The sequence below is a fragment of the Stenotrophomonas sp. S41 genome, assembly GCF_016624625.1.
Taxonomy (GTDB): Bacteria; Pseudomonadota; Gammaproteobacteria; order Xanthomonadales; family Xanthomonadaceae; genus Stenotrophomonas.
The window spans coordinates 1-57,671 of sequence record NZ_JACVTV010000017.1 but is presented as its reverse complement, the minus strand read 5'-3'; the positions used below and the strand labels follow the sequence as shown (position 1 = coordinate 57,671).

Here is a 57,671-nt window from a genome sequence, read left to right as displayed (position 1 = left end):
CTTCAAGCAGTCGCGTGCCGAGTTCGCCGATCTGTTTGCCGCCACCAGCTACGGCCTGTCCAACAACCAGACCGGCTCCGGCGCGCGGGTCACCAACGTGGCCCAGCAGTTCATCCAGGGCAACAACGACCAGACGGGCCGCAGCCTGGATATGGCCATTTCCGGTGAGGGCTTCTTCACCATGAACATGAACGGCGCACGCGTCTATTCGCGCGCCGGCAACTTCCAGACCGACTCCGCCGGCTACGTGGTCAACCCGCAGGGTGCACGCCTGCAGGTGTTCGCGCCCAACGCCGATGGCACCAGCTTCGACGCAGGCCGCCTGGTCGACCTGCAGCTGCTGACCACCGACAGCCCGCCGAAGCAGACCAGCGAAGTAAAGGTGGGCTTCACCCTGCCCGCCAACGCCAAGGAGCCGACGGTCGCCGATTTCGACCCGACCGATTCCAACAGCTACAACCAGTCCAGCGGCGGCATCACCGTCTATGACTCGCTGGGCGTCAGCCACATCCAGGTGTCGTACTTCGTCAAGGAAGCCGCGACCAACGCCTGGACCGTGCACAACTACGTCGATGGCGAGCCGGCCGGCACGCCGACCGCGATCACGTTCGACAACAGCGGCAAGCTCACCAACCCGACCAATGGCAAGGTCAGCCTTGGAACGTTCACGCCGACCACGGGCGCGGGCGAACTGAACATGACCCTGGACATCAGCGGTTCGACCCAGTACGGCGAGAAGTTCGCCCTGCGCAACACGCAGCAGGACGGCTATGCGGCCGGCAAGCTCAACGAGATCACCGTCTCCGACAGCGGCGTGGTGTATGCACGCTATTCCAACGGTGATGACAAGCCGCTGGGCCAGGTCGCCCTGACCAGCTTCAACAACACCCAGGGCCTGGCACAGAAGGGCAACAACCTGTGGGTGGAGACCTTCGAATCGGGCACCCCGCGCACCGCGGCGCCGGACAGCTCCAACCTCGGCAAGATCCAGGCTGGCGCGCTGGAAGCATCGACCGTGGACCTGACCGAGCAGCTGGTGAACATGATCACCGCGCAGCGCAACTTCCAGGCCAACGCGCAGATGATCACCACGCAGGACCAGATCACCCAGACCGTCATCAACATCCGTTGATGACCTGCTGACCCTGTCACGGAACGCCCCCCCATGGATAAAGCCCTTTACGTTGCGATGACCGGCGCCCGCGCTTCCCTGCAGGGGCAGGGAACGCTGAGCCACAACCTCGCCAACTCGGACACCCCCGGCTTCAAGGAAGCGCTGGCCAACACCGAAGCCTTCCCGATCCGTGGCCAGGGCTTTGCCTCGCGGGTGGATGCGCTGCACGTCGACGCTGGCTTCAACCGCACCGCCGGCGCGCAGCACATCACCGGCAAGCCGCTGGACCTGTCGCTGCAGACCGGTACCTGGCTGGCCGTGCAGGCTACCGACGGCAGCGAGGCGTACACCCGTGGCGCCGCGCTGTCGGTCACGCCGAACGGCCAGCTGGTGACCTCCAGCGGCCGTCCGGTGCTGGACGACAACAACAACCCGATCGCCATCCCGCCGTACCAGGCAATGGAAGTGGGCAACGACGGCACGATCTCGATCATCCCGCAGGGCGAAGGCCCACAGACGATGGCGATGATCGGCCGCATCAAGATCGTGCAGGCCGCCGACGATCGCCTTGAGCGTCGTCTCGATGGCCTGTTCGCCAACACCGATCCGCAGCAGCCGTTCGCCCAGGCACAGGGCCCGACGGTGCACAGCGGCCAGCTGGAAGGCAGCAACGTCGATGCCGCCGGTGCGCTGGTGCAGATGATCCAGCTGCAGCGCCAGTACGAAATGCAGGTGCAGGTGATCAAGCACGGCGACGAGAACGCGCGCAGCGCCAACAGTCTGCTGCGACTGGGCGGCTGACGGAATTCCGGCACCGGCACGCGCCATTGCTGGCACACCGCTTGCACTGCTTTACACAAGGGCCGCACCGCGCGGCCGGCTTCACCCAGACAGGACTTCGAAGATGAACCAGGCACTGTGGATCGCGAAAACCGGACTGGATGCGCAGCAGATGCGCATGTCGGTGGTTTCCAACAACCTCGCCAACACCAACACCACCGGCTTCAAGCAGGACCGCGCCAGTTTCGAGGACCTGTTGTACCAGCAGGTGCGCCAGCCCGGCGGTTCGTCCTCGGCGCAGACCCAGCTGCCGACCGGCCTGCAGATCGGTACCGGCGTGCGCGTGGTGGCCACCGCCAAGAACTTCGAACAGGGCAGCCAGCAGCAGACCGGCCGCGCACTGGACGTGATGGTCAACGGCCGCGGCTTCTTCGAAGTGCAGATGGCCGATGGCAGCTCCGCCTACACCCGTGACGGCTCGTTCAAGATCAACCAGGACGGCGAGCTGGTCACCAACAGCGGCTACCCGGTGCAGCCGGGCATCCAGATTCCGGAAGGCGCGCAGTCGCTGACCATCGGCAGCGACGGCACCATCAGCGTGAAGATGGCTGACAACGCTGCCTCTGTCGAAGTCGGTGCGTTGACGCTGACCGACTTCGTCAACCCGGCGGGCCTGCAGGCACGCGGCGAAAACCTGTTCCTCGAAACCACCGCATCGGGCCCGGCCCAGAACGGCAACCCCGGCCTGAACGGTCTGGGCTCGGTGGTCCAGGGTGCGCTGGAAGGCAGCAACGTCAACGTGGTGGAAGAGCTGGTCTCGATGATCGAAACCCAGCGCGCCTACGAAATGAACGCCAAGGCCATTTCGACGACCGACGCAATGCTCGGTTACCTGAACCAGAACGTCTGACCGTCGCCAACGGATGATCGCCATGTCGCCCCTTTCCAAACTTGCCCGCATCGCCCTGCCCTGCGCCGTGGCCGCCCTGCTTGGCGGCTGCGTGATCGCCGGCGACGTGCGCCCGTATCCGGCGATGGCGCCGATCCAGCCGATCATGCCGCCGCAGGCCGCACCGACTGCTGGTGCGATCTACGCCGCCGGCCCGACGCTGCAGCTGTACTCGGACCGTCGCGCCCGCGATGTCGGCGACCTGCTGACCATCACCCTGCTGGAAAACACCACCGCCACGACCAGCGCGAACACCGCCACCGCCAAGGAATCGGACCTGAGCATCGGCACGCCGTCGATCTTCGGCGCACCGGTCACCCTGGGCGGCAAGGACATCCTCAGCGCGACCGCCAATGGCAAGCGTGACTTCACCGGCAAGGGCAACAGCGCGCAGAGCAACCGCCTGCAGGGCAGCGTGACGGTGACCGTGGTGCAGCGCCTGCCCAACGGCAACCTGGTGGTGCAGGGGCAGAAGAACCTGCGTCTGAACCAGGGCGATGAGCTGGTGCAGGTGCAGGGCATCGTGCGCCCGGCCGACATCGCGCAGGACAACAGCATTCCCTCCAGCCGCGTGGCCGAAGCCCGCATCGTCTACGGCGGCCGCGGCCCGGTCGCGCAGTCCAACGCGATGGGCTGGCTGAGCCGCTTCTTCAACTCCGCGCTGGCGCCGTTCTGAGCATGGCCATGAACTCTCTCTTCTCTTCCGCCTGGCAGCGTCGCATCGCCGCATGCGTCGGCGTGCTTGTTCTGGCAGTGGCCGTGGCGGCCCCGGCCAGCGCCGAGCGCATCAAGGATCTGGCCCAGGTCGGCGGCGTGCGTGGCAATGCCCTGGTGGGCTACGGCCTGGTGGTCGGCCTGGATGGCAGCGGTGACCGCACCAGCCAGGCGCCCTTCACCGTGCAGAGCCTGAAGAACCTGCTGGGCGAGCTGGGCGTGAACGTGCCGGCCAACGTCAATCCGCAGCTGAAGAACGTGGCCGCCGTGGCGATCCACGCCGAGCTGCCGGCGTTCGCCAAGCCGGGCCAGCCGATCGACATCACCGTGTCCTCCATCGGCAATGCGGTGTCGCTGCGCGGCGGCTCGCTGCTGATGGCCCCGCTGCGCGGCGCCGACGGGCAGATCTACGCGATCGCCCAGGGCAACCTGATCGTCGGTGGCTTCGGCGCACAGGGCAAGGATGGTTCGCGCGTCTCGGTGAACGTGCCCAGCGTCGGCCGCATTCCCAACGGCGCGACCGTTGAACGTGCCCTGCCCGATCCGCTGGCCAACGGCGGCGACATTACCCTGAATCTGCACAACGGCGACTTCACCACCGTCTCGCGCATGGTGGCCGCACTCAACAATGCGTTCGGCGAAGGCGCTGCACGTGCCGTCGATGGCGTGACCGTGGCCGTGGCCGCACCGACCGATCCAGGCGCGCGCATCGGCCTGCTGGCCCGCATCGAGAACCTGGAACTGACCCCCGGCAGCGCACCGGCCAAGGTGGTGGTGAACTCGCGTACCGGCACCGTGGTCATCGGCCAGCAGGTGCGTGTCGGCCCGGCCGCCATCTCGCACGGCTCGCTGACGGTCACCATCCAGGAGAACGCCAACGTCAGCCAGCCCAACGCCTTCGGCGGCGGGCAGACCGTGGTCACCCCGCAGTCGACCGTCACCGCCACCAACGATGGCAGCCGCATGTTCAAGTTCAACGGCGGCACCACGCTGGATGAAATCGTGCATGCCGTGAACGCCGTGGGCGCTGCCCCGGGCGACCTGATCGCGATCCTGGAAGCACTGAAGCAGGCCGGCGCCCTGAGTGCCGAGCTCGAGGTGATCTGACATGCGCATCAATCCCGCCTTTGACCTCAATCCTGTACAGCAGAACGACCCGGCCAAGATCGACAAGGTCGCTCGCCAGCTGGAAGGCCAGTTCGCACAGATGCTGGTCAAGAGCATGCGTGATGCCAGCTTTGGTGATTCGCTGTTCCCCGGTGAAAACAAGATGTTCCGGGAGATGTACGACCAGAAGATCGCCGAGGCAATGACCCGCGGCAAGGGCCTGGGCCTGTCGTCGATGATCAGCCGCCAGCTGTCCGGCCAGCAGGCCGATGGCCCGGCGCTGGACACCCGCGTGGACCCGGCCAAGGCCAGCCGCGCGTACCAGTTGAATGCACCGGCCACGACAGCCCCGTCGATGTCGCTGGACGATGCCAGCCAGGCCGTGCGCATGCTGCAGCAGATGGCCGCCGGCACCCAGGACGGCGCACAGGCTGCGGTCAACCCGGCACTGGCCCCGATGGAACAGGCGCTGGACCTGATCGCCGGCCGCGACAGCAGCAGCATGCACCGTTCGCTGGGAACCCACGACCCGTACGCCAGCAGCATCGACGGCGACGACTGGGCCGCCAGCAACGACCAGTGGGCGGCCACCGCCAGCAACCGCGGCAGCGTCGGCACCCAGGCCGATGCGCTGGCAACGCGCACCGCCGTGGCCCAGCTGGGCGCGAACACCCCCGAGGGCTTCGTGGCCAGTATCTGGGAACACGCGCAGAGCGCGGCCAAGGAACTGGGCGTGGACGCCCGCGCCCTGGTCGCCCAGGCCGCGCTGGAAACCGGCTGGGGCAAGCGGCAGATCAAGCACGCCGACGGCAGCACCTCGCACAACCTGTTCGGCATCAAGGCCACCGGCTGGAAGGGCCAGAGCGCCGTTGCCGGTACCCACGAGTATGTCGATGGCGTGCGCCGTAACGAAACCGCCAGCTTCCGCGCCTACAGCACCCCGGCCGAGAGCTTTGCCGACTACGTGCGCCTGCTGAAGAGCAGCCCGCGCTACCAGCAGGCCCTGCAGGCGGGCACCGACGTGCAGGGCTTCGCCCGCGGCCTGCAGCGCGCCGGCTACGCCACCGATCCGCGCTACGCGGCCAAGATCGCCGCGATCGCCGGCGGCCCGACCATCGAGCGCGCCGTAGCCGCCGTGGCAGACGCCGGCACGCGCCTTGGCCAGACCTTCGCCAGCACCGCGACAGCGGCGCTGGGTATCACCCGTCGTTGAGGAACCCCATGTCCAGCGTCCTTTCCACCGGTACCAGTGCCCTGCTCGCCTTCCAGCGTGCGTTGGCGACCACCAGCCATAACGTCGCCAACATCAACACGCCCGGCTACAGCCGGCAGAAGGTCGACTTCGCCACCGCCGATCCGCAGAACTACGGGTTTGGCGAGGTGGGCAGCGGCACCCGGATCACCGACATCCGCCGCGCCGCAGACCAGCTGGCGATCTCGCGGCTGCTCGACAGCAGCGGCGAACTGGCGCGCCTGAAGCAGCTGTCGACCATGGCCGACCGGGTCAACGCCCTGTTCTCCGATTCGGCCACGAACGTCGCCGGCTCCTGGTCCAACTTCTTCGATGCCGTCAGCGGCCTGTCGTCCAATGCCGCAGGCACGGCCGACCGGCAGAGCCTGCTCGATGGCGGCAAGGCCCTGGCCAGCCGCTTCGGCCAGCTCAACACGCAGATGAACAACCTCAGCAGCGAGGTCAACAACGGGCTCATCGCCGGTGCCACCGAGATCAACCGGCTGGCCCAGGAAATCGCCCAGATCAACGGTGCCATCGGCAGCAACGTGACCGACGCCGCGCCTGACCTGCTGGACCGCCGCGACCAGCTGATTTCGCAGCTGGTCGGCTACACCGGCGGCACCGCGGTCGTGCAGGATGGCGGCGTGATGAACGTCTATACCGCCGGCGGCAATGCGCTGGTGGTGGGCACGACGGCCTCCAAGGTCACCACGGTGACCGACCCCTACCAGCCCGAGCGCCTGCAGCTCGCCCTGCAGACCCAGGGCGGCACGATCACCCTGGACCCGAAGGCTGTGGGCGGGAAGATCGGCGGCATGCTCGAGTTCCGCGACACCGTGCTGACCCCGGCCCAGGCCGAACTGGGCAAGCTCGCGGTCGGCCTGGCCGAGAGCTTCAACCAGGCCCACCGCCAGGGCGTGGACCTGTACGGCCAGATGGGCGGTGACTTCTTCAACATCGGCAACCCGCGCGTCACCCCCAATACCAGCAATGCCGGCACCGGCAGCATCACGGCGACCTATGGCGACCTGTCCAAGCTGGATGCACAGAACATCGTGCTCAAGTTCGACGGCACGCAGTGGCAGGCCAGCCGCGCCGACACCGGCGCAAGCGTTGCGCTGACCGGCACCGGCAGCGCCACCGATCCGCTGGTGATCAACGGCGTCGAGCTGGTGGTGAGCGGCACGCCGGCCACCAACGACCGGTTCCTGCTGCAGCCGACCGCCGGCGTGGCCGGCAGCCTGGAAACGGCCATCACCGATCCCTCGCGCATCGCGGCCGCCGCCGCCGTGAAGGGCACGGCAGCACTGGCCAACACCGGTACCGGCAAGCTGACCGGCGTTGCGGTGACCGACGTCGGCAACGCCAACCTGCGCGACCCCGCCGCGATCGTGTTCACCTCGGCCACGACCTACACCATCAACGGCGGGGCGCCGCAGACCTATACCGCCGGCCAGACCATCAGCGCCAACGGCTGGAGCTTCGTGCTGGATGGCGCGCCCAAGACCGGCGACACCTTCAACATCACCCCCACCCCGGCAGGGTCGTCCGACAACAGCAACGCCGCGCTGCTGGCCAAGGTCGAGGATGCCAAGGCATTCAACGCCGGCACGGTCACCCTCAACGGCGCGCTTGGTGGCCTGACCACCCAGGTCGGCGCCGCCGCACGCTCGGCTGAGTACTCGCTCGATGCGCAGCAGGTCATCTCGGACAAGGCGCAGTCCGCCCGCGACGAGATTTCCGGCGTGAACCTGGACGAAGAAGCCGCCGACATGCTTCGGCTGCAACAGGCCTACCAGGCCGCCTCGCAGCTCATCTCCACCGCCGACAACATGTTCCAGACCATCCTGGGAGCAATCCGCCGATGAGCAGCCGCATTTCCACCGGGATGATGTTCAACCAGTCGGTATCGCTGATGCTGGCCAAGCAGTCCAAGATCAGCCATCTGGAGCAGCAGATCGCCACGGGCAGCAAGATCAGCTCGGCCAAGGACGATCCGGTCGGTGCCGGCACCGCCGTCGGACTGGACCGCGTTGTGGCCGGTCTCGAACAGCTGGGCAAGAACGCCAACAGCGTGCAGAACCGTCTTGGCCTGCAGGAAAACGCGCTGGCCCAGGTCAATGAGCTGATGTCGCGCGCCGTTGAACTGAGCATCCAGGCCAACAGCCCGGTGCCCAAGTCCAGTGACCTCAAGGCCATCGTCAGCGAACTGAAGACCATCCAGGACAGCCTGCTTTCGCTGGCCAATTCCCGCGATGGCAGCGGCCGGTACCTGTTTGGTGGCAGCAACGACGCCGATGCGCCGTTCAAGCTGTCCGGCGGCACGGTCACCTACAACGGCGACCAGAACCAGCGCCAGGTCGAGGTTGCCCCCGGCCAGCTGGTGTCCGACGCCCTGCCCGGCAGCGAGATCTTCATGCGCATCCCCACCGGTGATGGCCGCGTGGATGCCAGTGCCGCCGCCGGCAACAGTGGCAGCGGCCTGCTTACCTCCATCAGCCGCGATGGCAGCGGTAGCTGGGCCGGCGGAACGCTCAACGTGCGCTTCACCGGCACTGCCGAGGGCGCCTACGAGGTCGTGGACGGCAGCGGTGCGATCGTCGGCAGCGGCACGCACAAGCCCGGCGAAGACATCGTCGTGGCCGGCGTCAGCATGCGCATCGAGGGTGCGCCGGCGGCCGGGGACGAATTCAACATCAGCGACGCGGGTACCCGCGACATCTTCTCCACCCTGGACAGCCTGGTCGCGGCATTGGAAACCGACCCGTCCACAGAAAGCCAGCGCACGGCACTGCAGAACACCCTGCAGTCGAGCATCCGCGACCTCAACCGGGCCTCGGAAACGATGATCGACGCCCGTGCCAAGGGCGGTGCGCAGCTGGCCGCCATCGATACCGCGGCCAGCGCCCGCGAAGCCACTGCCGTCACCGTCAAGAGCACGCTCTCGACGATGCGCGATCTCGACTACGCCGATGCGATCGGCCAATACAAGCTGGAGAACGCTGCCCTTCAAGCCGCCCAGACCATCTTCAGCCAGATGCAGGCGATGTCCCTGTTCAACAGGATCGGCTGACCCCTTCCCGTTCCACCTGACTTCCAGCACGGCGCGTCCCGCGCCCTTCCTCACCGAAACGAACCGAGCAACCACGGAGAAGCACCATGGCACAGATCATCAACACCAACACCATGTCGCTGAACGCTCAGCGCAACCTGACCACCAGCAGCAGCTCGCTGGCCACCTCGATCCAGCGCCTGTCCTCGGGCCTGCGCATCAACAGCGCCAAGGACGACGCCGCCGGCCTGGCCATTTCCGAGCGTTTCACCACGCAGATCCGTGGCATCAACCAGGCCGCGCGCAACGCCAACGACGGCATCTCGCTGGCCCAGACCGCCGAAGGCGCACTGGGTGAAGTGGGCAACAATCTGCAGCGCATCCGCGAACTGGCCGTGCAGGCCCGCAGCGCCACCAACTCCGCGTCCGACCGCCAGGCGCTGAACGCCGAAGTGCAGCTGCTGAAGCAGGAAATCCAGCGCGTCGCCGAACAGACCAACTTCAACGGCACCAGCCTGCTGGATGGCAGCTTCACCAACCAGGCCTTCCAGATCGGCGCCGACCAGGGCCAGACCATCAACATTTCGCAGATCGCCAATGCGAATGTGCACAAGCTGGGCAGCTGGACGAGTGCTTCGACGAACGCAACGGCACTGGGTGTGACGCCAGATGGTGGTGCCGTCAAGGGCCAGCCCTCCACTTCCGCAATTTCTGGCACGTTCCAGCCGGTTGCTGCTGGTGGCGGCACTGCATACAACCTCACCGTTGGTACAGTTGAGATTCTCGATCGTGCCGCAGGCGTCGCCGTGAGCGCTGCGGAGATGCAGACAGCAATCGATGGCAAGACGGCAGAGCTGAAGGCCGCTGGTATCACCGTCACCGGTACCGTCGCAGACAGCAACATCCAGTTCACCCGTGCGGACGGCAGCAACTTCACCATCACCCAGACGGGCGGCGGCTTTGACAACGGCACGTTTGCAGCCGCCGTCACCAATGGTATCGAATCCGAGCCGGCAGTCTTCGGCAAGACCAGCTTCACCATCACCGGTACCGTGGACGGCGCCCCGGGCCAGGCAGTGACGATTGATGTGGACAGCGCCAAGAGCGCTGCCGAACGAGCCACCCAGATGGTCAACGCCATCAATTCCAAGACCCACGAAACCGGCGTCACCGCGTCGCTGGTGGATGGAGCACTGCAGCTGACGTCGAAGGATGCGAACTTCACCGTCGGCGCGATCGGCACTGACCAGACCGCTGCTGAGGCTGCACTGGCACAGCAGACCGGCCTGACCGCCGGCGCCACCACCAACTACGCCGCCGGCGTCGCTCAGACCGGCTTCGCCGAGCTGGACATCTCCAACCAGGCCAACGCGGACAACGCCATCCTGGCCATGGATGCCGCGCTGCAGTCGATCAACTCGGCACGTGCCGACCTGGGTGCGATCCAGAACCGCTTCACCTCGACCATCGCCAACCTGAACACCAACTCGGAAAACCTGTCCGCCGCCCGCAGCCGCATCCGCGACGTGGATTACGCACAGGAAACCGCCGAGCTGACCCGTGGCCAGATCCTGCAGCAGGCCGGCACGGCCATGCTGGCCCAGGCCAACCAAGTGCCGCAGAACGTGCTGCGCCTGCTGCAGTCGTAACAGCCGCCGCAACCTGAGCTTCAGGAGGGCCCCGCCATGCAGATGGCGGGGCCTTTTCATTTGCCCCGGGAAAAAAGCACCGAAACTTTCCTAAAGGCCGGAGGGGTAGTGCCGTTATTGATTTCAGCAGCGGTAGCACACCCCTTGGGGGGAAGCCAGCCACTGCCCCCCGAAACCGGTCAGGCTGCTCTGCCGGACACACTGCCAACAAGGAAACCGCACCATGGCACAAGTCATCAACACCAACACCATGTCGCTGAACGCCCAGCGCAACCTGAGCACCAGCGGCACCAACCTGGCCACCACCATTCAGCGCCTGTCCTCGGGCCTGCGCATCAACAGCGCCAAGGACGATGCCGCCGGCCTGGCCATCTCCGAGCGTTTCAGCACCCAGATCCGCGGCGCCAACCAGGCTGCCCGCAACGCCAACGACGGTATCTCGCTGGCCCAGACCGCTGAAGGCGCCCTGGGTGAAATCGGCAACAACCTGCAGCGCGTCCGTGAACTGGCCGTGCAGTCGCGCAGCGCCACCAACTCGGATTCGGACCGCCAGGCACTGAACGCCGAAGTCCAGCTGCTGAAGCAGGAAATCCAGCGCGTCGCCGAGCAGACCAACTTCAACGGCACCAGCCTGCTGAACGGCAAGTTCACCAACCAGGCCTTCCAGATCGGCGCCAACCAGGGCGAAACGATCAACATCTCGCAGATTGCGAACGCCAACATCAGCAAGCTGGGCAGCTGGACCAGTGCAACGACGTCGGCGTCGTCTGCCGGTGCACTGCCTGATGGCGGCGCAAAGGCTGCTGATCCGAACGTTTCGGCTGAAAGTGGTGTCTTCACCAGCGCAGTGTCCAACGCAGCTGGCCAGAGCTTCAGCCTCTCGGTCGGCTCGGTCGAGATCCTCTCGCGCACGCAGGTCGGCACCACGGCGGAGACCGTCAACGCCGCAGCGATCGATGCGGCGCTGACGGCTGACAAGGTTGCCGAGCTGAAGGCGGCTGGCATCACCGTCAGTGGCAAGGCCGCAGACGATGACCTGACGTTCACCAAGGCTGATGGCACCGCTTTCGAAATCAAGCTGACCAGCGACTTCAATACCGCCGGTTCATTTGCTGGAACTGGATTTGTGGGTGAACAGGACAACGGCGCTGCAGCTGTCGCTGCTACCTACAGCAAGACCAGCTTCACCATTACGGGCACGGTTGACGGCAAGGTGGGCTCGGCTGTGACCATCGACCTGGACAGCGCGAAGACTGCTGGTGACCGCGCAACTCAGCTGGTCAACGCTGTCAATGCAAAGACCCATGAGACGGGTGTCACCGCCGCACTGGTCGAAGGCAAGGTCCAGCTGACCGGCAAGGAGGGCAACTTCACCGTCGCCTCCAGCACGAACGATGCTGCTGGCAACACCGCTCTGCTGCAGCAGACTGGCCTCGCCACTGGCGAGACCAACAACTACTCCGCAGGCGGCGCGAAGGATGGCTTCGCCGATCTGGACATCTCCTCGGTCGGCGGTGCAGACAACGCCATCCTGGCGATGGACGCAGCCCTGAACTCGATCAACTCGGCCCGTGCCGACCTGGGCGCCATCCAGAACCGCTTCACCTCGGTGGTTGCCAACCTGAACACCTCGTCGGAGAACATGTCCGCAGCCCGCAGCCGCATCCGCGACGTGGACTACGCTTCGGAAACCGCCGAGCTGACCCGCAACCAGATCCTGCAGCAGGCCGGTACCGCCATGCTGGCCCAGGCCAACCAGTCCAGCCAGAACGTGCTGAGCCTGCTGCGCTGATCCAGCGGTAGTACCTTGCAGTAACAGGAAGGGGGCGAAAGCCCCCTTCTTCGTGCCCGGCGGCCGGTTGGCACGCGGCTTGCACCGGGTGGGGAAGCGTTTCAACGCTCAAGCTCGCCCATCCCCGGCCGATAGCAGGTGCAGGACACCTGAACGGCCCGTCCAAGAACAAGGATTCCCCGCATGGCCATCGGCACGATTGGTACAGGTCTCGACATTCCCTCGCTGGTTGCCCAGCTGACCGCCAAGGAACGCGAGCCCCGCGAAAACCAGATCAACACGGCCGGTGTTGCGGCCAGCGCCAAACTGTCGGCGCTGGGCACCATCAAGAGCGGCATGACCACCCTGCAGACGGCGCTGAAGACGCTGGTGACAGGCATGGCCAAGCCCGGTGTGAAGCTGACCACGCCCACCGAGTCGAACTTCACCGCCGCGCTGGATACCAGCAGCACGGCCGGCAAGGCGGCGGCGGGTACCCACCAGGTGGAAGTCAAATCGCTGGCGCAGAACCAGAAGCTGAGCTCGCAGGCCTACACCAAGGATGCCGTCGTGGGCGACGGTACGTTGTCGATCGCTTACGGCGACAAGACCATCAACGTGGAGATCGAGGCCGGCGCGACGCTGGAGAAGATCGCCGCGGAAATCAACTCGGCCGCGCAGAGCAAGGGCGTCACTGCTGCCGTGGTCACCGCCGACGATGGCATGCACCTGGTGCTCACCGCCGTCGATTCCGGCACCAAGGGCGCGCTGAAGGTCAGTGCCAGCGGCGGCAATGGCGGGCTGTCCAGCCTGGTCTACGACGGCACCGATGCCTCGAAGATGAGCGAGATGGTGCCCGCCAAGGATGCCGTGGTCGTGGTCGATGGCTTCACCCGTACCAGCAGCTCCAACACCATCACCGACCTGGTGCCCGGTGTCAGCCTGACCTTGACCAAGGCCAAGGAAGGCGAGCCGCAGACGCTGACCATCGCCCCCGACAACAGCACGCTGAAGACCAACCTCAACGCGTTCATCACCGCCTACAACTCGATCCAGTCAACGCTGAAGAGTTCCAGCGCCTACAACGCTGAAACCAACACCGCCTCGACGATGACCGGCGATGCCATGGTGCGCGGCCTGCAGCAGCAGCTGCGCACTCAGCTGAGCAGCAACGTCAACGATCTGAAGGACCTGGGCCTGACCATCGCCGCCGATGGCACCCTGAGCCTGGATGCAGCCAAGCTGGACACCGCGCTGTCGAAGAACCCGGAAGCCGCCAACAAGCTGTTTGGTGCCGAAGGCTCGCTGGCCAAGCCGATGACCGAACTGATGAAGAGCAGCCTGGATACCACCAGCGGCACCATCACCCAGCGCCAGGCGACCTTGAACAAGCAGATCAAGGCGCTGGAAAAGCAGCTGGACGACCTCGACAAGAGCATGGAAAAGGTGTCCGACCGCTACACCAAGCAGTTCACCGCGATGGAAAAGATGGTCTCGCAGATGCAGTCCGCCAGCGGCTCGCTGATCGACCAGCTCGGCTGATCCACGCACTTTTCCGGTGCAGGTGGCACTCAAGTAGCACGCCACCTGCGCCGATAACACGTTAGACCCCGTGCCGAACCCATGCCCCTACCCGCGCGGATGGGCAGGCATTCCAGGAGATTCCATATATGTACGGTTCCAATCGGCAGTTCGCCGAGCAGTACCGCAAGGTCGGTGTGACCACCTCGGTCGTGGACGCAGATCCGCACAAGCTGGTGGCCCTGCTGCTGGCCGGTGCATGCGAGCGCATCCGCACCGCTGAAGCCTCGCTGCAGCAGAATGACCAGGCGCGCAAGGGCAAGGCCATCGGCGAAGCCTGTGCGATCGTTGGCCACCTGCATGGCTCGCTTGACCATGAAGCCGGCGGCGAGATCGCCGGCAACCTGTCGGCACTGTATGACTTCGTCATCATGCGCCTGACCGAAGGCAACCTGCACAACGATTCCACCGCGCTGCAGGAAGCGCTCGGCCTGATGGTGGAAATCGATTCGGCCTGGAACGCCATTCCGGGCGACCAGCGCCACATCAAGGCGGTGGCACCGTGAACCTGCAGTCGCTGCACGATTCGCTGGACACGCTCGACGCCAGCCTGCCGAACGACGACTACGACACCAGCGAACGTCTGATGGCCGAGCACCTGCAGGCCGTGGCTGCGCTGTCGATGGTTGTCGAGCGCCCCAGCAACGAGGCGATCCTTGCCCTGCGCGACCACCAGCAGCGCGTGCTGGCCCGCATGATCGGCCTGCGCGACGAAGCCGCCGCACACCTCAAGCACACGGGCCGGTCCCTTCGCGCCGCCCATGCGTACCTGAAGGCAGAATCGCTGGCATGACCCTGCTGCCGACCACGTCGCTGCACCACCCTGCCGAGAGCGAGCTGTTCGATGAAACGCTCAGCTGCGAGCTGGCCCTGCCGGCCGAGTTCCAGGCGGGCAGCGCGGCCGGCCGCACCAGCAGTGCTGAAGGCCTGCTGCGCAGCCTGGCGCTGGTCGAAGACAGCCGCGTGGACGAGCACGACGAACGCAGCGAAACCAGCCTGCAGATCCAGCGCCTGGAAGCCAAGCTGGACCTGACCATGGTGCTGCTGGGCCGCCTGGTGCGCCAGCAGGGCCAGGACCTGCCGCTGCGCCCGGTGCGTTGGTCGCGCCGCGGCATCCGCCTGCAGCTGGGTCCGCGCAGTGGCGCCCTGCCCGGCCAGTCCGGCGTGGTACGCCTGCAGCCCAGCGACTGGCTGCCCGACAACATCGACCTGCCGGTCGACGTCATCGCCGAAGCGGCCGATGGCAGCGGCGGCCACTTCCTGTGGCTGCGCTTCAATCGCCTCGGCGATGGCCTGGAGATGGCCATGGAACGGCACTTGTTCCGTTTGCATCGGCGTCAGGTTGCCGAAGCGCGGCGAGCGCGCTGAAACCTGCCACCCGGAAGCGGGACGGAGTGCTCTTGGCGCGCCCGTTCAGCTAAGTTAAGGTGGTCTCCCCTCACGGACCTGCAACGTGCCTGTGCGAGTTCTCATCGTCGACGATCACACCCTGGTTCGCGCCGGCCTGGCGCGACTGCTGCAGGGGTTTGCCGACGTGCAACTGGTCGCCGAGGCGAGCAACGCCGAGCAGGCGCTGCAGATGGCGCTGCTGCATGCCCCCGACGTGGTCCTGATGGACCTGTCCCTGCCCGGCCGGACCGGCCTGGAAGCCCTCAGCGACATCCGCCTGCGCTCGCCGGGCACCCGCATCGTGATGATGACCATGCACGACGACGCCGCCCATGTGCGTGATGCACTGGACCGTGGCGCCGTGGGTTTCGTGGTGAAGGATGCCGCCCCGCAGGAGCTGGAACTGGCACTGCGCGCCGCGCACGCCGGCCAGGTGTTCCTCAGCCCGCAGATCTCGGCCAAGATGCTGGCGCCGATGCTGGGCCGCGAGAAGCCCACCGGCATCGCGGCCCTGTCGCCGCGCCAGCGCGAGATCCTGCGGCGCATCGGCAAGGGCGAGAGCAACAAGGAAATCGCCGCCGATCTCGGCATCAGCGTGAAGACGGTGGAGACCCACCGCGCCCGCATGATGGAATCGCTGGGCTGCCGCCGCGCCAATGATCTGCTGCTGCTGGCGGCCCGCCACCAGCACGAGCTGGAATAGCGTCGACCGTTGGTCGACTGCTGTTGCGTTGCATCGGCGCGCTTCGCGCCGGTAGCGTCGACCGTTGGTCGACTGCTGTTGCGTTGGATCCCGCGCTTCGCGCGATAGTCGACTGACAGTCGACTCTACCCCCCCCGCCACAGGCGACGGAATGCCGTCACCCTGACACGAACTGTCGGGTTTCCGTACACCAGCACCCCGAACGACTGCCCGGCGCCCACGGAAAATCAACAACTTGCCACGGGGCATCGTCAACTTCCCGCGCCGCTGTAGGGAATACCCCTACATCCTGTCGGGAACATCACCAGTGCATTCAGGAACCCCCCGATTCCGCCTGCCCGGGATCAAAAGCAAGATGTGTTCCACAAGGCGTCGGGGAGCGGCGCCGGGGAACTGAAATGAAGGCTGCACTTTCGACCCAGCTGGGCCAGACGCTTCACCTCACGCCGCAGTTGCTGCAGTCCATCCGACTGCTGCAGCTGGATGGGCTGCACCTGGAACAGGAAATCCAGCGCCTGCTGGACTCCAACCCGCTGCTGGAAATCGAGGACGCCGAAGCACCGGCGGCCGACGCCACCGACGCCAGCGCCACCACCCTGGAAACGGCCGCCTTCGATGAGCTGCCCGAGTCCTCGATGTGGGACGTGGCCGGCAGCAGCTGGCAGGACGGCGACGACGACCGCATGGCATGCATCGCCGCCGGCGAATCCACCGACCCGCAGCTGCGCGTGCTGCAGCGCCTGGCGCTGGATCTGGACGAGCGCGAGCTGGCCGTGGCCGCCTTCTGGCTGGAACACTGCGACGAAGCCGGCTACCTGCAGGCCCCGCTGGACCAGCTGCAGCTGCTGGCCAGCGCCCAGTTCGACATCGACGGCGCCGGCGTGGAAGCCATCCGCCAGCAGCTGCTGCACGGTGAACCGGCCGGCATGGCCGCACAGGACCTGCGCGAAGGCCTGCTGGCCCAGCTCTACAGCCTGCACGGCGTGGTGCCGGCCCGGCACCTGGCCGCGCGCATCCTGGAAGGCGCGCTGGACGCCCTGGCCGCACATGACTACCCCGCGCTGGCCCGCCAGCACGATGCCGAAGTGGATGACGTGCGCGAGGCCGTGCGCCTGATCCTGTCGCTGCAGCCGCGCCCGGGCGACAGCCTGCTGCCCGAGCGCAATGCCGTCGTGGTGCCGGACGTGGTCGCCTGGCACGCCGACGAGCAGTGGAAGGTGGCGCTGAATCCGGCCACCAGCCGCCGCGTCTCGATCAACAGCCAGTACGAGCAGGCCCTGGCCGAAACCAGCGACGCCGCCCCGGCACTGCGCGAGATGCTGCAGGAAGCGCGCTGGTTCAGCCGCGGCCTGTCCATGCGCTACGACACCCTGCTGCGCACCGCGCGGGTGATCGTCGAGCGCCAGGCCGCGTTCCTGGTGCGTGGCGAGGAAGCCATGGCGCCGCTGACCCTGAAGGAAGTGGCCGAAGAGATCGGCATGCACGAATCCACGGTGTCGCGCATCACCACCGGCAAGTTCCTGCAGACCCCGCGCGGCACCTTCGAACTGAAGCATTTCTTCGCGGTGCGCCTGGAAGGTGCCAGCGTGTCCGGCCAGGCCGTGAAGGCCATGGTCCGCCGCCTGATCGACGCCGAACCGGCCGGTCGCCCGCTGGCCGACGAGGCCATTGCGGGACTTCTGTCACGCCAGGGGGTGAACATTGCCCGCCGAACCGTCGCAAAATACCGCGAACAACTGGATATCGCCCCGGCCCGTGAACGGCGCCGGCTCAGCGCCAGGCAACCACAGCTGGCCCGAGTGGGCTGAAAAGGATGTTGCACATGAACAAGCTCACAGTGCTGCTGGTCGACGACCATGAGGGTTTCATCAACGCAGCGATGCGCCACTTCCGCAAGATCGACTGGCTGCAGATCGTCGGCAGCGCCGGCAACGGCCTGGAAGCCATCGAGCGCTCCGAGTCGCTGCGCCCGCAGGTGGTGCTGATGGACCTGGCCATGCCGGAAATGGGCGGCCTGCAGGCCACCCGCCTGATCAAGTCGCAGGATGATGCCCCGTACATCGTGATCGCCAGCCACTTCGACGACGTCGAGCACCGCGAGCATGCGCTGCGCGCCGGCGCCGACAATTTCGTCAGCAAGTTGTCGTACATCCAGGAAGTCATGCCGATCCTGGAAGGCCTCAGGGAGGATCGATCGTGAGTGAATCGCGCATCCTTGTACTGGACAACGACGCCGTGCGTGCCGAGCGCACCGTTGCCCTGCTGGAATTCATGGACTTCAACCCGCGCTGGGTGTCCGACGCGGCCGATTTCGACCTGGGCCGCCAGCGCCAGAACGACTGGATGGCCGTGATCGTCGGCAGCCTGGACGACAGCGCCGCCAGCACCGCGCTGTACGCCTGGCTGGGCGGCAGCAGCCTGCCGCCGCCGGTGCTGCTGGCCGACGGTGAAGCTGCAGCGTTTGCCCAGCAGCACGGCCTGCACGAGGCCAACATCTGGCCGCTGGAAGCCCCGCTGCGCCACACCCAGATGGAAGCGCTGCTGCGCCGCGCCAGCCTCAAGCGCCTGGACGCCGAGCACCAGGCCGGCGCCGCACAGGACCACGGCCCGACCGGCAACGGCCCGGCGGTGACCGGGCTGCGCACGATGATCGAGCAGGTGGCGGCCTTCGACACCACCGTGCTGGTGCTGGGCGAATCGGGCACCGGCAAGGAAGTGGTCTCGCGTTCGATCCACCAGCGCTCGCCGCGCCGTGATGGCCCGTTCGTTGCGATCAACTGCGGCGCCATCCCCGCCGACCTGCTGGAAAGCGAGCTGTTCGGGCACGAAAAGGGCGCCTTCACCGGTGCATTGACCGCGCGCAAGGGCCGTTTCGAAATGGCCGAGGGCGGCACCCTGCTGCTGGACGAAATCGGCGACATGAGCCTGCCGATGCAGGTGAAGCTGCTGCGCGTGCTGCAGGAGCGCAGCTTCGAACGCGTCGGTGGCAACCAGACCATCCGCTGCAACGTGCGCGTGGTCGCAGCGACCCACCGCGATCTGGAAACCCGCATCGCCGAAGGCAAGTTCCGCGAGGATCTGTTCTACCGCCTCAACGTCTTCCCGATCGAAGTGCCGGCCCTGCGCGAACGTCGCGAAGACCTGCCCGCCCTGGTCGAAACCATCGCCATGCAGCTCGGCCGCACCGGCCGTGGCGAAGTGCGCTTCACCCCGGAAGCCCTGCAGGCCCTGGCCAGCTACGAGTGGCCCGGCAACGTGCGCGAGCTGACCAACCTGGTCGAGCGCCTGGCCGTGCTGCACCCGGGTGGTTCGGTGCGCGTGCAGGACCTGCCGGCCCGCTATCGTGGCGACGCCGCGCTGGCCGTGGTGGCAGCGCCCGCCCCGGCGCCGGTGGCCGCCAGCGAGGAACGCCTGGACCTGCGCAGCTTTTCCTTCCACACCCCGGGCAGCGGCGGCCAGGCCGCACCGGAGAACGGTGCCACCCAGGCGGCCCTGCCCAATGACGGCCTGGACCTGCGCAACCACATGGCCACGATCGAACTGGGCCTGATCAACGAAGCACTGGAACGCACCCAGGGCGTCGTCGCCCATGCCGCCCAGCTGCTCGGCCTGCGCCGCACCACCCTGGTGGAAAAGCTGCGCAAGTACGGCATCGAGCGCGAGCAGGCCGAACTGGCCAGCTGAGCCGATGACGCCGGGGTCAGATCCCTCCCGCAGGGAGGGCTCTGACCCCACGCGATCCCAAAGGGGTCGGAGCCCTTTCCGCTGGAAAGGGATCCGACCCCTTTGCATTTGCACGTAGCTGCTGACCTGTCTCAGCGACCACCAGGGCCGCTTCATCTACACACAGCACGATGGCCCACTGCTGCCGCGCCAGCGCCAGAATTCCGGCCGCTGGACCCTGCAGCCATTGGCCGGAAAACCGACGCCGGTTAAATGACGCCTTCACTGGGGTCAGAGCCAGTGCCGACCAACGGTCGGCACCCACCATCAGCAGCAGCACCATCAGCAGCAGCAGCAGCAGCAGCAGCAGCAGCTTCCAACAGGTCGCGGCCAACTGTCGAAGGCGGGGTGGGTCCGGTTGAGGGGGCGTGAGCCGCATGGATGCGGCGACCGAGCTTACAGGGACGTACTTGCAGCGTCCCCCTCAACCGGACCCACCCCGCCATCCCACGGAATGCAGGCTTTTGCTTTTGCCGTTGCCGTTGACTTTGCCTCGGCAGGTGCAGGGCGCAGCCCTGCCAGCACCCCCACAATCCTCACGACACTGAATCGAAAACCGGTTTCGGCACGCCACTTGCACCTGTTCCCGCGAACACCCCCATCCCTGTTTCTGGAACCGTTGCAGATGTCCCACTCCGTCACTTCGATCCTTTCCCAGATCCGCTCCTATCAGACCCAGATGGGACAGCCGGCGACGCTCAACCCGCTGGCCGAAGCGCCGCGCAGCAATGCCCTGCCCGGCGCGGTCCTGGATGCATCGCAGGTCCAGCCCGCCAGCTTCACCGAGACCCTGCGCGGCGCCATCGCCGGCGTCAACGACGCCCAGCAGAAGTCCGGCGCCCTGGCTAAGGCCTTTGAACTGGGCGAACCCGGCGCCGACCTGGCCAAGGTGATGGTCGCCTCGCAGCAGTCCCAGATCGCCTTCCGCGCCACCGTGGAAGTCCGCAACCGTCTCGTCCAGGCTTACCAGGACGTGATGAACATGCCGCTGTAAGGAACATTGACGCATGGCACTGACGCTCTCCAAGGAAACCCTGAACGCCGAAAAGGCCGGGCAGTGGTTCGACCGCCTGCAGAGTCTGCAGATCACCCGCCGCCTCGGCCTGATGGCGATGATCTCGGTGGCGGTGGCGGCAGGCCTGTTCGTGTTCTTCTGGTCGCAGAAGCCCGGCATGGTCCCGCTGTACACCGGCCTGGACCAGAAGGCGACCGCCGAAGCCACCGACCTGCTGCGCGCGGCACAGATTCCGTTCGAGCTGGACCCGGCCACCGGTGGCATCACCGTGCCGGAAAAGAACCTGCACGATGCCCGCCTGAAGCTGGCCGGCTCCGGCCTGACCGACAGCGGCAAGCTCGGCTTCGAGCTGATGGAACGTGACCCCGGCTTCGGCGTCAGCCAGTTCGTCGAAAGCGCGCGCTACCAGCACGCGCTGGAAACCGAACTGTCGCGCACCATCAACACCCTGCGCCCGGTGCGCGATTCGCGCGTGCACCTGGCCATTCCCAAGCCCAGCGCCTTCACCCGCCAGCGTGACGTGGCCAGCGCCTCGGTCACCCTGGAACTGCGTGGCGGCCAGCAGCTGGAACGCAGCCAGGTCGATGCCATCGTGCACATGGTGGCCGCCGCCATTCCTGATCTTGCGCCGGAACGGGTGACCATCGTCGACCAGAGCGGCCGCATGCTCAGCGTCAGCGACCCGAACAGCGAGGCCGCGGTCAACGCCGCCCAGTTCGAGCAGGTGCGCCGCCAGGAAACCTCGTTCAACCAGCGCATCCGCGAGCTGCTGGAACCGATGACCGGCCCCGGCCGCGTCAACCCGGAAGTGAGCGTGGACATGGACTTCTCGGTGACCGAGGAAGCCCGCGAACTCTACAACGGTGAACCGCAGAAGCTGCGCAGCGAGCAGATGAGCGAGAACACCAGCAGCACCCCGGGCCCGCAGGGCGTGCCGGGCGCGACCAGCAACAGCCCGCCGGGCCAGCAGGCCGCACCGCCGACCGCGCAGACCCCGACCGAAAGCAGCAAGAACGCGACCCGCAACTACGAGCTGGACCGCACCCTGCAGCACACCCGCCAGCCGGCTGGCCGCATCAAGCGCGTCTCGGTGGCGGTGCTGGTGGACAACGTGCCGCGCGCCGGCGCCAACGGCAAGGTCACCCCGCAGCCGCTGGCGGCCGCTGAACTGACCCGCGTCGAGGCGCTGGTGAAGCAGGCGGTGGGCTTCAATGCCGAGCGTGGCGACACCGTATCGGTGATGAACGCGCCGTTCGTGCGCGACACGACCCCGGTGGAAGGCCCGGCCTGGTGGGAGCTGCCGTGGGTGTTCGACGCCGGCCGCATGGTGCTGGGCGCGGTGGTGGTGCTGGCGCTGCTGTTCGGCGTGCTGCGCCCTGCCCTGCGCGGCATCACCGGGCAGAACAGGAAGGACGAGAACACCGAGCTGGAACCGCACACCGCGGACGTACAGCTGGTGGATGACGATGGCACGCCGCTGCCGGCGCTGGGCGCTGACCGCGTCAGCCTGGCCGGCGCGGACCCTCTGGCCCTGCCGGTGGATTCTTATGAGGAACGACTGCGGATGGCCCGTGAAGCCGTGAAGACCGATTCCAAGCGCGTGGCCCAGGTGGTCAAGGGCTGGGTGGCCAATGACTGACGTGCAACTGACCGGCGTGCAGCGCGCCGCCGTGCTGCTGCTGTCGCTGGGTGAACTGGACGCGGCCGAAGTGCTGCGCCACATGGAACCCAAGGAAGTGCAGAAGATCGGCATCGCCATGGCGACCATGACCGACATCACCCGCGAGCAGGTGGGCCGGGTCATGGACCAGTTCAACCAGGAACTGGGTTCGAAGACCTCGCTGGGCGTGGGCTCGGACGACTACATCCGCAACATGCTGATCCAGGCGCTGGGCACCGAGAAGGCCAGCGGCCTGATCGACCGCATCCTGCTGGGCCGCAACACCACCGGCCTGGACGCGCTGAAGTGGATGGACCCGCGCGCGGTGGCCGACCTGGTGCGCAACGAGCACCCGCAGATCATCGCCATCGTGATGGCCCACCTGGAAACCGACCAGGCCGCCGACGCGCTGAAGCTGCTGCCCGACCGCACCCGCGTCGACGTGCTGCTGCGCATCGCCACCCTGGACGGCATTCCGCCGAACGCGCTGAATGAACTGAACGAGATCATGGAGCGCCAGTTCGCCGGCAACCAGAACCTGAAGTCGTCCAACATCGGCGGCGTGCAGTGCGCGGCCAACATCCTCAACTTCATGGAAAGTGGCCAGGACCAGGCGATCCTGGGCGAGATCGCGCGCATCGACGCGCCGCTCAGCGGCCGCATCCAGGACCTGATGTTCGTGTTCGACGACCTGGTGGACCTGGACGACCGCGAGATGCAGCTGGTGCTGCGCGAAGTCAGCGGCGAACGCCTGGGCCTGGCCCTGCGCGGCGCCGACATCAAGGTGCGCGACAAGATCACCCGCAACATGTCGCAGCGTGCGGCCGAGATCCTGCTGGAAGACATGGAAGCCCGTGGCCCGGTGCGCCTGTCCGATGTGGAAGGCGCGCAGCGCGAGATCCTGGCCATCGTCAAGCGCATGGCCGATGAGGGCACCGTCACCATCGGTGGCAGCGCGGAGGCCATGCTGTGAGCAACGTCGTGCGCTGGCTTGCCCCCGACCTGCTGGCCCAGCCGCAAGCGCAGCTGGAGCAGGAGGATATCTTCGAACTCACCGAGCCGGACCCCGAGCACGAGCCGGAACCGGTGCTGCAGCTGCCGACCCTGGAGGAAATCCAGGCGATCCAGGACAGCGCCGAGAAGGAAGGCTTCCAGCACGGCCACGCCGATGGCTACGGCCAGGGCCAGGCCGAGGTACGCCGCCTGGTCGCGCAGATGGAAGGCATCCTCGACAACTTCAGCCGGCCGCTGGCACGGCTGGAGAACGAAGTGGTCGGCGCGCTGGGCGAACTGGCGGTGCGCATCGCTGGCGCACTGGTCGGCCGCGCCTACGAGGCCGACCCGGCCCTGCTGGCGCAGCTGGTGGGCGAAGCGGTGGATGCGGTCGGCGGCAGCACGCGTGAAGTGGAAGTGCGCCTGCACCCGGACGACATCGCCGCGCTCGCGCCGTTGATGACCCTCACCCCGACCCAGCGCTTGGTGCCCGATACCAGCCTGAGCCGCGGCGACCTGCGCGTGCACGCCGAAGCGGTGCGCATCGACGGCACCCTGGAAGCGCGCCTGCGTGGCGCACTCGATGCGGTGATCCGCCAGACCGGAGCCACGCCATGACCCCCGAACCGAACCTGCCCCCGCCGTCGACCGACTGGGCCGTGGCCCGCAATCTGCGCCTGGCCCGCCGCCTGGATGGCCTGCGCGTGGATACCGCGCACGGCCGCGGGCTGATCCGTGAGGGCGTGCTGCGCCGCGCGGTCGGCCTGACCCTGGAAGCGGTGGGCTGCGAGGCGCCGCTGGGTGCCAGCTGCAAGGTCGAAGTGGTCGATGGCGGCTGGGTCGACGCCGAAGTGGTCGGCTTCGCCGGCGAGCGCACCTACCTGATGCCCAGCGCCGAACTGCATGGCCTGCTGCCCAACGCACGCGTGGTGCCGTCTGCGCGCCGTGGCGGCGTGGAAGTGGGCGAAGGCCTGCTCGGCCGCGTGATCGACAGCGATGGCGTGCCGCTGGATGGCAAGGGCCCGATCCGTGCGGAAGGCCACGTCGGCATGGCTGGCGTTTCGATCAATCCACTCGCGCGCGAGCCGATCACCCAGCCCCTGGACGTGGGCGTGCGCGCCATCAACGCCCTGCTGCCGATCGGCCGAGGGCAGCGCGTGGGCCTGTTCGCAGGTTCCGGTGTCGGTAAATCGACGCTGCTGGGCATGATGACCCGCTACACCGCCGCCGACGTCATCGTGGTCGGCCTGATCGGTGAGCGCGGCCGCGAAGTCCGCGATTTCGTCGAAACCACGCTGGGCGAGGAAGGCCTGCGCCGCGCGGTGGTGGTGGCCAGCCCGGCCGACCGCCCGCCGCTGGCACGCCTGCACGGTGCCTACCGCGCCACCGCCATTGCCGAGTGGTTCCGCGACCAGGGCCTGAACGTGCTGTTGCTGATGGATTCGCTGACCCGCTTCGCCCAGGCGCAGCGCGAGATCGGCCTGTCGGTGGGTGAACCGCCGACCACCCGCGGCTACCCGCCGTCGGTCTTCGCCAAGCTGCCGGCGCTGGTCGAACGCGCCGGCAACGGCGCCAAGGGCCGGGGCTCGATCACCGCCTTCTACACCGTGCTGACCGAGGGCGATGACCCGCAGGATCCGATCGCCGACGCGGCGCGCGCCATCCTCGACGGCCACATCCTGCTCTCGCGCCGGGTGGCCGACAGTGGCCTGTACCCGGCCATCGACGTTGAATCGTCGGTCAGCCGCGTGGTCACGGAAATCGCCGACGAGCCGTGGCGCCTGCGCATCCGCAAGCTCAAGCGCCTGGTCTCGGCCTATTCCTCCAACCGCGACCTCATCGCGATCGGTGCGTACCAGCGCGGCAACGATGCCGCCACCGACGAAGCCCTGGAACGCTGGCCGGAAATCATGGAGTTTCTCGGCCAGGACGTGGCCAAGGCCGCTGATCTTCCGCACAGCCAGGCGGCGCTGCAGCGCCTTGTGGATTAAGAGAGCCTAACCATGACACAGTCCAAGCGCATCGATCCCCTGCTGAAGCGCGCCCAGGAGCACGAAGACGCCGTAGCCCGCGACCTGGCCGAGCGCCAGCGCGTGCTCGACACCCACCTGTCACGCCTGGATGAGCTCCGCCGTTACGCCGAGGAATATGCGAACGCGCAGATGGCCGCCACCAGCCCGGCACAGCTGCTGAACCGCCGCGCCTTCCTCGACCGCCTCGACAGCGCGGTGGAACAGCAGCAGGCCACGGTGAACGGCAACCGCGAGAAGGTGGAAGCCGAACGCGCGCGCCTGATCCTGGCCAGCCGTGACAAGGCCGTGCTGGAACAGCTGGCCGCCAGCTACCGCGCCCAGGAAAAGGTGGTGACCGACCGCCGCGACCAGCGCGAGATGGATGACATCGGCGCCCGCCGTGCACGCCTGGCGCAGACGGCGGAGCCGGACGGCGGCGAGCAGGGAGGCCGCACGTGATGCCCTCCGCACTGTCCAGCAGCATCGGCACCGGCGGCACCGCCAGCAGCACTTCCAGCAGCACCGCCAGCCCGACGCGCAGCACCGGCAGTGGCAAGGATTTCGGGCAGATGCTGCAGGGCTCGCCCGCGGCCGAAGCGAAGCCCACGCCTGCCAGCAAGGCACCGCCGTCCAACAGCGCACTGGCCAACCCGGACGGCGGCGCGGATGCACCGGCCAGCAGCGCCGTAGACAGCGACGGCGCGACGACCGAAACGACGACTGCCACCCCGCCGCCTACCCAGGCCACGACGGACGACAAGGACAGCAGCGCCGACGGCGACGATGCGCCGTGGCCGCCGCTCGGTCTGGCCGGGCTGGTACTGGCCACGCCCGTGCCGGCCGAAGCCGCCGCCACCGCGCCGGTGGTGAACACCGATGGCGCCGATGCGGCACTGCCGGCCGCTGCTCCGGCGCTGGCCGCCGGCGCAGCCGTGACCACCGCAGCGACTGCCGCTGCGACCGACAGCGACGGCGACATTGCCACCCAGCCCCTGCCGGACATGGTCCTCGGCCAGCAGGCGCTGGAGGGCGCCGACGACAGCGACGGCCTGCTGATCGGCGATCGCACGCCGCCGGCCACGTTGCAGGGTGCATTCCCCGCCGCGCTGCAGGACCTGAAGGCCGCACTGGCCAGCACGCCGGTCTTCGACGGCGAACCGACGCCCACCCCGATCCTGGGTGACGACGGCTTCGACCAGGCGGTCGGCGCACGCCTCGGCTGGCTGGCCGACCAGAAGATCGGCCACGCCCACATCCGCCTGAACCCGGAAGACCTCGGCCCGGTGGACGTGCGCCTGCAGATGAATGGCGACAAGGTCCACGCCAGCTTCAGCAGCCCGCACGTGGACGTGCGCCATGCGCTGGAAAGCAGCCTGCCGCGCCTGCGTGAACTGCTGGGCGAACAGGGCTTCCAGCTGGCCCATGCCGATGTCGGCCACCAGAACGGCGGCGACGGCAGTCCGTCGGCGCAGGCCGGCGGCACGGGCGACCTGGCCGGCGGCGACAGAGAACCGTCGCGGGGCGACACCACGGTGTCGGCCGCACAGCTGATGCGCCAGCGCGGGCTGTTGGACGCCTACGCGTAAGCGGTAGCGCCGGGCCGTGCCCGGCGGTTTTCCGCACCGACGGAATTCTGTCGCACCCCTCTCCTCGCGCTGCGGCACGCCCCTTGCATATCCCGGTGAAGCAACCCTCAGGAGCTTCACCTCGTGGCCGCAGCCGCTGACAAAACCAAGAAGACCGCCGACAAGGACAAGGCCGCCAAGCCGCGCAGTCCGCTGTTGATCACCGCCCTGGTGGCCGTGCTGGCCGCAGGTGCCGCCGGTGGCGGCGTCTGGTTCTTCAACCAGTCCAAGCACGAAGACAAGACCGCCGAGGCCCCGAAGAAGGGTGCCGTGCCGGCCCCGGCACAGTACTTCGCGCTGGACCCGGCCTTCGTGGTCAACCTCAACGGTTCGCTGGACGGCCCGCGCTACCTGCAGGTGGAAGTACAGCTGATGACCCGCGATCCGGCCGCGCTGGAAGCGATCAAGACCCACGCCCCGGCCATCCGCGCACGCCTGCTGATGCTGTTCTCGCAGGTCACCTCCGACCAGATCGCCGACATCGCCGGCAAGCAGAAGCTGCAGGCCAATTCGCTGGCCGAAGTGCAGAAGGTGCTCAAGGCCGAGACCGGCAGCAACGGTGCCGACGATCTGCTGTTCACCAGCTTCGTGACCCAGTAAGGGCTGCCCCCGATGAATGACCTGCTGTCCCAGGATGAGATCGATGCCCTGCTCCATGGCGTGGACAGTGGCGCGGTCGAAACCGAACCGGAGGCGCCCAGTGGCGAGGCCCGTTCGTACGATTTCGCCAGCCAGGACCGGATCATCCGCGGTCGCATGCCGACCCTGGAAATGGTCCACGAGCGTTTCGCGCGCCTGTGGCGGATCGGCCTGTTCAACCTGATCCGCCGCTCGGCCGAGCTCTCGGTGCGCGGCATCGAGCTGATCAAGTTCAACGATTACATGCACTCGCTGTATGTGCCGACCAACCTGAACCTGATCCGCTTCAAGCCGCTGCGAGGCACCGGCCTGATCGTGTTCGAGCCGACCCTGGTGTTTGCCATCGTCGACAACTTCTTCGGCGGTGACGGGCGCTACCCGACCCGCATCGAAGGCCGCGAGTTCACTGCCACCGAAATGCGGGTGATCCAGCTGCTGCTGAAGCAGACCTTCGCCGACCTGCGCGAAGCCTGGGCACCGGTGATGGAAGTGGATTTCGAATACATCAATTCGGAAATCAACCCGCACTTCGCCAACATCGTGACGCCGCGCGAGTACGTGGTGGTGTGCCGCCTGCATGTCGAACTCGACGGCGGTGGCGGCGACATCCACGTCACCCTGCCTTACTCGATGCTCGAGCCGATCCGCGAGCTGCTCGACGCCGGCATCCAGAGCGACCGCAACGACCGCGATGCCAGCTGGGGCGTGATGCTGCGCGAGCAGCTCAACATCGCCGAAGTGACCCTGTCCAGCGTGCTGGCCAGCAAGCGCATGACCCTGCGTGACCTGACCCGGCTGAAGGTTGGCGACATCCTGCCGATCGAGCTGAACCCGCAGGTGCCGCTGTGCGTGGAGAACATCCCGGTGTTCACCGGCGAGTTCGGCGTCGCCAACGGCATGAACGCCGTGAAGATCACCGCTACCCATCCGCCGGGCACCCGCCCGCGCGTACCCGTCATCCAGGAAGACCCGCAATGAACGATATCGACGCCCTCGAACCGACCCCGGCCCAGTTCGGCAACCTGGAGGCCGATGAGTCGATCGGCCCGGACCTGAACCTGGACGTGATCCTCGACGTGCCGGTGACCCTGTCGCTGGAAGTCGGCCGCGCCCGCCTGCCGATCCGCAACCTGCTGCAGCTCAACCAGGGCTCGGTGGTGGAGCTGGAACGCGGCGCCGGCGAATCGCTGGATGTGTTCGTCAACGGCACCCTGATCGCCCATGGCGAAGTGGTGGTCATCAACGATCGCTTCGGCGTGCGCCTGACCGACGTGGTCAGCCCGAGCGAGCGGATCCGGAGACTGCGTTGAGCCTGCTGCTCGCCACCGCCCAGGCGGCTGCGAAGACCGCCCCGCAGATCGGCCAGCATGCGGCCAGTGCACCGAGCCTGTTCGGCGCGGTGCTGGCGCTGCTGGCAGTGCTGGCGCTGGTGGTCGGCCTCGGCTGGCTGCTCAAGCGCATGCCGGGCAGCGGCTTCCGCCCGCCGGAGGGCATGAAGCTGGTGGCCAGCCTGAATGTTGGCGCCAAGGAGCGCGTGGTGGTGGTCGAGGTCAATGGCCAGCAGCTGCTGCTGGGCGTGACCGCCGGCAGCATCAACACGCTGCACACCCTTTCCGAACCGCTGCCGCCGCCCGCGCCGGCGCGCGTGCCGGACTTCAAGAACCTGCCGAATTTCGCCCAGCTGCTGCAACAGCGGCTGCGCAAGGACCCCTGACATGCGTGTCGCCCGTACCCGCCCCGCCACCGTTCTGTCGTGGCTGCTGTTGATCGCCCTGTGCCTGCTGCCCGTGCTGGCGTTTGCCACGCCCGGTGCGCCGGCCGCGCTGCCGGACGTCAACGTCGGCAAGATCGGCGGCCAGCCGGTCAGCCTGCCGTTGCAGACCCTGCTGCTGATGACGGCGATCACCCTGATCCCGTCGATGCTGCTGGTGCTGACCTCGTTCACCCGCATCATCATCGTGCTGGGCCTGCTGCGGCAGGCGCTGGGCACCGGGCAGACGCCGTCCAACCAGGTGCTGCTGGGCCTGGCCCTGTTCCTGACCGCGATGATCATGATGCCGACCTGGGACAAGGCGTGGAGCACGGGCATGGCGCCCTACCTCAACGGCGACATCGACTTCCAGACCGCGTGGACCCTGACCACGCAGCCGCTCCGCGGTTTCATGCTGGCGCAGATCCGCGAGACCGACCTGATGACCTTCGCCGGCATCGCCGGGCACGGCACCTACGCCAGCCCCGACGCGATCCCGTTCCCGGTGCTGGTGGCCTCGTTCGTCACCAGTGAACTGAAGACCGCCTTCGAGATCGGCTTCCTGATCTTCATCCCGTTCGTGATCATCGATCTGGTCGTGGCCAGCGTGCTGATGTCGATGGGCATGATGATGCTGTCGCCGATGCTGGTGTCGGCCCCGTTCAAGATTCTGCTGTTCGTGCTGGTCGATGGCTGGGTGCTGACGGTGGGTACGCTGGCGGCGAGCTTCAATCCGGCGTGAATCAATCCGGCGTGAATGAAACACGCCCCGCCGGGCATGGCCCGGCGCTACCGATGGAACAACGATGTCTCCCGAACTTGCCTTGACCGAACTGCGTGGCGGCCTGATCACCGTGTTGTGGGTGGCCGGCCCGCTGCTGCTCACCGTGCTGGTGGTGGGCGTGGTGGTGGGCGTGGTGCAGGCCGCGACCCAGCTCAACGAGCCGACCATCGCCTTCGTCGCCAAAGCCGCTGCGTTGACGGCGGTGCTGTTTGCCCTGGGCAGCCTGCTGATCGGCCACCTGGTCGAATTCACCACGCTGCTGTTCCAGCGCATTCCACACCTGATCGGCTAGGAAACACGCGCTGATGGATGCCGCCACCCAGATGGCTGCCGACGGCCTGCAGGCCTTCAGCATGATCGCCACGGTGCTGTGGACGATGCTGCGCATCGGCGCGGTGGCGATGGCCATGCCCATGATCGGCACCCGCGCGGTGCCGCAGCGGATCCGTGTGATCCTGGCCGGCACCCTGTCCATCGCCCTCGCCCCGCTGCTGCCGCCGGTACCGGAATGGACCGGCTTCGACGCCGCCACCGTGCTGACCATCGCCCGTGAACTTGCCATCGGCGTGTCCATCGGCTTCATGCTGCGGTTGATCTTCGAGGCCGGCGCCATGGCCGGCGAACTGGTCGCGCAGGGCACCGGCCTGGCCTTCGCGCAGATGAGCGATCCGCTGCGCGGCGGCACCTCCGGCGTCATCGGCCAGTGGTTCTACCTGCTGTTCGGCCTGCTGTTCTTCACCGCCAACGGCCACCTGGCGTTGATCTCGCTGGTGGTGGACAGCTACCGCGCGCTGCCGATCGGTGCGCCCCTGCCCGACCCGAACGCCTTCTTCAGCATCGCCCCGACCCTGCTGCTGACCGCCCTGCGCGGCGCCCTCACCCTGGCCATCCCGCTGACGGTGGCGATGCTGGCGGTGAACCTCGCCTTCGGCGTGCTGGCACGTGCCGCGCCGGCACTGAACCCGATCCAGCTGGGCCTGCCGGTCTCGCTGCTGCTGGGCCTGTTCCTGCTGGCCCTGCTGGTGGGTGAGATGGGTCCGCCGGTGCAGCGCCTGTTCGACGCGGCCTTCGAAGCGGCGGGTGCGGTCACGCGGTGACGCGCATCTACCCCTCCGCCCCTGGTTCGCGCTAGAGTGAATGGGCGGTGCCCAGGGGGACGCCGCACCTGGCAGCCGCCGTGCGGGCTGCCTGCCTCATCCATGCCCCAACGTAGTTTTTCCGTCGACAGGATGGTCCGGGAGAAAGACGAATGCTGGTAGGCACGTACAACCCGTGGCTGGTAGCCGTTTCGCTGCTGGTCGCGGTGATGGCGTCGTACACCGCGCTGGCCATGGCCGGCCGCACGGTCACCGCGCCCGGCAAAGGCGCCACCTGGTGGTGGCGGCTCGGCGGCGGTTTTGCCATGGGCCTGGGCATCTGGTCCATGCACTTCATCGGCATGCTCGCCTTCGACCTGCCCATCCCGCTGGGCTACGACCTGCCGATTACCTTACTGTCGCTGGGCATGGCCATCGCCGCCTCGGTGTTCGCACTGTGGCTGGTTTCGCTGCGCACCCTGCCACACCCGCGCCTGGCCGGTGGCGCGGTGCTGATGGGCACGGGCATCGCCGGCATGCACTACGTCGGCATGGCTGCGATGCGCATGAACCCGGACATCGACTACGACCCGGTCTGGCTGGCGCTGTCGCTGCTGGTCGCAGTGGCCGCCTCATGGGTCGCCCTATACGTCGCCTTCCGGCTGCGCGCGCAGCACACCCGCAGCGTTGATCGACTGGCGGCCGCTGGCCTGCTCGGCCTGGCCATCGTCGGCATGCACTACACCGGCATGGCCGCCGCCCGCTTTCCGGAAGGCAGCGTCTGCGGTGCGGCCGTGGGCGATGGCCTGCAGAGCACCTGGCTGGCGATGCTGGTGGTGGTGCTTACCGTGGCGATCCTGGCGGTGGTGCTGGTGGTGTCCTGGATGGACCAGCGGGTAGAGGCGCAGCTGCTGCGCCTGCGCAACTCGATGCTGAGCACCTCGCTGACCGATGCCCAGCAGGAACTCACCCAGGCAGCGCTGCACGATCCGCTCACCCGCCTGCCGAACCGGCTGCTGCTGCAGCGGGGCATCGTGCAGGCGCTGGCCGAGGCCGAACAGGGCGGCAGCCGCTTCGCGGTGATGTTCATGGACCTGGATGGCTTCAAGCAGGTCAATGATGCCTATGGCCACCAGGCCGGTGATGCGCTGCTGGTGGCGGTGGCCGAACGCACGCGCCAGCTGCTGCGGCCCGACGACCTGCTGGCCCGTCTGGGCGGCGATGAGTTCGTGCTGGTGGTGCGTATCGAACACGACGAGGATCTGCCAACCCTGGCCCGGCGCATCCTGCAGGCGGTGGGCAGCGCGCCGCTGCTGCCCGACAGCGAACTGCAGGTGACCGCCAGCATCGGTGTGGCGATCTGCCCCGACCACGCCGCCAGCGAACGGCAGCTGATGGCCTTCGCAGATGCAGCGATGTACCAGGCCAAGGAATCAGGCCGCAACGCCTTCGTGATGTTCGCCGACTGGATGAACGACAGCGCCGAGCAGCAGTTCCGCCTGCTGGCCGACCTGCGCAAAGCGATCAGCAGCGACCAGCTGTTCCTGCATTTCCAGCCGAAGATCCAGGTGGCCACGCAGAAGGTGGCCGGTGCCGAGGCGCTGATCCGCTGGCGCCATCCCGAGCACGGGTTGATCCCGCCGGACCGCTTCATCCGCCTGGCCGAGCGCAGTGGCGCCATCAACGAAATCGGCCGCTGGGCGCTGGACCAGGCCTGCGCGCAGCTGCGCCGCTGGCACGACGCCGGCCATGAGGGCTGGTCGATGTCGGTCAACCTGTCGCCGGTGCAGTTCGGCTCGCCGCACCTGCTGCAGGACGTGACCGAGGTGCTCGAGCGGCACCGCATCACCCCGCGCCAGCTGGTGCTGGAAATCACCGAAAGCACGGTGATGCGCGATACCGACACCAGCCTGCGCCTGCTGCAGGCGCTGTCGGCGCTGGGCGTGGGCATTTCCATCGATGATTTCGGCACCGGCTATTCCAGCCTGCTGTACCTGAAGCGTCTGCCGGCCACCGAGATCAAGATCGACCACGCCTTCGTCCGCGACCTGGAACACAGCGCCGAGGACGTGGTGATCGTCTCGGCCATCGTGGCCCTGGGCCACGCGCTGGACATGGACATCGTGGCCGAGGGCGTGGAGACCGCTGCCCAGCGGGCCTACCTGGAACGGCTGGGCTGCGATTACCTGCAGGGCTTCCTGCTCGGCCGGCCGGTGGATGCCGCCCGCTTCATGCAGCTGCACGACCTGCCGCGACCACGGGTGGAACTGGCGCAGAGCCCGCCGCCCAACGGCGACGCTCCCTTGTAGCGCCGAACCTGCGCTCGGCTGGGTCTGCCACGTGCGTGAAGGGCAGCCGAGCATGGGCTCGGCTCTACAAGAGCCCGCTGCACCTCCGGTAGCGCCGTCACGGAACGGATCTTGCACGCACCCCGGCAACCCCAGCCGCAGTGCCCGTGATGTCCGAGAACGAAGACGCAGGCGAAAAAACCGAACAACCAACAGAAAAACGCCTGCGTGAAGCCCGTGAACAGGGCAACATCCCGCGTTCGAAGGAACTGGCGACCGTGGCCGTGTTCGGCGCCGGCATCATCGCCATCATGGCCAGCGCCGCCTCGCTGGGGGCCGGCGGCCGGGCCTGGATGCGCGCCGCGCTCAGCCCCGAGCCGGCCCTGTGGCAGAACCCGCAGCTGCTGTTCGGGCACTTCGGCATGCTGTTCCTGCGCCTGATGATGGCCTGCTGGCCGTTGTTGCTGGTCTGCATCCTGGCCAGCTTCCTGGCGCCCGTGGTGATGGGCGGCCTGCGCTGGTCGAACAAGTCGCTGATGCCCGACCCCAGTCGCCTCAGTCCGCTGTCCGGACTGAAGCGCATGTGGGGCGCCGAAGCCGTCGCCGAGCTCATCAAATCACTGCTGCGCATGGGGTTTGTCGGGGCCTCGGCCACGCTGGTGTTCGCCGCCAGCTTCGACAGCCTGCGCGGCCTGCTGAACCAGCCACTGGAATCGGCCGTCGCCCATGGCCTGGGCTTCACCCTGAAGCTGCTGCTGGCCGCCGCCGGGGCGATGCTGGTGCTGGCCGCCATCGATGCCCCGTACCAGCGCTGGAACTGGACGCGCAAGCTGAAGATGACCCGCGAGGAACTGCGCCGGGAAATGAAGGAAAGCGAGGGCAGCCCGGAAGTGAAGGGCCGCATCCGCCACATGCAGCAGCAGCTGGCCAACCGCCGGATGATGGAAGCGGTGCCCACCGCCGACGTGGTGGTGGTCAACCCGACCCACTACGCGGTCGCCCTGAAGTACGAGGGCAGCAGCATGGGAGCCCCCACGGTGGTCGCCCTGGGCGTGGACGAAACCGCCCTGCGCATCCGTGAAGTGGCCGACGGCAACAAGGTTGCGATCGTCTCTGCCCCGCCTTTGGCACGCGCCTTGTATCGGGAGGGGCAACTCGGAAAGGAAATTCCCGTGAGACTGTACTCCGCCGTCGCCCAGGTGCTGTCCTACGTCTACCAGCTGCGCAGCTGGCGGACTGGCCCGATGCCGTCCGTCCCGCATGTGGACGTGGATGAATTCGGCAAGGGAGGCCGCCCGTGAACGCCCAGGCTTCCGGCTTCAACACCCGCCGCGCCCTGGAGATGATCCGCCAGGGCCTTGGCGCGCCGCTGATCGTGCTGGCCCTGCTGGCCATGGTCGTGGTGCCGCTGGCCGCGCCGGTGCTCGACGCACTGTTCACCTTCAACATCGCCATCTCGCTGATGGTGCTGCTGGCGGTGGTCTACGTGAAGCGCCCGCTGGACTTCACGATCTTCCCGATCGTGCTGCTGGTCACCACCATGCTGCGGCTGGCGCTGAACGTGGCCTCGACCCGCGTCATCCTGCTCAACGGCCAGAACGGCCACGACGCGGCCGGCAAGGTCATCGCCGCGTTCGGTGAATTCGTCATCGGCGGCAACTACGCCGTCGGCATCGTGGTCTTCGCGATCCTCACCATCATCAACTTCGTGGTCATCACCAAGGGCGCCGGGCGCGTCTCGGAAGTGACCGCGCGCTTCATCCTCGACGCCATGCCCGGCAAGCAGATGGCCATCGACGCCGATCTGAACGCCGGTTTGCTGACGCGTGAAGAAGCCAAGGCCCGTCGTGAAGAAGTCCGCGAGGAAGCCGACTTCTACGGTGCGATGGACGGTGCCAGCAAGTTCATCCGCGGCGACGCCATCGCCGGCATCCTGATCCTGTTCATCAACATGCTCGGCGGCCTTGCCGTGGGCGTGCTGCAGCATGGCATGCCGTTCGGCGATGCCGCCGCCACCTACACCCTGCTGTCCATCGGTGACGGCCTGGTGGCGCAGCTGCCGGCGCTGCTGATCTCCAGCGCCGTGGCGATGCTGGTCACCCGCGCCTCGCGCTCGCAGGACATGGCGCAGGCCATGACCGGCCAGGTGTTCGGCCAGTACCGCGCCCTGGCCATCACCGCCGGCATCATCGGCCTGGTCGGCCTGGTGCCGGGCATGCCCAACGTCGCTTTCCTGACGCTGGCCGCGATCCTCGGCTTCATCGCCTGGAAGCTGTACCGCAAGAGCCAGGCGCCGGCTGTCGATCCGGCCGCGGCCGCCGCTGAAGCCGGCCCGTTGAATGCCCTCGGCCGCCCGGCCGCCGCCCCCACCGCCGAACTGAGCTGGGACGAGCTGCGCCCGGTCGATCCGCTGGGCCTGGAAGTGGGCTACCGGCTGATCCCGCTGGTGGATGCCAACCAGGGCGGCGAGCTGATGGCGCGCATCAAGGGCGTGCGCCGCAAGCTGACCCAGGACGTGGGCTTCCTGATCCCGTCCGTGCACATCCGCGACAACCTGGAACTGCCGGCCAACGGCTACCGCGTGCTGGTGCATGGCGTGCCGGTGGCCACCGCCGACATCCACCCAGACCGCGAACTGGCGCTGGACCCCGGCAGCGCGCTGGGCCCGCTGGAAGGCATCGCCGGCAAGGACCCCGCGTTCGGCCTGGATGCCACCTGGATCCAGCCGCACCAGCGTGCCCAGGCCGAGACCATGGGCTACACCGTGGTCGACCCGGCCACCGTGGTCGCCACCCATCTGTCGCACCTGATCCGCGAGCACGCGCCGGAACTGCTGGGCCACGAAGAAGTGCAGCACCTGCTGGCCAACCTGGGCAAGAGCGCGCCCAAGCTCGTCGAAGATCTGACGCCGAAGGCCCTGCCGCTGTCGGCGGTGGTGCGCGTGCTGCAGAACCTGCTGGTCGAGCGCATTCCGATCCGCCAGCTGCGCAAGATCGCCGAAGCGCTGGTCGAGCACGCCCCCATGAGCCAGGACCCGGCCACGCTGACCGCTGCCGTGCGCACCGCGCTGGGCCGCTTCATCGTGCAGGAGATCGCCGGAATGTCGGCGGAGCTGCCGGTGTTCACCCTCAACCCGCAATTGGAACGTGTCTTGCAGGAGTCCACGCAGGGCAACGGCGCCGCGCTGGAACCCGGACTCGCAGAGCGACTGCACCAGAGCCTGGCCGAATGTGTCAGCAAGCAGGAAGCGCGAAACGAGCCGGCGGTCGTGCTGGTACCGGGCCCGGTGCGTGCCGCGCTGGCCCGCCTGGTCCGCCACAGCGTTCCGTCGCTGTCGGTCCTGGCCTACAGCGAGGTGCCGGAAGACAAGCGCCTGAAACTGGTCGGAACGATCAGCTGACGCCCGCCTTCCACGCGCCAGAAAACAGACACCACTTTCAAACCGCAATACACGACAGATTCCAAGGGGAACCCGAACCGTGCAGACCACCGACCACCCGCGTTCCTCGACCGCCACTCCGCCGACTTCGTCCCGTGACCACAGCATGAAAATCAAACGATTCGTCGCCGCCGACATGCGCTCGGCCATGAACCTGGTGCGCAAGGAACATGGCCCCGACGCCGTGATCCTGTCCAACCGCCGGATCGAGGAAGGCGTGGAGATCGTCGCCGCCGCCCATTACGACGAGAGCGCCGTGCAGCGTGCACTGGAAGCCTCGCGCCGCGAGATCGCCCCGCCGCCGCCGCCGAAGCCGCGCACCGCCGCCGACGCCGTGATCGCCGCGGTGACCCGCCGCCGCACCGCGACCCCGGCCGCCGAGCCGGTGGCCGCCACCACCTCGGCCGTCGCCGCCCTCGCCCGCGCCGCCGTCGGCGCCACCGGCCGCACCCTGGACAGCGCCGACGAGATCGTGCCGACCCGCGGCAGCACCGGCTTCGCCGCCACCCTGGCCCGCGCCAGCGTCAACGAATCGGCACTGCCGGAGCAGATCTTCGCCCCGTACGCCGACGCCATCGTGGCACCGCCGGCCAGCGCCATCGTGGCACCGCCGGCCAGCGCCGCCGTGGTCGCCGCCGCGCCGATCAACCGCGCCCGCTTCCTGATCGACCCGCCGCTGGAAGACGACGCCGCAGTCCTGCCGCCGCCGCTGCCGCTGCCGGCCCCGGCCGTCGCCGCCCTTCCGGTCGAAGCCGCAGTCGAAGCCGCAGTCGCATCGGCCACCGCCGTGGTCGCCGCCATCGAAGCGCCGGCCGCCGAAATGCCCGCCAACGATATGGCGCCGCTGGCCGACGCCCTGCCGACCCCGGCACCGGCACCGCAGCTGGCCCCGGCCCCGGCACTGACCATGGTCGCTGCCGATGACGGCGAGATCCGCCAGCTGCGCCACGAAGTGGCCGGCATGCGCCAGGTCATCGAGCGCGAGATGAACCGATTCACCGATGAGCGCCTGCGCGGCAGCGCGGTGCGTGCCACCGCCCTGGACCTGATGGACGAGTACGGCTTCGATGCCGGCCTGTCGCGCGACGTGGCCATGCAGATCCCGCTGGAGACCGAGGCCCACCGCGGCCGTGGCCTGATGCTGGGGCTGATCTCGCGCAAGCTGCCGATCGCCCCGGTCGACCCGCTGGAAGAAGGCGGCGTGATCGCCCTGGTCGGCCCGACCGGTGCCGGCAAGACCACCACCATCGCCAAGCTCGCCTCGCGCTTCGCCGAGAAGCATGCCCCGCGTGACGTCGCCCTGGTGACCACCGACACGATGCGCGTCGGCGCCCGCGAGCAGCTGTACGGCTACGGCCGCCAGCTCGGCATCGCCGTCCACGAGGCCAACAGCGGCACCGACCTGGACCAGCTGCTGGAGCGCCTGCAGGACTACAAGCTGGTGCTGATCGACACCGCCGGCCTCGGCCCGCGCGATCGTGCCCTGGCCGCCCAGCTGCAGTGGCTGCGCGCCGCACGCCAGGTGCGCACCCTGCTGGTGCTGCCGGCCAACACCAGCTTCGGCGACATGGACGAGGTCGTCCGCCGCTTCGGCGCGGCGAACCTGCAGGGCCTGGTGCTGAGCAAGCTGGACGAGACCGGCCGCTTCGGCAACGCCCTGTCGGTGGCGGTCGACCACGCCCTGCCGATCACCTGGGTGACCGATGGCCAGGACGTCCCGGAGGACCTGCACCGGGCCAGTGCAGCCAATCTTGTACTTCGCCTTGAAGATTTGCGCCGAGCGGCCGATATGCCCTGCAACCCGGAGTTGAACCATGCCGTCGCGTGAGTACGCCAAGCTGACCAATACCTTCCCGCTGTCGGCCACCCGCAGCGAGCCGCTTGGCCCTGTCCGCACCATCGCGGTGACCGGCGGCAAGGGCGGCGTGGGCAAGACCAACGTGTCGGCCAACCTGGCCGTGGCGCTGGCGGGCATGGGCAAACGCACCCTGCTGCTGGACGCCGACCTGGGCCTGGCCAACATCGACGTCATCCTCGGCCTGAACCCGAAGTTCACCCTGGCCGACCTGGTGGCCGGCCGCTGCAGCCTGGAGGACGTGATCATCGAGGGCCCCAACGGGGTGCTGGTGGTCCCGGCCGCCTCGGGCCGCCGGCACATGGCCGAACTGGCCCCGGCCGAGCATGTCGGCCTGGTCAACGTGTTTTCCGAACTGGAACGCGAGCTGGACATCATGGTGGTGGACACCGCCGCCGGCATCACCGATGGCGTGCTGACCTTCTGCCAGGCCGCGCAGGACACCGTGGTGGTGGTCTGCGATGAGCCGGCCTCGATCACCGACGCCTACGCGCTGATCAAGGTGCTCTCGCGCGAACGTGGCGTGGACCGCATCCAGGTGGTGGCCAACATGGTGCGCGACCCCAACGAGGGCCGCGTGCTGTACGAAAAGCTGACCCGCGTCTGCGAGAAGTTCCTCGCCGATGTCTCGCTGAACTACCTGGGCTGCGTGCCGCAGGATGACTGGCTGCGCCTGTCGGTGCAGCGCCAGCAGCCGGTGGTCAAGGCCTACCCGTCCAGCCCGGCCGCGCTGGCGATCACCGAGATCGCCCGCCGCACCGCCCGCTGGCAGGCGCCGACCGAACCGCGTGGCGGCGTCGAGTTCTTCCTCGAACGCATCCTCAAGCAGCGTGGGGTGACCGTATGAAAGGTGCAGCCCAGTACAAGGAAGTCCAGCGCGCCAGCGCGACCGATGTCATCGCCCAGCATTCCGACCTGGTGCGGCGCATCGCCCACCACCTGGCGGCACGCCTGCCGGCCAGCGTCGAGGTGGACGACCTGATCCAGGCCGGCATGATGGGCCTGATCGAAGCCTCGCGCAGCTATGACGCCGACCAGGGCGCGTCGTTCGAGACCTACGCCTCGATCCGCATCCGCGGCTCGATGATCGACGAGATCCGCCGTGGTGACTGGGTACCGCGCTCGGTGCACCGCCGTGCCCGCGACGCGGCCGCCACCATCCGCCGACTGGAGCAGAGCAGCGGCCGCGCCGCCAGCGCCACCGAGGTGGCCGCGGCGATGGACATGCCCCTGCCCGAGTACCTGCGCCTGATGGAAGACGCCTCGCGTGGCCAGGTGCTGAGCCTGGAATCGCGCATCGAGGACCAGGGCGAGCTGGACACGGTTGCCCAGGGCGGCCCGACCCCGCAGCAGGTGCTGGAGCGCGGCGAGTTCGGCCGCGAGCTGGGCAAGGCCATCGGCCACCTGCCCGAGCGCGAACAGCTGGTGCTCTCGCTCTACTACGAGCAGGAGCTGAACCTGAAGGAGATCGGCGCGGTGCTCGGCGTGAGCGAATCGCGGGTCTGCCAGATCCACGGCCAGGCCGTGCTGCGCCTGCGCGGCCGGCTGAAGGTTTTCGAGGCGGCCGACGCCGGCCTCGAAGAATGAACATGCGCGAGGCGGCTGCCCCCGGCCGCCCGCAGTGAACAACAAAGGAACTCTGCTTTGAACAAGAACATGCGCATCCTGATCGTCGACGACTTCTCGACCATGCGTCGCATCGTCAAGAACCTGCTGGGCGATCTGGGCTTCACCAACACCGCCGAAGCCGAGGACGGGCATGCCGCGCTGTCGTTGCTGCAGAGCCAGCCGTTCGATTTCGTGGTCACCGACTGGAACATGCCGGTGATGACCGGCATCGAGCTGCTCAAGGCGATCCGCGCCGATGCCAAGCTGAAGACGTTGCCGGTGCTGATGGTGACCGCCGAAGCCAAGCGCGAGCAGATCATCGAAGCGGCCCAGAGCGGCGTCAACGGCTACATCATCAAGCCGTTCACCGCGCAGACCCTGGAAGAGAAGCTCGGCAAGATCTTCGAACGCCTGGCAGCGAGCGCCTGATGGACGCCCAGGTCGACAGAAGCGCCCTCGCCCTGCGCCTGCAGGAGGCCCTGGATGCATTGGAGTCGGGTGACGAGACCGCCTGGCGCCAGCGCATCGACAGCCTCGTGGCCGCGCGTACCCAGCCGATGATGAGCGGCCTTTCGCGGCTGGCCCGCGAGCTGGGCCAGGCCCTGGGCGAACTGCCGACCGTGCCCGACGAGGCCGGCGAGCTGGACGATGCCTGCGCACGCCTGGACCACGTGGTGGCGATGACCGAACAGGCCACCCACCGCACCCTGGACCTGGCCGAGGAATGCCGCGCCCTGACCGAACAGCTGCGTGCCGATGGCCTGCAGCCGGGCCAGGATGAGCAGCTTGAGCGCATCCGCCACAACCTGACCGAGATCGCCCTGACCCAGAGCTACCAGGACCTGACCGGGCAGATCATCCGTCGCGTGGTCGGCATCGTCCGCCGCGTGCACGAAGGCTTCGGCGCACTCGGCCTGCCGCCGGAACAGCATCGCACCGACCCGGAACTTGCCGGGCCGGCACTGAAGGGACTGGACCGCCACGCGGTCTCGCAGAACGACGCCGACGACCTGCTGTCGGACCTGGGGCTGTAAGCATGAGCGCGGTTGCCGACGACATCACTGCCGATTTCATCATCGAGGCCCAGGAAATCCTGGATCGCCTGGGCGAACAGCTGGTGTCGCTGGAACAGGCACCGCAGGACAACGACCAGCTCAACGCGGTCTTCCGTGGCTACCACACGCTGAAGGGCGGCGCCGGCTTCCTCGGCATCACCGCCATGGTCGAGCTGTGCCATGCGGCGGAAGAAGCGCTGGGCGCCGCGCGTGCCGGCCAGGCCGTGCTGCAGGCCCATCACTTCGATGCCGCCCAGCAGTCGCTGGACTACCTGCAGTCGATGCTCGACGCGGTGTCGTCCGGCACTGAGCCCGGCTATGCGCCGCCGGAGCTGATCGCCCAGTTCGACGTGCACGGTGGCGCGAGCCCCGCCGTGGGCGCCGCCACGGCGGCCGCACCGGCCGCTGCCGGCGGCGACCTGATCACCGACGACGAGTTCGAGGCGCTGCTCGACCAGCTGCACGGCGGCAATGCCCCGACCGCGGTCGCACCGCCGAAGAAGGCCGACGACGGCCTGATCAGCGAAGACGAATTCGAAGCCCTGCTCGACCAGCTGCATGGCGGTGCCGTGCCCGGCGCCAAGCCGGTGGCTGCGGTACCGGTCGCGGCCCCGCCGGCACCGGCACCTGCGCCGCGTGCGGCGGCCAAGCCGGCGGCGAACAAGCCGGTGGCCGAAGCCGAACACACCGTGCGCGTGGATACCAAGCGCCTGGACGCCATCGTCAACCTGATCGGCGAACTGGTGCTGTCACGGAACCGGCTCAAGACCCTGCGCACCCGCCTGCGCGACGAAGAGCTGGACCGCGCCGTGTCGACGCTGGACATCGCCACCGCGCGCCTGCAGTCGGCGGTCATGCGCACCCGCATGCAGCCGGTCGGCAAGGTGTTCTCGCGCTTCCCGAAGGTGGCCCGCGACGTCGCCCGTTCGCTGCAGAAGGAAGTGGACCTGGAGCTGATCGGCGCCGAGACCGAACTGGACCGCAACCTGGTCGAAGCGCTGGCCGACCCGCTGGTGCACCTGGTGCGCAACGCCATCGACCACGGCGTGGAAATGCCTGACCTGCGTGAAGCGCAGGGCAAGCCGCGGATGGGCCATGTGCGCCTGTCGGCGCAGCAGGAAGGCGACTACGTCAGCATCGAAGTGCAGGATGACGGTGCCGGCATCGATCCGGAAAAGCTGCGCGCCAAGGCACGCGAGAAGGGCCTGATCGATCCGGAAGCCGCCGCCCGCCTGAGCAGCGAGGAATGCCTGCACCTGGTGTTCCTTCCCGGCTTCTCGACCAAGCAGCAGGTCACCGATATTTCCGGCCGCGGCGTCGGCATGGACGTGGTGCAGTCGCGCATCCGCGAACTGAGCGGGCAGATCCAGATCCAGTCCGAACTGGGCCGTGGCAGCCGCTTCCTGATCCGCGTGCCGCTCACCCTGGCCATCCTGCCGACCCTGCTGGTGCAGGCCGGCGAGGATGTCTACGCCCTGCCGCTGGCCCGCGTGATGGAAGTGCTGCACGCGCCGCGCACCTCGCTGGGCTGGTTCGATGGCCGTGCGGTGCTGGACCGCCGCTCGCACACCCTGCCGCTGGTCGACCTGCGCCAGTGGCTGGATGTGACGCCGGCCGCCTCCACCCTGCTGACCATCGTGGTGCTGCAGGCTGGTGAAGCCCGCTTCGGTCTGGTCGTGGACCAGGTGCGCGGCCGCGAGGAAGTGGTGATCAAGCCACTGCCCAAGGCCCTGCGCGGCCTGCGCGGTTACGCCGGTGCAACCTTGATCGGCGATGGTCGAATGGCCCTGATCCTGGACGTGGACGGCCTGCGCTGAAGCCACGCCGGGCCAGGCCCCGCGCGACCCGGTATGGGCCCCCGCGGGGGGGGGGGCGGCGCGCCCCCCCCCCCCCCGGCCGGGGGGGGGGGCCCCCCCCCCCCCCCCGCGACCCGAAAACTGTGACTACCGTCTGTACACGATCTACCGGTGTCTCAAGTCCCATTCACACAAGCCGATACCGGACCCATGGATAGACTCAGCCTCATTGGACTCTTTCTCGCCCTGGCCTCGCTGGTCGGCGGCAGCATCCTGAAGGGCGCCGGCCTGGCTTCGCTGTGGTCGCCTGCCGCTTTCGTGATCGTGATCGTCGGCACCGTGGCGTCGATCCTGCTGCACACCGCGCCTGCGGTGTTCAAGCACGCCTTCAAGATCGTGCGCTGGGTCGTGCGCCCGCCGCACAGCGACCGCCACGAACTGATCAAGCAGATCGTCGAGTGGAGCAACATCGCCCGCCGCCAGGGCCTGCTGGGCCTGGAATCGCAGGTGGAAGCACAGCGCGACCCGTTCCTGCGCAAGGGCCTGCAGCTGCTGGTCGATGGCGTGGAGCCCGAATCGATCCGGCACATGCTGGAAATCGAACTGAGCGGCCAGGAACACCAGGACCAGGCCGCGGCCAAGGTCTTCGAGGCCATGGGCATCTATGCACCGACCCTGGGCATCATCGGCGCCGTGCTGGGCCTGATCGCGGTGATGAAGAACCTGGCCGACCCCAGCAAGCTGGGCCACGGCATCGCCGCCGCGTTCACCGCCACCATCTATGGCATCGCCTCGGCGAACCTGCTGTTCCTGCCCATCGCCGCCAAGCTGAAGGGCGTGATCGCGCACAACACCCGCGACCGCGAAATGGTCATCGAAGGCCTGATCTCGATCGCCCAGGGCGAGAACCCGCGCAACATCGAAACCAACCTCACCGGCTTCCTGCACTGACATGGCCCGCCGCAAGCACCACGAAGAGCACGCCAACCACGAGGCATGGGCCATCCCCTATGCCGACCTGATGACGTTGCTGCTCGCCTTCTTCGTGGTCATGTACGCCATTTCCTCGGTCAACGAGGGCAAGTACCGGATCATGGCCGATGCCCTGACCGATGCCTTCGGCGGTGCGCCGCGCACCATCAACCCGGTGCAGGTGGGCAACAAGCAGGTGCAGGGCGGCGGCTGGGACAGCCCCTCTGTGATCAAGTCGGGCACGAAGATCGGTCCGTCGGCGCCCACGCCCACCCACGATCCCACCCTGCTGCCGGCGATGGCCTCGCAGATGCGCATGCCGGTCTCGGTGCACAACCAGGAACAGATCGCGCGCGCCGAGCGCCAGCTCAACAGCATCGCCGACCGCCTGACCGCCGCGCTGTCGCCGCTGATCGACCGCGGCATGATCAGCGTGCGCCGCACCGAGCTGTGGATCGAAGTCGAGATCAACAGCGACATCCTGTTCCCGACCGGCTCGGCCGCGCTGGACGTGCACGCACGACAGACCCTGGCCAGCCTGGCCGAGGTGCTGCGTGATGTGCCCAACAGCGTGCGCGTGGAAGGCCACACCGACGACGTGCCGATCGCCACCGCGACCTTCCCGTCCAACTGGGAATTGTCGGCCGGTCGCGCCGCCAGCGTGGTGCACCTGTTCGCCGACCAGGGCGTGCAGCCCTCGCGGCTGGCCATGGTCGGCTACGGCCAGTTCCGCCCGCGCGACGCAAATGACAGCGCACAGGGCCGCAACCGCAACCGGCGGGTGATGGTCATCATCCTGGCCGACACCAGCCATGCCGTCGATCCGCTGGGCGATCGCCTGAACGCTGCTGCAGGTGGCGGCAATGCCGCCGCCGGCGCGACCACCGAAGCTGCTGCCGCACCGCGCGGCGCCCCTGTTTCCCCCATCGCACCGGTGCAGTTGCCGGTGCCGGCTGGCAGCCGCGTCGGCGCCGCCGTTCCCCCGGCAATGAAGGAGTAACCCGATGCGCATCTGGGCAGTCGCCAACCAGAAGGGTGGAGTCGGCAAGACCACCACCACCCTCGCCCTCGGTCGCGGCCTGGCCGCACAGGGCCACCGCGTGCTGTTGATCGACCTGGACCCGCACGCCTCGCTCACCCGCGCCTTCGGCGTGCCGGTCGAGCCGGCGCCGGCCGGCGTGCTGGAACTGTTCGGCGCGCCGCCGGCCGAGCTGTCCACGCTGAGCCACCCCAGCAGCATCGGCGGCCTGGACTACGTCTGCGCGCAGGCCTCGCTGGCCACCCTGGAACGGCGCAGCGCCAACCAGCCCGGGCTTGGCCTCGCGCTGCAGAACGCGCTGGCCCGCCACCATGGCCAGCACGACTACATCCTGCTGGACTGCGCGCCGACCCTCGGCCTGCTGATGATCAACGCGCTGGCCGCAGCCGACCGCCTGATCATTCCGACCCAGGCCGAGCCGCTGGCCCTGCACGGCCTGGACGGCATGGTGCGCACTGGCGAGATGGTCGAGCGCTCGCGCCGCCGTCCGCTGCCGATCTCGATCCTGCCGACCCTGTTCGACCGCCGCACCCGCGCCGGCAACGAATCACTGCGCACCATGCAGGACCGCCACGGCACCCGCGTGTGGGAAGACGCGATCCCGATCGACACCCGCATCAGCAATGCCGCCGGCCTGACCCTGCCCAGCGTGGGCGAGGACTACCCGGGCCGCGGCCTGGCGGCCTATCGCCGTGCGCTGAACTGGATCCTCGGCGAAGACGCGCGTGCCCTGGAGCAGGCAGCATGAACACCCCCGGCGTGCTGGACGACTATCTGGACGAGCTGCTGGGCGAGGCCATCGCCGTCGCCGCGCCGCCGGCGCCGGTCGCCGCCGCGCCTGCGCCCGAGCGCGAACCGACCTGGGACGACCTGCCAGCCGAAGTCATCTACGAAACCGGCGACACGGCCGTTGCAACCGCCGTGGACGACGCCCTGCTGGAAGCCGCCTTCGAAGCCGCCGTGGTCGCGGCGCCCGAACGCGAACCCACCTGGGACGACCTGCCGGCCGAGGTCATCTACGAGACCGGCGACACCCCCGGTAGCGCCGGGCCACGCCCGGCGAGCGCAGCGGCACCCGAAACCGCCGCCGTCGTTGCGGCACCCGAACGCGAACCGACCTGGGATGACCTGCCCGCCGAAGTGGTCTACGAGACCGGCGACACCACCGGTAGCGCCGGGGCACTTCCGGCGAGCGCAGCGGCGCCCGAACCCGCCACCGGGCCGGACGCCCCCAAGCCGACCTGGGACGACCTGCCGGACGAAGTGATCTACGAAACCGACAGCGCCGACAGCCATCGCCTGGCGCACACCGACAGCCCTGCCCTGCAGGCCGCCTTCGAGGCCGCCGCCATAGGCGAGGCTGTGCCGCCGCCGGCGCCGGTCGTGCCCGCAGCCCCCATCCCGGCAGCGCCGCGCCCTGCCCCTGCCCCTGCCCCTGCGCCGGTCGCACGCGCCGCCGTCGCACCGCCGCCGCGCGTCGCCCTCGATGCGCCGCCCGGCATCCGCCCCGGCAGCTGGCAGGAACTGCAGGCGCAGGCCCACCAGCCGCCGCATGGCGCCAACCCGCACAACCGCCGCGCCGCCGAACGCACCTCGCGCTGGCTGCGCCTGCGCTGTGGCACCCAGGCCTATGCACTGGAACTGCTGAAGGTGCAGGAAGTGGTGCTGCCCGTACCGCTGCTGCCGCTGCGCGGCACGGCCCCGGCCATGCTCGGCATCATGAACCTGCGTGGCCAGGTGGTGCCGGTGATGGACCTGGGCATCCACCTGGGCGCGGCCACCGCCGAAGACGATGCGCAGACCCGCATCGTGGTGCTGGAAGAGAACGGTGAAACCCTCGGCCTGCGCGTGTCGGCGGTCGAGGACGTGGCCAGCCTCACCGACTCGCAGATCGAGCCGCCCGATACCGCCCGCATCTGCCAGATCTCCAACGAGCTGTTCCGCGGCGTGGCCCGCATCAGCCAGCGACCGATGATCCTGCTCGATGCGACCCGGTTGTTGGCCTGAGTCCCATCCACGCATGGCGTGGACCTACTGGACGCGCCCGCGTGGATATGCGGCCAATCGATTCAACCCTAAAGAACCCCTGCCGGGTGCCGTTATGGATCTCGGAACCGTTTGTCCGGAGCAACGATGAGCACTGTCGAACTGGGTGACGATCTCGGCATCGAGAACAGCACCGAGCTCAAGAACCGCCTTTCGCCCCTTGTGGTGGAAGCAGGCGAACTGACCCTGGACGCAAGCCAGGTCGGTCGCATCCACACGGCCAGCGTGCAGGTGCTGTGTGCGTTCGTGCAGGCGCGCCGCGAGGCGGGCCTGGGCACCGGCTTCCACGGTTGCACTGCAACCTTCCGTGACGCCGCCCGCCTGTTGGGCGTCACCCAGGCCCTGGGCCTGGACGTACCCCATGACAACCTGAAATCTGTGGAGAACGCTGCATGAGCGCACGTATCTTGGTGGTGGACGATTCGGCGTCGATGCGCCAGATGGTTTCCTTCGCCCTCACCTCGGCCGGTTTTGCCGTCGAAGAAGCCGAAGACGGCGCGGTCGCGCTCGGTCGCGCCAAGGGCCAGCGTTTCAACGCGGTGGTCACCGACGTCAACATGCCGAACATGGACGGCATCAGCCTGATCCGCGAGCTGCGCCAGCTGCCGGACTACAAGTTCACCCCGATGCTGATGCTGACCACCGAGTCGGCTGCGGACAAGAAGTCCGAAGGCAAGGCCGCCGGTGCCACCGGCTGGCTGGTCAAGCCGTTCAACCCCGAACAGCTGGTCGCCACCGTGCAGAAGGTGCTGGGCTGATCGCCCGGCACCCCTGAACCGCCCCTACCCCACGTTTCCGGATTGCCTCTGCCATGAGCATGGACCTGCAACGCTTCCACGCCACCTTCTTCGAGGAGAGCCGCGAAGGCCTCGACGCGATGGAGGCCGGCCTGCTGGCCCTGGAATCGGGGCAACAGGACGCGGAGATCATCAATTCGGTGTTCCGCGCCGCCCACTCCATCAAGGGTGGCGCCGGCACCTTCGGCTTCGATGCGATCGCCGGCCTGACCCACGTGCTGGAAACGCTGCTGGATGAGCTGCGTGCCGGCAAGCGTGCACTGGAACCGGCCGCGGTGGACGCGATGCTGTCCTCGGTGGACGTACTGCGCGCCCTGCTGCGCGAAGCCGAGCACGGCCAGGCCGCTGACCCGGCCGCCGTCGCCGAGGTGAAGGCGCGCCTGGAAGCGGTGCTGTCCGGCCAGGTGGCCGCCAGCGCTCCGGCCGCTGCCGAAGCCAAGGTCGACGATACGCCCGAAGCCTGGCAGATCGGCTTCACCCCGGCGCCGTCGCTGTTCATGAGCGGCAACGATCCGCTGCGCATCATCCGCGAACTGGAACACCTGGGTTCGCTGCAGGTCGCCGCGCGCATGGAGCGCCTGCCCGGCTTCGCCCAGCTCGACCCGCTCGAGGCCCACCTGGCGTGGGACCTGGGCCTGGTCGGCAAGGTGCCGCGCAGCAAGATCGAAGACACCTTTGCCTGGGTGCTGGACGACTGCGAACTGGACATCCGTCCGGCCGCGCCGCCGAGCCTGGCCACCCAGGCCCCCGCTGCACCCGTTGTTGCCCCTTCCACCCCCGTTGCACCGGTGGCTGCAGCCGCCCCCGCCGCGCCGGCCGCCAGTGGTGGCGGCGCACAGGAAGCCGAAACCTCGATCCGCGTCAGCGTGGACAAGGTCGACGCACTGATCAACCTGGTCGGTGAACTGGTCATCACCCAGGCCATGCTCAAGCAGGTCTCGCACGCACTGGACCCGGTGCATGCCGAAAGCCTGTTCGCCGGCCTGGACCAGCTTGAACGCAACACCCGCGACCTGCAGGAAGCGGTGATCGGCGTGCGCATGCTGCCGGTCGATGCGGTGTTCCGCCGCTTCCCGCGCCTGGTCCGCGACCTCTCGACCCGCCTCGGCAAGCAGGTGCGCCTGCGCACCGTGGGCGAAGGCACCGAACTGGACAAGGGCCTGATCGAGAAGATCGCCGACCCGCTGGTCCATCTGGTCCGCAACTCGATCGACCATGGCCTGGAAATGCCGGACGTGCGTCGTGACGCAGGCAAGGACGAGACCGGTACGATCACCCTGGCCGCTTCGCATCAGGGCGGCCACATCGTCATCGAAGTCAGCGACGACGGCCGCGGCCTGAACCGCGACAAGATCCTGGCCAAAGCACACGAACGCGGCCTGGCCGTACCGGACAACCCGACCGATTCGCAGGTCTGGGACCTGATCTTCCAGCCCGGCTTCTCCACCGCCGATGCAGTGACCGATCTGTCCGGGCGTGGCGTGGGCATGGACGTGGTCCGCCGCAACATCCAGGCACTGGGTGGCGAAGTGCAGATCGAAAGCAGCCTGGGCAGCGGTACGCGCACGCTGATCCGCCTGCCGCTGACCCTGGCCATCCTCGACGGCATGACCGTGGCGGTGGCCGGTGAAACCCTGATCCTGCCGCTGGCCTACGTGCTGGAAGCCCTGCAGCCGCAGCCCGAGGACATCCGCAGCATGGCCGGCGAAGGCCGCGTGCTGCGCGTGCGTGGCGAGTACCTGCCGATCCTCTCGCTGAGCGAGTACTACGGCTATGGCGCCCGCAGCGCCAACAGCGAATCGCTGGTGGTGGTGGTCGAGGGCGATGGGCAGAAGATCGCCCTGGAAGTGGACGAACTGGTCGGCCAGCAGCAGGTGGTGGTGAAGAACATCGAGAACAACTACCGCCGCATCGGCGGGGTGTCCGGTGCCACCATCCTTGGCGACGGCCGTGTCGCCCTGATCGTCGACATCGGTGGCCTGGTGCGTTCGCTGCGCGTGCCGCAGGCCGCCTGAGCCACCGCACCGCGCTGTACCCGAACCGCCGCCCGCAGGGGCGGCGGTTTTTGTTTGCGCGCAGCCGCGCCCCTCGGGGGTCGGATCCCTTTGCACAGCAAAGGGCTCTGACCCCACGCCCGCATCACGCACTGTGATCTCCGTCGTGAAGGCAGTTTCCACTGCAACCAACCAACGAAGTGAAAGCGCCCGTCCCACAAGGCTTTCGCACCGTTTCACCCTACGCACACGAATGTGACATCCATCCATAAAGTCCGTGCAAACCACGCCGCTATCTGGCTTTGACGGCAGTCACCGAACCCCCACCGGCCCGACCGTTTCCCTCTGCATTCCCCCGGCCCGCGCCCGTGCGCCGGCCACCTGCCCACCCGGAGCACCCTGCATGAAGTGGTTCCATGATCTGCCCATCGCCCGCAAGCTGGCCGTGGGCTTCACCCTGACGACGCTGATGACCCTGGTCCTGGGCCTGTTCGCCCTGGTCCGTCTCAGCGAGGCCAACGCCCAGCTGGGTGCGATGGCCAGCAACGACATTCCCTCGGTGCAGCACCTGGGCGAAGTGCGTTCGCAGCTGGGTGAATTCCGCACCTACGAGCTGGCGCTGCTGACCATGCTCGACCAGCCGGAAAAGGTGGCCGACTACAACAAGCGCATGGACGACAGCGCCGACATCGTGCGCAAGGAACTTGCCGCCTATGCTGCGCTGCCGACCGGCGACAAGGAACGCGCCCTGTACCAGCCGGTGAAGGCCGGTGTCGACGCCTACTTCAACGCCAATGCGAAGCTGCGCGCGGCCGCCGATGCCGGCGACGGCGTGCTGGCCCAGCAGGTCTCCGATGAGCAGTCGCGCCCGGCGCGCCGCAAGGCCTTCGAGGAACTGAAGGCACTGAGCGCCTTCCTCGGCACGCAGATGCAGGCCAAGATCGACGCCGCCAACGCCACCCACCGCAACAGCATGATCGCCATCGTCGGCACCATCGTGCTGCTGTCGCTGGTCGCCGCTGCACTGGCCGTGGTCATCTCGCGCGCCGTCACCGTTCCGCTCGGCAAGGCACTGACCGCCATCCAGGCCGTCGCCCGCGGCGACCTCAGCGTCACCACCCAGGCCACCAGCAAGGACGAAGCCGGCCGCATGCTGACCGCCACCAGCGACATGACCGCCATGCTGCGCCGCTTCTCCGAGCAGACCCAGCTGATGGCGGAGATGCATGCCGGCCCGGACATCAGCCATCGCATCCCAGAGGATTTCCCCGGCGTGTACGGCCAGCTGGCCGGCGGCATCAACACCGTCATCTTCGAGCACCTCGATTCGATCCGCGCCGCCTTCGACGTGCTGAACCAGTACGCCGCCGGCAACCTGACCCAGGATGCGCAGCGCCTGCCTGGCACCCGCGCGTTCCTGCACGAAGCCATGGATGCGGCGAAAGCCAGCCTGCTGGCCATCAACACCCAGATCCAGCAGCTGGCCAACGCGGCGGCCGCCGGTGACTTCAGCCAGCGCGGCGATGCCGATCGCTTCGACCATGACTTCAAGGTGATGATCGAGCAGCTGAACTCGATGATGCAGGTGGCCGACGGCAACCTCGGCCAGCTCTCGCAGCTGCTGCAGGCCATCGCCGAAGGCGACCTGACCGCACGCATGGACGGCCAGTTCCATGGCGTGTTCGCCCGCATGCGTGACGACGCCAACACCACCGTCGCCCAGCTGACCCAGATCGTCGGCCAGATCCAGGCCAGCGCCGGCAGCATCACCCTGGCCGCCGGCGAGATCGCCTCGGGCAACAGCGACCTGTCGCGCCGCACCGAACAGCAGGCCGCCAACCTGGAAGAGACCGCGGCATCGATGGAGGAACTTACCTCCACGGTGAAGCAGAACGCCGAGCACGCCCGCCAGGCCAACCAGCTGGCGATCGGCGCACACGGCGTCGCTTCGCAGGGTGGCGAAGTGGTCGGCCAGGTGGTCGTCACCATGTCGGCCATCGAGGCGTCGTCGAAGAAGATCGCCGAGATCATCAGCGTCATCGACGGCATCGCCTTCCAGACCAACATCCTGGCGCTGAATGCCGCGGTGGAAGCGGCGCGTGCCGGTGAACAGGGTCGCGGCTTCGCCGTGGTCGCCAGCGAAGTGCGTACCCTCGCCCAGCGCTCGGCCGCCGCCGCCAAGGAGATCAAGGGCCTGATCGATGATTCGGTCGGCAAGGTTGCCGAAGGCTCCAGCTTGGTCCACCAGGCCGGCAGCACGATGGGCGAGATCGTCGCCTCGGTGCAGCGCGTCACCGACATCATGGCCGAGATCTCCGCTGCCTCGCAGGAGCAGTCGGCCGGCATCGAGCAGGTCAACCAGACCGTGGTGCAGATGGACGAAACCACCCAGCAGAACGCTGCGCTGGTGGAAGAAGCCACCGCCGCCGCACGGGCGATGGAAGACCAGGCCGCGCAGCTGGGTGAAGCCGTGGCCCGCTTCCGCCTGGCCACTCCCGGCCTGAGCGCTCCTGCACCGCGCGCCATTGCCGCAGCCCCGGTGGCGCGCAAGCCCACTTCGGTTGCCACACCGGCCCCGTCGCGGGCCCGCAAGCCGGTGGCGCAGCCTGCGCTGGCCGGTGACGGCGACTGGCAGGAGTTCTGAGCCACAGCGGGTCCGGTTGCGGCATGACCGGACCCGCATCAAGGCGGCGGCACCGTCTATGGAAAGTGATGCATTTCACACTTCATAATTGCCGACCCCGGCCGATACCTCTTTCAAGCCACGCGCCAGCGCGTGTCGGCCCCCGCCCCAGAACCAAGATTCCATGTCCGACGGCCACGACAACGACCAGCACGATGCCCACGCGGCCGACGCCGCCGACGAACGCTTCCTGGTGCGCAATCCCCGCCAGCTGCGCCAGCTGCTGCGTTCGCTGATCGACCAGCGTTCGCTGATCAACGCCCACATCGACGGTCGTGATCGTTCCTTCCCGACCGCCCTGCTCGACCTGGACGAGGACGACGATTTCCTGCTGCTCGATGGCAGCCCGCAGGAAGCCTCCAACCGCGCCGCCGAAGAGGCCGATCACCTGCTCTGCTTCGCCCAGCTGGAACGGGTACTGGTGCGCTTCCGCCTGCAGGACCTGCAGCGGGTGGACAACGAAGGCCACGTCGCCTTCCGCGCGCCGCTGCCGGAAGAACTGGTGCACCTGCAGCGGCGCGAGCTGTACCGCCTGGAGACCCCCATCACCGACTCGCCGCAGCTGACCCTGCCCGCCGGTGAAGTCGGCAGCGAAGCGCTGTCGATGCGCGTGGTCGACATCAGCGGCGGCGGCCTGGCCGTCACCGTGCCCAATGACTGCGCGGTGTTCAGCCTGCAGAAGCGCTACAACGCCGTGCTGTCGATGCCCGATGGCCCGGACCTGCAGATTTCCCTGGTGGTCTGCAACATGCTGCCGCAGCGGCAACCCAACGGCATCGAGGTCAAGCGCATCGGCATGCGCTTCGACGACCTGCCGCGCGGTGGCGACAGCGCCATCCAGCGTTACATCTTCCGCATCGACCGCCAGCGCAAGGCGCGCCAGAACGGCGAGATGTAAGGCAGTCCCCGGGGTCAGAGCCTTTTCCTGCGGAAAAGGATCCGACCCCACGCGCCTCCCCGGTAGATCCACGCCATGCGTGGATGACACACCTGCCCACCTAAAGTCCCCACCCACGGGGCCGATATCGAGCCTGACACCGGAATTCCGGCAGACCAGGACCCTCGATGAACGACAAGACCAGCTCCACCGCCAGCGCCGGTGGCGAATTCCTCAGCTTCACCCTCGGCGCCGAGCACTACGGCGTGGACATCCTCAAGGTGCAGGAAATCCGTGGCTACGACGCGGTCACCCGCGTGCCGGACGCACCGGACTACATCAAGGGCGTCATCAACCTGCGCGGCACCATCGTTCCGGTCATCGACCTGCGCCTGAAGCTGCGCCTGGAAAACGCGACCTACGACGCCTTCACCGTGATGATCGTGCTGAACGTGGATGACCGCGTGGTCGGCATCGTCGTCGACAGCGTTTCCGACGTGATCCCGCTGTCGGGCGATCAGATCCGCCCCACCCCGGAATTCGGCGCCGCCGTCGATACCCGCTTCATTTCCGGCATCGGCACGCAGGACGACCGCATGCTGATCCTGCTGGACATCGAAACCCTGCTGGACAGCGCCGACATGGGCCAGGCCAGCCTGGTCGAAGACGCCGCGGCCTGAGCAGGCGGACTTCCCTCACGTTTCTGTAACCGAGCCCTTCAGTTCCCCGCGGCAGTGCCGATAGGGGGACATGAACCCGGTCGCGCAGGAGCGCGCAGAACCGGATCGACCATCACAATCCCCGGAGAATCACCCCGATGAAGTCCCTGCTTGCGTTCGTTTCGGCTGCCGTCCTGGCCACCACTGCTTCTTCCGCTTTCGCACAGTCGGCCGACATGATCCCGCCGGAAATGGCCCCGCGCTCGGTCGGCAAGGACGGCATGGTCTGCGGCAAGGTCGAGAAGGCACGCTTCGCGGAAGGTTCCGAAGGCCAGCCGACCTTCCTTTACATGGGCGGCGCCTTCCCGCGCCACACCTTCTCGGCCCGCATCGCCGGCGAGAACCGCGGCAAGTTCAACTTCCCGCTGGAAAGCCTGGAAGGCAAGACCGTCTGCGTGCTGGGCAAGATCCAGCGCGATGCCTCGCGCGCTGAAATCGAAGTCAGCTCGCCGGCAAGCCTGAAGCTGGCCAACATCAAGTAATCCGCTGTCCATCACCACGCCGGCCCCTCGCCGGCGTGGTCTGCTGCAACCGGGCAAGACGCCCGGACGCGTCTGCCTTAGGAGATCGCAACGCCCATGCCGTGGATCAACAACCTCAAACTGATGCCGAAGCTGCTGTTGACGTTCGGCGTCATCCTGCTGGTGATGCTGCTGCAGGGCATCGTCGCCTATCGTGGCCTGCATTCGCTGAACAACGTCACCACCGAGCTGGCGGGGTCGCGGATGGAAAGCATCCGCATGGCCGGCGAGATGCGCGGCATGGTCGGCGAATACCGCAACGCGGCCTACCAGCAACTGATCCGCGCCAGCGACGACGTCAAGACCGATGCGCGCAACCGCGCCAAGGATGTGCGCGCCCGAATGGACAAGGCAGTCGTCGATTACCCCAAGATGATCGACAACGCGCAGCAGAAGAAGCTGTTTGACGCCTTCGCTGCCGACTGGAAAGCGGCGCTCGCTTCGTATGACAGCGTCACCGAAATGCTGGAGCTGGATCTGCCGGACGATGCCATCGACACCTTCGTTGGCGAGACCCGCAACAAGCACAGCAAGGCAACGGCGGCTCTGGAGTCGCTGATCGCCGAAGACAATCGCCTGGCGCGCGCGTCGCGCGACGAAGCGTCCTCCACTTACGCCGCATCGGCCACGCTGATGGTGATCGCCCTGTTCGGCGGCGCCGCGCTGGGCCTGGTGCTGGTGTGGCTGTTCGCCCGTGCCCTGGTCGGCGGCGTGCGTGGCGCCGTTTCGGTCGCCAACGACGTCGCCGGCGGCAAGCTCGACGGCCATATCGATGTCAGCCGCCAGGACGAAGTGGGCGAACTGATGCAGGCCATGCAGCGCATGCAGCGCGACCTGCGCGAGCGCATCGAGACCGATGCCGCCGTCGCCCGCGAGAACCTGCGCATCCGTACCGCCCTGGATTACAGCTCCACCGGCGTGTACCTGACCGACCCGAACAACACCATCGTCTACAGCAACCGCGCCCTGCAGCAGACCCTGGTCCAGTACCAGGACGACGTGCGCCGCGACCTGCCGGACTTCGACGCGCAGGCGTCGCTGGTCGGCAAGCCGGTGACCGTGCTGGAACACCGTGGCGAGATGGACACCACCCTGGTGGCCAACCTGAAGGCCCACGGCGTCGCCCGCCGCCCGATGCAGTATGGCGATGCGCAGTTCGCCCAGGTCGCCTCGACCATCCGCAACGAAGCCGGTGACACCGTCGGCTACGTGGTGGAATGGCGCGACCGCACCCAGGAAGCGCAGGTCGAAGCCGAAGTGGCCCGCGTCATCGCCCAGGCTGCCGCCGGCGACCTGTCCGGCCGCATCGATGCCAACGGCAAGGAAGGCTTCTTCCTGCAGCTGGCCCAGCAGATCAACGGCCTGCTGGACGCCAACGCCGGCAGCATCGAGCAGATCTCCGGCCTGCTGGCTGCGCTGTCGCAGGGTGACCTGACCGTGCGCATGCACGGCGATTACCAGGGCGTGTTCGCCCGCATGCGTGACGATGCCAATGCCACCGCCGCGCAGCTGAGCGAGATCGTCACCCGCATCAAGCAGTCCAGCCGCGCGATCAACTCGGCCGCCGGTGAGATCGCCTCGGGCAACAGCGATCTGTCGCGCCGCACCGAGCAGCAGGCTGCCAACCTGGAAGAAACCGCCGCCTCGATGGAAGAGCTGACCTCGACCGTTCGCCAGAACGCCGAGCACGCCCGCCAGGCCAACCAGCTGGCCATCGGCGCACACGGTGTCGCCTCGCAGGGCGGCGACGTGGTCGGCCAGGTGGTCACCACCATGTCGGCCATCCAGGCGTCGTCGAAGAAGATCGCCGAGATCATCTCGGTGATCGACGGCATCGCCTTCCAGACCAACATCCTGGCACTGAACGCCGCGGTGGAAGCCGCGCGTGCCGGTGAACAGGGCCGCGGCTTCGCCGTGGTCGCCAGCGAAGTGCGCACCCTGGCACAGCGCTCGGCCGCTGCAGCGAAGGAGATCAAGGGTCTGATCGACGATTCGGTCGGCAAGGTCAACGATGGCTCGGCACTGGTGCACAAGGCCGGCGCGACCATGGGCGAGATCGTCGCCTCGGTGCAGCGCGTGACCGACATCATGGCGGAGATCTCCGCCGCCTCGCAGGAACAGTCGGCCGGCATCGAGCAGGTCAACCAGACCGTGGTGCAGATGGACGAGACCACCCAGCAGAATGCTGCGCTGGTGGAAGAAGCCACTGCTGCTGCCCGCGCGATGGAAGAGCAGGCCGGCCACCTGAGCGAGGCCGTGTCGATCTTCGTGGTGGACGAAGCCGAGATCGTGGTCGCCCCGCGCGCCCCGGCACCGGCCCCGCGCGTGGTCGCCCCGGCACCGGCACCGGCCGCACCGCCGGCACGCCGCAGCACCGGCGGTCGCCCGATGGCTGCCGAGCTGGCGGACGGAGACTGGCAGGAGTTCTGATTCCTGCTGCCGCAGGCTTCGAAGACGCCCTGGCCGTGTGCCGGGGCGTTTTCGTTTCCGGGGTTCCCGGGTTTACAGCCAACGGCGAAGCCCCTCGGGGTGGGCGCTCGGTGCGTTGGGATTTTGTGGGCTGGCCGGGCGGGTGGATTGCGCGGGGGACGCTGCAAGTACGTCCATGTAAGCTCGGTCGCCGCTTGCTCGTGTGCGCTGTCCTGCGCACACGGCAAGACCG

Annotated in this window: 53 protein-coding genes and 1 pseudogene (1 of these 54 running past the window's edge); 53 read left to right on the top strand and 1 reads right to left on the bottom strand. The window is 67.8% G+C overall.

The window, feature by feature from the left end; genetic code table 11:
• The 18 genes from flgE to IAE56_RS06060 all read left to right on the top strand — a co-directional run.
• Positions 1–1,132, top strand: the 3' portion of a protein-coding gene (flgE, locus tag IAE56_RS06145; RefSeq protein WP_108768818.1) for a flagellar hook protein FlgE. 92 nt of this gene lie to the left of the window's left edge; the window shows 1,132 of its 1,224 coding nt (coding positions 93–1,224); its start codon lies off the left edge, out of view; the stop codon is at positions 1,130–1,132.
• A gap of 33 nt (positions 1,133–1,165) precedes the next feature.
• Entirely contained in the window at positions 1,166–1,915 is a 750-nt protein-coding gene (locus IAE56_RS06140) for a flagellar basal body rod protein FlgF (RefSeq protein WP_200751871.1), read from the top strand.
• Positions 1,916–2,018: 103 nt separating this feature from the next.
• Entirely contained in the window at positions 2,019–2,804 is a 786-nt protein-coding gene (flgG, locus tag IAE56_RS06135) for a flagellar basal-body rod protein FlgG (protein ID WP_200751870.1), read from the top strand.
• A 22-nt stretch (positions 2,805–2,826) separates the two neighbouring features.
• Positions 2,827–3,519 (top strand): flagellar basal body L-ring protein FlgH, encoded by a 693-nt coding sequence (gene flgH, locus IAE56_RS06130; protein ID WP_150453983.1) that lies wholly within the window; start codon positions 2,827–2,829, stop codon positions 3,517–3,519.
• A gap of 2 nt (positions 3,520–3,521) precedes the next feature.
• Positions 3,522–4,664 carry a flagellar basal body P-ring protein FlgI gene (locus IAE56_RS06125; protein ID WP_200751869.1) on the top strand — a complete coding sequence of 381 codons (1,143 nt, stop codon included), beginning with the start codon at positions 3,522–3,524 and terminating at the stop codon, positions 4,662–4,664.
• Between the two features lies 1 nt (position 4,665).
• Positions 4,666–5,877, top strand: a complete 1,212-nt coding sequence (flgJ, locus tag IAE56_RS06120) for a flagellar assembly peptidoglycan hydrolase FlgJ (protein ID WP_108768814.1) — start codon at positions 4,666–4,668, stop codon at positions 5,875–5,877.
• A gap of 8 nt (positions 5,878–5,885) precedes the next feature.
• Positions 5,886–7,766, top strand: a complete 1,881-nt coding sequence (gene flgK, locus IAE56_RS06115) for a flagellar hook-associated protein FlgK (RefSeq protein ID WP_200751868.1) — start codon at positions 5,886–5,888, stop codon at positions 7,764–7,766.
• Positions 7,763–8,971: a flagellar hook-associated protein FlgL gene (flgL, locus tag IAE56_RS06110; protein ID WP_200751867.1), complete on the top strand. Its 1,209-nt coding sequence runs from the start codon at positions 7,763–7,765 to the stop codon at positions 8,969–8,971. The genes flgK and flgL overlap by 4 nt, the downstream gene beginning before the upstream one ends.
• An 86-nt stretch (positions 8,972–9,057) precedes the next feature.
• Entirely contained in the window at positions 9,058–10,599 is a 1,542-nt protein-coding gene (locus tag IAE56_RS21280; RefSeq protein ID WP_200751866.1) for a flagellin, read from the top strand.
• Between the two features lie 223 nt (positions 10,600–10,822).
• Positions 10,823–12,391, top strand: coding sequence for a flagellin (locus IAE56_RS06100; protein ID WP_200751865.1), 1,569 nt, complete (start codon positions 10,823–10,825; stop codon positions 12,389–12,391).
• 183 nt (positions 12,392–12,574) lie between these two features.
• A complete protein-coding gene (gene fliD / locus IAE56_RS06095) occupies positions 12,575–13,912 on the top strand; it encodes a flagellar filament capping protein FliD (RefSeq protein WP_200751864.1) in 1,338 nt (445 codons plus the stop codon).
• A 128-nt stretch (positions 13,913–14,040) separates the two neighbouring features.
• The gene (gene fliS / locus IAE56_RS06090) at positions 14,041–14,457 is read left to right on the top strand and encodes a flagellar export chaperone FliS (RefSeq protein WP_200751863.1); all 417 of its coding nucleotides are present in this window, start codon (positions 14,041–14,043) and stop codon (positions 14,455–14,457) included.
• On the top strand, positions 14,454–14,744 hold the full coding sequence (locus tag IAE56_RS06085) for a hypothetical protein (RefSeq protein ID WP_108768808.1): 291 nt from the start codon (positions 14,454–14,456) through the stop codon (positions 14,742–14,744). The genes fliS and IAE56_RS06085 overlap by 4 nt, the downstream gene beginning before the upstream one ends.
• Positions 14,741–15,319 carry a PilZ domain-containing protein gene (locus IAE56_RS06080; protein WP_200751862.1) on the top strand — a complete coding sequence of 193 codons (579 nt, stop codon included), beginning with the start codon at positions 14,741–14,743 and terminating at the stop codon, positions 15,317–15,319. The genes IAE56_RS06085 and IAE56_RS06080 overlap by 4 nt, the downstream gene beginning before the upstream one ends.
• A gap of 91 nt (positions 15,320–15,410) precedes the next feature.
• Positions 15,411–16,043 (top strand): response regulator transcription factor, encoded by a 633-nt coding sequence (locus IAE56_RS06075; protein WP_108768806.1) that lies wholly within the window; start codon positions 15,411–15,413, stop codon positions 16,041–16,043.
• Positions 16,044–16,441: 398 nt separating this feature from the next.
• Positions 16,442–17,851, top strand: coding sequence for an RNA polymerase factor sigma-54 (rpoN, locus tag IAE56_RS06070; protein ID WP_200751861.1), 1,410 nt, complete (start codon positions 16,442–16,444; stop codon positions 17,849–17,851).
• 14 nt (positions 17,852–17,865) lie between these two features.
• Positions 17,866–18,243 carry a response regulator transcription factor gene (locus IAE56_RS06065; protein ID WP_049460600.1) on the top strand — a complete coding sequence of 126 codons (378 nt, stop codon included), beginning with the start codon at positions 17,866–17,868 and terminating at the stop codon, positions 18,241–18,243.
• Positions 18,240–19,727, top strand: a complete 1,488-nt coding sequence (locus IAE56_RS06060) for a sigma-54 dependent transcriptional regulator (RefSeq protein ID WP_200751860.1) — start codon at positions 18,240–18,242, stop codon at positions 19,725–19,727. The genes IAE56_RS06065 and IAE56_RS06060 overlap by 4 nt, the downstream gene beginning before the upstream one ends.
• Positions 19,728–19,743: 16 nt before the next feature.
• On the opposite strand, the gene IAE56_RS06055 is transcribed toward IAE56_RS06060, so the two are convergent.
• Positions 19,744–20,100, bottom strand: coding sequence for a hypothetical protein (locus IAE56_RS06055; protein WP_200751859.1), 357 nt, complete (start codon positions 20,098–20,100; stop codon positions 19,744–19,746).
• Between the two features lie 291 nt (positions 20,101–20,391).
• Between IAE56_RS06055 and fliE the strand changes: the two genes are divergently transcribed.
• The 35 genes and pseudogenes from fliE (at position 20,392) to IAE56_RS05880 (ending at position 57,439) form a co-directional block, all read left to right on the top strand.
• Complete coding sequence (fliE, locus tag IAE56_RS06050; protein WP_200751858.1) at positions 20,392–20,760, top strand: flagellar hook-basal body complex protein FliE; 369 nt, start codon at positions 20,392–20,394, stop codon at positions 20,758–20,760.
• Between the two features lie 13 nt (positions 20,761–20,773).
• Complete coding sequence (gene fliF / locus IAE56_RS06045) at positions 20,774–22,420, top strand: flagellar basal-body MS-ring/collar protein FliF (protein ID WP_200751857.1); 1,647 nt, start codon at positions 20,774–20,776, stop codon at positions 22,418–22,420.
• Between the two features lie 7 nt (positions 22,421–22,427).
• Positions 22,428–23,414, top strand: a complete 987-nt coding sequence (gene fliG, locus IAE56_RS06040) for a flagellar motor switch protein FliG (RefSeq protein WP_108770676.1) — start codon at positions 22,428–22,430, stop codon at positions 23,412–23,414.
• A 29-nt stretch (positions 23,415–23,443) separates the two neighbouring features.
• Positions 23,444–24,052: a FliH/SctL family protein gene (locus IAE56_RS06035; protein ID WP_200751875.1), complete on the top strand. Its 609-nt coding sequence runs from the start codon at positions 23,444–23,446 to the stop codon at positions 24,050–24,052.
• Entirely contained in the window at positions 24,049–25,425 is a 1,377-nt protein-coding gene (locus tag IAE56_RS06030) for a FliI/YscN family ATPase (protein WP_200751856.1), read from the top strand. The genes IAE56_RS06035 and IAE56_RS06030 overlap by 4 nt, the downstream gene beginning before the upstream one ends.
• A gap of 12 nt (positions 25,426–25,437) precedes the next feature.
• Positions 25,438–25,905 carry a flagellar export protein FliJ gene (fliJ, locus tag IAE56_RS06025; protein WP_108768798.1) on the top strand — a complete coding sequence of 156 codons (468 nt, stop codon included), beginning with the start codon at positions 25,438–25,440 and terminating at the stop codon, positions 25,903–25,905.
• On the top strand, positions 25,905–27,032 hold the full coding sequence (locus IAE56_RS06020; RefSeq protein ID WP_200751874.1) for a flagellar hook-length control protein FliK: 1,128 nt from the start codon (positions 25,905–25,907) through the stop codon (positions 27,030–27,032). Before fliJ ends, IAE56_RS06020 begins: the two co-directional genes overlap by 1 nt.
• Before the next feature lie 123 nt (positions 27,033–27,155).
• Positions 27,156–27,671, top strand: coding sequence for a flagellar basal body-associated FliL family protein (locus IAE56_RS06015; protein ID WP_200751855.1), 516 nt, complete (start codon positions 27,156–27,158; stop codon positions 27,669–27,671).
• 12 nt (positions 27,672–27,683) lie between these two features.
• Positions 27,684–28,688, top strand: coding sequence for a flagellar motor switch protein FliM (fliM, locus tag IAE56_RS06010; RefSeq protein WP_108759997.1), 1,005 nt, complete (start codon positions 27,684–27,686; stop codon positions 28,686–28,688).
• Positions 28,685–29,020: a flagellar motor switch protein FliN gene (gene fliN, locus IAE56_RS06005; protein ID WP_116864685.1), complete on the top strand. Its 336-nt coding sequence runs from the start codon at positions 28,685–28,687 to the stop codon at positions 29,018–29,020. The genes fliM and fliN overlap by 4 nt, the downstream gene beginning before the upstream one ends.
• The gene (fliO, locus tag IAE56_RS06000; protein WP_108768794.1) at positions 29,017–29,424 is read left to right on the top strand and encodes a flagellar biosynthetic protein FliO; all 408 of its coding nucleotides are present in this window, start codon (positions 29,017–29,019) and stop codon (positions 29,422–29,424) included. The genes fliN and fliO overlap by 4 nt, the downstream gene beginning before the upstream one ends.
• Before the next feature lies 1 nt (position 29,425).
• On the top strand, positions 29,426–30,202 hold the full coding sequence (fliP, locus tag IAE56_RS05995; protein WP_200751854.1) for a flagellar type III secretion system pore protein FliP: 777 nt from the start codon (positions 29,426–29,428) through the stop codon (positions 30,200–30,202).
• Between the two features lie 64 nt (positions 30,203–30,266).
• On the top strand, positions 30,267–30,536 hold the full coding sequence (locus IAE56_RS05990) for a flagellar biosynthetic protein FliQ (RefSeq protein WP_005413254.1): 270 nt from the start codon (positions 30,267–30,269) through the stop codon (positions 30,534–30,536).
• A gap of 13 nt (positions 30,537–30,549) precedes the next feature.
• A complete protein-coding gene (gene fliR / locus IAE56_RS05985) occupies positions 30,550–31,341 on the top strand; it encodes a flagellar biosynthetic protein FliR (RefSeq protein WP_164075414.1) in 792 nt (263 codons plus the stop codon).
• A 152-nt stretch (positions 31,342–31,493) separates the two neighbouring features.
• Positions 31,494–33,629: a bifunctional diguanylate cyclase/phosphodiesterase gene (locus IAE56_RS05980; RefSeq protein ID WP_200751853.1), complete on the top strand. Its 2,136-nt coding sequence runs from the start codon at positions 31,494–31,496 to the stop codon at positions 33,627–33,629.
• Between the two features lie 149 nt (positions 33,630–33,778).
• Complete coding sequence (gene flhB / locus IAE56_RS05975; RefSeq protein ID WP_200751852.1) at positions 33,779–34,909, top strand: flagellar biosynthesis protein FlhB; 1,131 nt, start codon at positions 33,779–33,781, stop codon at positions 34,907–34,909.
• A gap of 41 nt (positions 34,910–34,950) precedes the next feature.
• Positions 34,951–37,008, top strand: coding sequence for a flagellar biosynthesis protein FlhA (gene flhA / locus IAE56_RS05970; protein ID WP_200751873.1), 2,058 nt, complete (start codon positions 34,951–34,953; stop codon positions 37,006–37,008).
• Positions 37,009–37,153: 145 nt separating this feature from the next.
• The gene (gene flhF, locus IAE56_RS05965) at positions 37,154–38,875 is read left to right on the top strand and encodes a flagellar biosynthesis protein FlhF (protein ID WP_200751851.1); all 1,722 of its coding nucleotides are present in this window, start codon (positions 37,154–37,156) and stop codon (positions 38,873–38,875) included.
• Positions 38,862–39,749: a MinD/ParA family protein gene (locus IAE56_RS05960; RefSeq protein WP_108768786.1), complete on the top strand. Its 888-nt coding sequence runs from the start codon at positions 38,862–38,864 to the stop codon at positions 39,747–39,749. The genes flhF and IAE56_RS05960 overlap by 14 nt, the downstream gene beginning before the upstream one ends.
• On the top strand, positions 39,746–40,489 hold the full coding sequence (locus IAE56_RS05955; protein WP_200751850.1) for an RNA polymerase sigma factor FliA: 744 nt from the start codon (positions 39,746–39,748) through the stop codon (positions 40,487–40,489). The genes IAE56_RS05960 and IAE56_RS05955 overlap by 4 nt, the downstream gene beginning before the upstream one ends.
• 57 nt (positions 40,490–40,546) lie before the next feature.
• Positions 40,547–40,939 carry a chemotaxis response regulator CheY gene (gene cheY, locus IAE56_RS05950; RefSeq protein ID WP_006365466.1) on the top strand — a complete coding sequence of 131 codons (393 nt, stop codon included), beginning with the start codon at positions 40,547–40,549 and terminating at the stop codon, positions 40,937–40,939.
• Positions 40,939–41,544, top strand: coding sequence for a protein phosphatase CheZ (locus IAE56_RS05945; protein WP_200751849.1), 606 nt, complete (start codon positions 40,939–40,941; stop codon positions 41,542–41,544). The genes cheY and IAE56_RS05945 overlap by 1 nt, the downstream gene beginning before the upstream one ends.
• Positions 41,545–41,546: 2 nt before the next feature.
• The gene (locus IAE56_RS05940) at positions 41,547–43,382 is read left to right on the top strand and encodes a chemotaxis protein CheA (RefSeq protein ID WP_108768783.1); all 1,836 of its coding nucleotides are present in this window, start codon (positions 41,547–41,549) and stop codon (positions 43,380–43,382) included.
• Between the two features lie 189 nt (positions 43,383–43,571).
• Positions 43,572–44,312, top strand: coding sequence for a flagellar motor protein (locus IAE56_RS05935; RefSeq protein WP_108768782.1), 741 nt, complete (start codon positions 43,572–43,574; stop codon positions 44,310–44,312).
• A gap of 1 nt (position 44,313) precedes the next feature.
• A pseudogene (gene motD, locus IAE56_RS05930) lies at positions 44,314–45,192 on the top strand (flagellar motor protein MotD); the annotation flags it as partial.
• A 145-nt stretch (positions 45,193–45,337) separates the two neighbouring features.
• On the top strand, positions 45,338–46,120 hold the full coding sequence (locus IAE56_RS05925) for a ParA family protein (RefSeq protein ID WP_200751847.1): 783 nt from the start codon (positions 45,338–45,340) through the stop codon (positions 46,118–46,120).
• Positions 46,117–47,379, top strand: a complete 1,263-nt coding sequence (locus tag IAE56_RS05920; RefSeq protein ID WP_200751846.1) for a chemotaxis protein CheW — start codon at positions 46,117–46,119, stop codon at positions 47,377–47,379. Before IAE56_RS05925 ends, IAE56_RS05920 begins: the two co-directional genes overlap by 4 nt.
• 126 nt (positions 47,380–47,505) lie before the next feature.
• Positions 47,506–47,814: an STAS domain-containing protein gene (locus IAE56_RS05915; protein ID WP_200751845.1), complete on the top strand. Its 309-nt coding sequence runs from the start codon at positions 47,506–47,508 to the stop codon at positions 47,812–47,814.
• On the top strand, positions 47,811–48,176 hold the full coding sequence (locus tag IAE56_RS05910; RefSeq protein WP_070207889.1) for a response regulator: 366 nt from the start codon (positions 47,811–47,813) through the stop codon (positions 48,174–48,176). The genes IAE56_RS05915 and IAE56_RS05910 overlap by 4 nt, the downstream gene beginning before the upstream one ends.
• A 53-nt stretch (positions 48,177–48,229) precedes the next feature.
• Positions 48,230–50,230 (top strand): chemotaxis protein CheA, encoded by a 2,001-nt coding sequence (locus IAE56_RS05905; RefSeq protein WP_200751844.1) that lies wholly within the window; start codon positions 48,230–48,232, stop codon positions 50,228–50,230.
• A gap of 382 nt (positions 50,231–50,612) precedes the next feature.
• Entirely contained in the window at positions 50,613–52,853 is a 2,241-nt protein-coding gene (locus IAE56_RS05900) for a methyl-accepting chemotaxis protein (protein WP_200751843.1), read from the top strand.
• Positions 52,854–53,016: 163 nt separating this feature from the next.
• Complete coding sequence (locus IAE56_RS05895; protein ID WP_200751842.1) at positions 53,017–53,790, top strand: flagellar brake protein; 774 nt, start codon at positions 53,017–53,019, stop codon at positions 53,788–53,790.
• Positions 53,791–53,957: 167 nt separating this feature from the next.
• Positions 53,958–54,449, top strand: a complete 492-nt coding sequence (locus tag IAE56_RS05890) for a chemotaxis protein CheW (protein WP_108768775.1) — start codon at positions 53,958–53,960, stop codon at positions 54,447–54,449.
• Positions 54,450–54,586: 137 nt separating this feature from the next.
• Positions 54,587–54,970: a hypothetical protein gene (locus tag IAE56_RS05885; protein WP_108768774.1), complete on the top strand. Its 384-nt coding sequence runs from the start codon at positions 54,587–54,589 to the stop codon at positions 54,968–54,970.
• 96 nt (positions 54,971–55,066) lie between these two features.
• Positions 55,067–57,439: a methyl-accepting chemotaxis protein gene (locus tag IAE56_RS05880; protein ID WP_200751841.1), complete on the top strand. Its 2,373-nt coding sequence runs from the start codon at positions 55,067–55,069 to the stop codon at positions 57,437–57,439.
• The last annotated feature ends 232 nt before the right edge of the window (positions 57,440–57,671 follow it).

What these genes read in the sequence shown, in the direction of transcription:
- IAE56_RS05915 (WP_200751845.1), top strand. Translation starts at nt 47,506, where the DNA reads ATGAGCACTGTCGAACTGGGTGACGATCTCGGCATCGAGAACAGCACC.
- IAE56_RS05905 (WP_200751844.1), top strand. Translation starts at nt 48,230, where the DNA reads ATGAGCATGGACCTGCAACGCTTCCACGCCACCTTCTTCGAGGAGAGC.
- flhF (WP_200751851.1), top strand. Translation starts at nt 37,154, where the DNA reads ATGAAAATCAAACGATTCGTCGCCGCCGACATGCGCTCGGCCATGAAC.
- fliS (WP_200751863.1), top strand. Translation starts at nt 14,041, where the DNA reads ATGTACGGTTCCAATCGGCAGTTCGCCGAGCAGTACCGCAAGGTCGGT.
- IAE56_RS05895 (WP_200751842.1), top strand. Translation starts at nt 53,017, where the DNA reads ATGTCCGACGGCCACGACAACGACCAGCACGATGCCCACGCGGCCGAC.
- fliM (WP_108759997.1), top strand. Translation starts at nt 27,684, where the DNA reads ATGAATGACCTGCTGTCCCAGGATGAGATCGATGCCCTGCTCCATGGC.
- fliP (WP_200751854.1), top strand. Translation starts at nt 29,426, where the DNA reads ATGCGTGTCGCCCGTACCCGCCCCGCCACCGTTCTGTCGTGGCTGCTG.
- IAE56_RS06020 (WP_200751874.1), top strand. Translation starts at nt 25,905, where the DNA reads ATGCCCTCCGCACTGTCCAGCAGCATCGGCACCGGCGGCACCGCCAGC.
- flhB (WP_200751852.1), top strand. Translation starts at nt 33,779, where the DNA reads ATGTCCGAGAACGAAGACGCAGGCGAAAAAACCGAACAACCAACAGAA.
- IAE56_RS21280 (WP_200751866.1), top strand. Translation starts at nt 9,058, where the DNA reads ATGGCACAGATCATCAACACCAACACCATGTCGCTGAACGCTCAGCGC.
- IAE56_RS05900 (WP_200751843.1), top strand. Translation starts at nt 50,613, where the DNA reads ATGAAGTGGTTCCATGATCTGCCCATCGCCCGCAAGCTGGCCGTGGGC.
- IAE56_RS06065 (WP_049460600.1), top strand. Translation starts at nt 17,866, where the DNA reads ATGAACAAGCTCACAGTGCTGCTGGTCGACGACCATGAGGGTTTCATC.
- flgJ (WP_108768814.1), top strand. Translation starts at nt 4,666, where the DNA reads ATGCGCATCAATCCCGCCTTTGACCTCAATCCTGTACAGCAGAACGAC.
- IAE56_RS05980 (WP_200751853.1), top strand. Translation starts at nt 31,494, where the DNA reads ATGCTGGTAGGCACGTACAACCCGTGGCTGGTAGCCGTTTCGCTGCTG.
- IAE56_RS05935 (WP_108768782.1), top strand. Translation starts at nt 43,572, where the DNA reads ATGGATAGACTCAGCCTCATTGGACTCTTTCTCGCCCTGGCCTCGCTG.
- flgH (WP_150453983.1), top strand. Translation starts at nt 2,827, where the DNA reads ATGTCGCCCCTTTCCAAACTTGCCCGCATCGCCCTGCCCTGCGCCGTG.
- IAE56_RS05955 (WP_200751850.1), top strand. Translation starts at nt 39,746, where the DNA reads ATGAAAGGTGCAGCCCAGTACAAGGAAGTCCAGCGCGCCAGCGCGACC.
- rpoN (WP_200751861.1), top strand. Translation starts at nt 16,442, where the DNA reads ATGAAGGCTGCACTTTCGACCCAGCTGGGCCAGACGCTTCACCTCACG.
- fliF (WP_200751857.1), top strand. Translation starts at nt 20,774, where the DNA reads ATGGCACTGACGCTCTCCAAGGAAACCCTGAACGCCGAAAAGGCCGGG.
- IAE56_RS05920 (WP_200751846.1), top strand. Translation starts at nt 46,117, where the DNA reads ATGAACACCCCCGGCGTGCTGGACGACTATCTGGACGAGCTGCTGGGC.
- fliE (WP_200751858.1), top strand. Translation starts at nt 20,392, where the DNA reads ATGTCCCACTCCGTCACTTCGATCCTTTCCCAGATCCGCTCCTATCAG.
- IAE56_RS06125 (WP_200751869.1), top strand. Translation starts at nt 3,522, where the DNA reads ATGGCCATGAACTCTCTCTTCTCTTCCGCCTGGCAGCGTCGCATCGCC.
- flgK (WP_200751868.1), top strand. Translation starts at nt 5,886, where the DNA reads ATGTCCAGCGTCCTTTCCACCGGTACCAGTGCCCTGCTCGCCTTCCAG.
- fliJ (WP_108768798.1), top strand. Translation starts at nt 25,438, where the DNA reads ATGACACAGTCCAAGCGCATCGATCCCCTGCTGAAGCGCGCCCAGGAG.
- IAE56_RS06140 (WP_200751871.1), top strand. Translation starts at nt 1,166, where the DNA reads ATGGATAAAGCCCTTTACGTTGCGATGACCGGCGCCCGCGCTTCCCTG.
- IAE56_RS05890 (WP_108768775.1), top strand. Translation starts at nt 53,958, where the DNA reads ATGAACGACAAGACCAGCTCCACCGCCAGCGCCGGTGGCGAATTCCTC.
- IAE56_RS05880 (WP_200751841.1), top strand. Translation starts at nt 55,067, where the DNA reads ATGCCGTGGATCAACAACCTCAAACTGATGCCGAAGCTGCTGTTGACG.
- IAE56_RS05925 (WP_200751847.1), top strand. Translation starts at nt 45,338, where the DNA reads ATGCGCATCTGGGCAGTCGCCAACCAGAAGGGTGGAGTCGGCAAGACC.
- flgG (WP_200751870.1), top strand. Translation starts at nt 2,019, where the DNA reads ATGAACCAGGCACTGTGGATCGCGAAAACCGGACTGGATGCGCAGCAG.
- IAE56_RS05990 (WP_005413254.1), top strand. Translation starts at nt 30,267, where the DNA reads ATGTCTCCCGAACTTGCCTTGACCGAACTGCGTGGCGGCCTGATCACC.
- IAE56_RS05885 (WP_108768774.1), top strand. Translation starts at nt 54,587, where the DNA reads ATGAAGTCCCTGCTTGCGTTCGTTTCGGCTGCCGTCCTGGCCACCACT.
- IAE56_RS06080 (WP_200751862.1), top strand. Translation starts at nt 14,741, where the DNA reads ATGACCCTGCTGCCGACCACGTCGCTGCACCACCCTGCCGAGAGCGAG.
- IAE56_RS05910 (WP_070207889.1), top strand. Translation starts at nt 47,811, where the DNA reads ATGAGCGCACGTATCTTGGTGGTGGACGATTCGGCGTCGATGCGCCAG.
- fliD (WP_200751864.1), top strand. Translation starts at nt 12,575, where the DNA reads ATGGCCATCGGCACGATTGGTACAGGTCTCGACATTCCCTCGCTGGTT.
- IAE56_RS05960 (WP_108768786.1), top strand. Translation starts at nt 38,862, where the DNA reads ATGCCGTCGCGTGAGTACGCCAAGCTGACCAATACCTTCCCGCTGTCG.
- fliR (WP_164075414.1), top strand. Translation starts at nt 30,550, where the DNA reads ATGGATGCCGCCACCCAGATGGCTGCCGACGGCCTGCAGGCCTTCAGC.
- IAE56_RS06100 (WP_200751865.1), top strand. Translation starts at nt 10,823, where the DNA reads ATGGCACAAGTCATCAACACCAACACCATGTCGCTGAACGCCCAGCGC.
- flhA (WP_200751873.1), top strand. Translation starts at nt 34,951, where the DNA reads ATGATCCGCCAGGGCCTTGGCGCGCCGCTGATCGTGCTGGCCCTGCTG.
- flgL (WP_200751867.1), top strand. Translation starts at nt 7,763, where the DNA reads ATGAGCAGCCGCATTTCCACCGGGATGATGTTCAACCAGTCGGTATCG.
- IAE56_RS05940 (WP_108768783.1), top strand. Translation starts at nt 41,547, where the DNA reads ATGAGCGCGGTTGCCGACGACATCACTGCCGATTTCATCATCGAGGCC.
- fliN (WP_116864685.1), top strand. Translation starts at nt 28,685, where the DNA reads ATGAACGATATCGACGCCCTCGAACCGACCCCGGCCCAGTTCGGCAAC.
- IAE56_RS05945 (WP_200751849.1), top strand. Translation starts at nt 40,939, where the DNA reads ATGGACGCCCAGGTCGACAGAAGCGCCCTCGCCCTGCGCCTGCAGGAG.
- IAE56_RS06030 (WP_200751856.1), top strand. Translation starts at nt 24,049, where the DNA reads ATGACCCCCGAACCGAACCTGCCCCCGCCGTCGACCGACTGGGCCGTG.